The 57,671-nt window shown below is 42.6% G+C and carries 51 protein-coding genes and 3 pseudogenes (1 of these 54 running past the window's edge); 43 read left to right on the top strand and 11 right to left on the bottom strand.

Annotated elements, in window-relative coordinates; all coding sequences use genetic code 11:
• Both HF881_RS05185 and HF881_RS05190 read left to right on the top strand, forming a co-directional pair.
• Window positions 1-378, top strand: a pseudogene (locus HF881_RS05185) (type IV secretion protein Rhs); the annotation flags it as partial.
• An 89-nt stretch (window positions 379-467) separates the two neighbouring features.
• Window positions 468-1,401: pseudogene (locus HF881_RS05190) on the top strand (IS30 family transposase).
• A 68-nt stretch (window positions 1,402-1,469) separates the two neighbouring features.
• On the opposite strand, the gene HF881_RS05195 reads toward HF881_RS05190, so the two are convergent.
• Both HF881_RS05195 and HF881_RS05200 read right to left on the bottom strand, forming a co-directional pair.
• Complete coding sequence (locus HF881_RS05195) at window positions 1,470-2,348, bottom strand: AraC family transcriptional regulator (RefSeq protein WP_169446714.1); 879 nt, start codon at window positions 2,346-2,348, stop codon at window positions 1,470-1,472.
• A gap of 75 nt (window positions 2,349-2,423) precedes the next feature.
• A complete protein-coding gene (locus HF881_RS05200) occupies window positions 2,424-3,623 on the bottom strand; it encodes an OFA family MFS transporter (protein WP_169446715.1) in 1,200 nt (399 codons plus the stop codon).
• A 218-nt stretch (window positions 3,624-3,841) separates the two neighbouring features.
• Between HF881_RS05200 and HF881_RS05205 the strand changes: the two genes are divergently transcribed.
• From HF881_RS05205 to HF881_RS05225, 5 genes are all read left to right on the top strand, one after another.
• Complete coding sequence (locus tag HF881_RS05205) at window positions 3,842-4,450, top strand: NADPH-dependent FMN reductase (RefSeq protein ID WP_169446716.1); 609 nt, start codon at window positions 3,842-3,844, stop codon at window positions 4,448-4,450.
• Window positions 4,451-4,475: 25 nt separating this feature from the next.
• Window positions 4,476-6,890, top strand: coding sequence for a flavocytochrome c (locus tag HF881_RS05210; protein WP_084925475.1), 2,415 nt, complete (start codon window positions 4,476-4,478; stop codon window positions 6,888-6,890).
• 190 nt (window positions 6,891-7,080) lie between these two features.
• Window positions 7,081-8,079 (top strand): Holliday junction branch migration DNA helicase RuvB, encoded by a 999-nt coding sequence (ruvB, locus tag HF881_RS05215; RefSeq protein WP_346775284.1) that lies wholly within the window; start codon window positions 7,081-7,083, stop codon window positions 8,077-8,079.
• Entirely contained in the window at window positions 8,060-8,632 is a 573-nt protein-coding gene (locus tag HF881_RS05220) for a nucleotidyltransferase family protein (protein ID WP_084925480.1), read from the top strand. The genes ruvB and HF881_RS05220 overlap by 20 nt, the downstream gene beginning before the upstream one ends.
• A 333-nt stretch (window positions 8,633-8,965) precedes the next feature.
• Window positions 8,966-9,970, top strand: a complete 1,005-nt coding sequence (locus tag HF881_RS05225; protein WP_169446717.1) for a sugar transferase — start codon at window positions 8,966-8,968, stop codon at window positions 9,968-9,970.
• A gap of 264 nt (window positions 9,971-10,234) precedes the next feature.
• Here HF881_RS05225 and HF881_RS05230 read toward each other — a convergent pair whose 3' ends face one another.
• On the bottom strand, window positions 10,235-10,648 hold the full coding sequence (locus tag HF881_RS05230) for an EamA family transporter (RefSeq protein WP_169446718.1): 414 nt from the start codon (window positions 10,646-10,648) through the stop codon (window positions 10,235-10,237).
• Window positions 10,649-10,863: 215 nt separating this feature from the next.
• Between HF881_RS05230 and glmS the strand changes: the two genes are divergently transcribed.
• From glmS to HF881_RS05340, 22 genes and pseudogenes are all read left to right on the top strand, one after another.
• Complete coding sequence (gene glmS, locus HF881_RS05235) at window positions 10,864-12,672, top strand: glutamine--fructose-6-phosphate transaminase (isomerizing) (RefSeq protein WP_169446719.1); 1,809 nt, start codon at window positions 10,864-10,866, stop codon at window positions 12,670-12,672.
• Window positions 12,673-12,799: 127 nt separating this feature from the next.
• A complete protein-coding gene (locus tag HF881_RS05240) occupies window positions 12,800-13,306 on the top strand; it encodes a hypothetical protein (protein WP_093586040.1) in 507 nt (168 codons plus the stop codon).
• Between the two features lie 130 nt (window positions 13,307-13,436).
• Window positions 13,437-13,568: pseudogene (locus tag HF881_RS05245) on the top strand (5,10-methylene tetrahydromethanopterin reductase); the annotation flags it as partial.
• 219 nt (window positions 13,569-13,787) lie between these two features.
• Entirely contained in the window at window positions 13,788-14,792 is a 1,005-nt protein-coding gene (locus tag HF881_RS05250) for a uroporphyrinogen decarboxylase family protein (protein ID WP_169446721.1), read from the top strand.
• A gap of 12 nt (window positions 14,793-14,804) precedes the next feature.
• Window positions 14,805-15,008 carry a hypothetical protein gene (locus tag HF881_RS05255; protein WP_169446722.1) on the top strand — a complete coding sequence of 68 codons (204 nt, stop codon included), beginning with the start codon at window positions 14,805-14,807 and terminating at the stop codon, window positions 15,006-15,008.
• A 2-nt stretch (window positions 15,009-15,010) separates the two neighbouring features.
• A complete protein-coding gene (locus HF881_RS05260; protein WP_169446723.1) occupies window positions 15,011-16,009 on the top strand; it encodes a uroporphyrinogen decarboxylase family protein in 999 nt (332 codons plus the stop codon).
• Window positions 16,010-16,020: 11 nt separating this feature from the next.
• Window positions 16,021-16,899 carry a transporter substrate-binding domain-containing protein gene (locus tag HF881_RS05265; RefSeq protein WP_084925501.1) on the top strand — a complete coding sequence of 293 codons (879 nt, stop codon included), beginning with the start codon at window positions 16,021-16,023 and terminating at the stop codon, window positions 16,897-16,899.
• Between the two features lie 32 nt (window positions 16,900-16,931).
• Entirely contained in the window at window positions 16,932-17,624 is a 693-nt protein-coding gene (locus HF881_RS05270; protein WP_009729724.1) for an amino acid ABC transporter permease, read from the top strand.
• A 3-nt stretch (window positions 17,625-17,627) separates the two neighbouring features.
• Window positions 17,628-18,350 (top strand): amino acid ABC transporter permease, encoded by a 723-nt coding sequence (locus HF881_RS05275; protein WP_169446724.1) that lies wholly within the window; start codon window positions 17,628-17,630, stop codon window positions 18,348-18,350.
• 9 nt (window positions 18,351-18,359) lie between these two features.
• A complete protein-coding gene (locus tag HF881_RS05280; RefSeq protein WP_169446725.1) occupies window positions 18,360-19,124 on the top strand; it encodes an amino acid ABC transporter ATP-binding protein in 765 nt (254 codons plus the stop codon).
• Between the two features lie 419 nt (window positions 19,125-19,543).
• Window positions 19,544-20,302: an isoprenyl transferase gene (locus HF881_RS05285; RefSeq protein ID WP_169446726.1), complete on the top strand. Its 759-nt coding sequence runs from the start codon at window positions 19,544-19,546 to the stop codon at window positions 20,300-20,302.
• 8 nt (window positions 20,303-20,310) lie between these two features.
• Complete coding sequence (locus tag HF881_RS05290; protein ID WP_169446727.1) at window positions 20,311-21,114, top strand: phosphatidate cytidylyltransferase; 804 nt, start codon at window positions 20,311-20,313, stop codon at window positions 21,112-21,114.
• 15 nt (window positions 21,115-21,129) lie between these two features.
• Complete coding sequence (gene rseP, locus HF881_RS05295; RefSeq protein WP_169446728.1) at window positions 21,130-22,386, top strand: RIP metalloprotease RseP; 1,257 nt, start codon at window positions 21,130-21,132, stop codon at window positions 22,384-22,386.
• Between the two features lie 16 nt (window positions 22,387-22,402).
• Window positions 22,403-24,256, top strand: coding sequence for a proline--tRNA ligase (locus HF881_RS05300; RefSeq protein WP_169446729.1), 1,854 nt, complete (start codon window positions 22,403-22,405; stop codon window positions 24,254-24,256).
• Window positions 24,257-24,354: 98 nt separating this feature from the next.
• Window positions 24,355-25,734 (top strand): glycoside hydrolase family 1 protein, encoded by a 1,380-nt coding sequence (locus HF881_RS05305; RefSeq protein ID WP_000911356.1) that lies wholly within the window; start codon window positions 24,355-24,357, stop codon window positions 25,732-25,734.
• A 187-nt stretch (window positions 25,735-25,921) separates the two neighbouring features.
• Window positions 25,922-30,313 (top strand): PolC-type DNA polymerase III, encoded by a 4,392-nt coding sequence (locus HF881_RS05310; protein ID WP_169446730.1) that lies wholly within the window; start codon window positions 25,922-25,924, stop codon window positions 30,311-30,313.
• Between the two features lie 20 nt (window positions 30,314-30,333).
• A complete protein-coding gene (locus tag HF881_RS05315) occupies window positions 30,334-30,486 on the top strand; it encodes a hypothetical protein (RefSeq protein WP_000776617.1) in 153 nt (50 codons plus the stop codon).
• Window positions 30,487-30,507: 21 nt separating this feature from the next.
• Complete coding sequence (locus HF881_RS05320; RefSeq protein WP_169446731.1) at window positions 30,508-31,749, top strand: aminopeptidase; 1,242 nt, start codon at window positions 30,508-30,510, stop codon at window positions 31,747-31,749.
• 9 nt (window positions 31,750-31,758) lie between these two features.
• Window positions 31,759-31,989, top strand: coding sequence for a GlsB/YeaQ/YmgE family stress response membrane protein (locus HF881_RS05325; RefSeq protein ID WP_169446732.1), 231 nt, complete (start codon window positions 31,759-31,761; stop codon window positions 31,987-31,989).
• Between the two features lie 73 nt (window positions 31,990-32,062).
• Window positions 32,063-32,785, top strand: a complete 723-nt coding sequence (locus HF881_RS05330) for a pseudouridine synthase (protein WP_169446733.1) — start codon at window positions 32,063-32,065, stop codon at window positions 32,783-32,785.
• Window positions 32,786-32,895: 110 nt separating this feature from the next.
• Window positions 32,896-34,230, top strand: a complete 1,335-nt coding sequence (pepC, locus tag HF881_RS05335) for an aminopeptidase C (protein WP_000991669.1) — start codon at window positions 32,896-32,898, stop codon at window positions 34,228-34,230.
• A gap of 165 nt (window positions 34,231-34,395) precedes the next feature.
• Window positions 34,396-36,624: an HAD-IC family P-type ATPase gene (locus HF881_RS05340; protein WP_000876384.1), complete on the top strand. Its 2,229-nt coding sequence runs from the start codon at window positions 34,396-34,398 to the stop codon at window positions 36,622-36,624.
• A 61-nt stretch (window positions 36,625-36,685) separates the two neighbouring features.
• On the opposite strand, the gene HF881_RS05345 is transcribed toward HF881_RS05340, so the two are convergent.
• The 4 genes from HF881_RS05345 to HF881_RS05360 all read right to left on the bottom strand — a co-directional run bounded on the left by HF881_RS05345 (window position 36,686) and on the right by HF881_RS05360 (window position 40,566).
• Window positions 36,686-37,597, bottom strand: a complete 912-nt coding sequence (locus HF881_RS05345; RefSeq protein ID WP_000818317.1) for a PTS system mannose/fructose/sorbose family transporter subunit IID — start codon at window positions 37,595-37,597, stop codon at window positions 36,686-36,688.
• A 14-nt stretch (window positions 37,598-37,611) separates the two neighbouring features.
• Window positions 37,612-38,424, bottom strand: a complete 813-nt coding sequence (locus HF881_RS05350; RefSeq protein WP_001280319.1) for a PTS mannose/fructose/sorbose transporter subunit IIC — start codon at window positions 38,422-38,424, stop codon at window positions 37,612-37,614.
• A gap of 74 nt (window positions 38,425-38,498) precedes the next feature.
• Window positions 38,499-39,488, bottom strand: coding sequence for a PTS sugar transporter subunit IIB (locus tag HF881_RS05355; protein ID WP_000021995.1), 990 nt, complete (start codon window positions 39,486-39,488; stop codon window positions 38,499-38,501).
• A 265-nt stretch (window positions 39,489-39,753) separates the two neighbouring features.
• Window positions 39,754-40,566, bottom strand: coding sequence for a Cof-type HAD-IIB family hydrolase (locus HF881_RS05360; protein WP_000162368.1), 813 nt, complete (start codon window positions 40,564-40,566; stop codon window positions 39,754-39,756).
• A 185-nt stretch (window positions 40,567-40,751) separates the two neighbouring features.
• On the opposite strand from HF881_RS05360, the gene HF881_RS05365 reads away from it, so the two are divergent.
• From HF881_RS05365 to folK, 6 genes are all read left to right on the top strand, one after another.
• Window positions 40,752-42,170 carry an NCS2 family permease gene (locus HF881_RS05365; protein WP_169446734.1) on the top strand — a complete coding sequence of 473 codons (1,419 nt, stop codon included), beginning with the start codon at window positions 40,752-40,754 and terminating at the stop codon, window positions 42,168-42,170.
• A gap of 54 nt (window positions 42,171-42,224) precedes the next feature.
• On the top strand, window positions 42,225-42,932 hold the full coding sequence (locus HF881_RS05370) for a type II CAAX endopeptidase family protein (RefSeq protein WP_169446735.1): 708 nt from the start codon (window positions 42,225-42,227) through the stop codon (window positions 42,930-42,932).
• A 103-nt stretch (window positions 42,933-43,035) separates the two neighbouring features.
• Window positions 43,036-43,980, top strand: coding sequence for a dihydropteroate synthase (gene folP, locus HF881_RS05375; protein ID WP_000066040.1), 945 nt, complete (start codon window positions 43,036-43,038; stop codon window positions 43,978-43,980).
• A 1-nt stretch (window position 43,981) separates the two neighbouring features.
• Window positions 43,982-45,304, top strand: a complete 1,323-nt coding sequence (locus HF881_RS05380; protein WP_000659084.1) for a folylpolyglutamate synthase/dihydrofolate synthase family protein — start codon at window positions 43,982-43,984, stop codon at window positions 45,302-45,304.
• On the top strand, window positions 45,285-45,839 hold the full coding sequence (gene folE, locus HF881_RS05385; protein ID WP_000380934.1) for a GTP cyclohydrolase I FolE: 555 nt from the start codon (window positions 45,285-45,287) through the stop codon (window positions 45,837-45,839). Before HF881_RS05380 ends, folE begins: the two co-directional genes overlap by 20 nt.
• A 42-nt stretch (window positions 45,840-45,881) precedes the next feature.
• On the top strand, window positions 45,882-46,694 hold the full coding sequence (gene folK, locus HF881_RS05390) for a 2-amino-4-hydroxy-6-hydroxymethyldihydropteridine diphosphokinase (RefSeq protein ID WP_169446736.1): 813 nt from the start codon (window positions 45,882-45,884) through the stop codon (window positions 46,692-46,694).
• Window positions 46,695-46,740: 46 nt separating this feature from the next.
• On the opposite strand, the gene HF881_RS05395 is transcribed toward folK, so the two are convergent.
• Entirely contained in the window at window positions 46,741-47,058 is a 318-nt protein-coding gene (locus tag HF881_RS05395; protein ID WP_169446737.1) for a DUF960 domain-containing protein, read from the bottom strand.
• Between the two features lie 204 nt (window positions 47,059-47,262).
• Here HF881_RS05395 and ccpA point away from each other — a divergent pair, with 204 nt between their 5' ends.
• The gene (gene ccpA, locus HF881_RS05400; protein ID WP_001090631.1) at window positions 47,263-48,273 is read left to right on the top strand and encodes a catabolite control protein A; all 1,011 of its coding nucleotides are present in this window, start codon (window positions 47,263-47,265) and stop codon (window positions 48,271-48,273) included.
• Between the two features lie 40 nt (window positions 48,274-48,313).
• On the opposite strand, the gene HF881_RS05405 is transcribed toward ccpA, so the two are convergent.
• Window positions 48,314-49,276, bottom strand: coding sequence for an asparaginase (locus HF881_RS05405; RefSeq protein WP_169446738.1), 963 nt, complete (start codon window positions 49,274-49,276; stop codon window positions 48,314-48,316).
• A 65-nt stretch (window positions 49,277-49,341) separates the two neighbouring features.
• Here HF881_RS05405 and HF881_RS05410 point away from each other — a divergent pair, with 65 nt between their 5' ends.
• Window positions 49,342-50,727: a Cof-type HAD-IIB family hydrolase gene (locus HF881_RS05410; RefSeq protein ID WP_143989943.1), complete on the top strand. Its 1,386-nt coding sequence runs from the start codon at window positions 49,342-49,344 to the stop codon at window positions 50,725-50,727.
• Window positions 50,728-50,762: 35 nt separating this feature from the next.
• On the opposite strand, the gene HF881_RS05415 is transcribed toward HF881_RS05410, so the two are convergent.
• A complete protein-coding gene (locus HF881_RS05415; protein ID WP_000079158.1) occupies window positions 50,763-51,215 on the bottom strand; it encodes a universal stress protein in 453 nt (150 codons plus the stop codon).
• A gap of 176 nt (window positions 51,216-51,391) precedes the next feature.
• Between HF881_RS05415 and HF881_RS05420 the strand changes: the two genes are divergently transcribed.
• The 3 genes from HF881_RS05420 (at window position 51,392) to rpmH (ending at window position 53,321) form a co-directional block, all read left to right on the top strand.
• Entirely contained in the window at window positions 51,392-51,682 is a 291-nt protein-coding gene (locus HF881_RS05420) for a hypothetical protein (RefSeq protein ID WP_169446798.1), read from the top strand.
• A 144-nt stretch (window positions 51,683-51,826) separates the two neighbouring features.
• Complete coding sequence (locus HF881_RS05425; protein ID WP_000666481.1) at window positions 51,827-53,041, top strand: pyridoxal phosphate-dependent aminotransferase; 1,215 nt, start codon at window positions 51,827-51,829, stop codon at window positions 53,039-53,041.
• 145 nt (window positions 53,042-53,186) lie between these two features.
• Entirely contained in the window at window positions 53,187-53,321 is a 135-nt protein-coding gene (gene rpmH / locus HF881_RS05430) for a 50S ribosomal protein L34 (RefSeq protein ID WP_000831905.1), read from the top strand.
• A 181-nt stretch (window positions 53,322-53,502) separates the two neighbouring features.
• On the opposite strand, the gene HF881_RS05435 is transcribed toward rpmH, so the two are convergent.
• On the bottom strand, window positions 53,503-55,347 hold the full coding sequence (locus HF881_RS05435; RefSeq protein ID WP_169446739.1) for an APC family permease: 1,845 nt from the start codon (window positions 55,345-55,347) through the stop codon (window positions 53,503-53,505).
• Between the two features lie 151 nt (window positions 55,348-55,498).
• On the opposite strand from HF881_RS05435, the gene HF881_RS05440 reads away from it, so the two are divergent.
• The 3 genes in view from HF881_RS05440 to HF881_RS05450 are tightly spaced (at most 11 nt apart) and all read left to right on the top strand, a layout consistent with a single transcriptional unit that may run on beyond the window.
• On the top strand, window positions 55,499-56,272 hold the full coding sequence (locus HF881_RS05440) for a TatD family hydrolase (protein ID WP_169446799.1): 774 nt from the start codon (window positions 55,499-55,501) through the stop codon (window positions 56,270-56,272).
• Window positions 56,272-56,835: a ribonuclease M5 gene (rnmV, locus tag HF881_RS05445; RefSeq protein WP_169446740.1), complete on the top strand. Its 564-nt coding sequence runs from the start codon at window positions 56,272-56,274 to the stop codon at window positions 56,833-56,835. Before HF881_RS05440 ends, rnmV begins: the two co-directional genes overlap by 1 nt.
• An 11-nt stretch (window positions 56,836-56,846) precedes the next feature.
• On the top strand, window positions 56,847-57,671 hold the 5' portion of the coding sequence (locus HF881_RS05450; protein ID WP_169446741.1) for an SDR family NAD(P)-dependent oxidoreductase. It continues 30 nt past the right edge of the window; 825 of the gene's 855 nt are visible here — the first part of the coding sequence; it begins with the start codon at window positions 56,847-56,849; its stop codon lies off the right edge, out of view.

The raw sequence follows: 57,671 nt of genomic DNA on the forward strand, positions 1-57,671 counted from the left end.
GGCTTGGAACAAGGAGTTAAGAACCTGGATAGTTTCAAAGGTGTCTTGAAGAATGCCAAGGGCTTGGGGGATAATGTCTTTTCTAAAATTAAAAACTATGGCAAACAGTTAGACAATCTCCGACCAAGTAAGATTCTATCGAATTCGGCAGATGCTCTAAGCGATGGTTTGCGCCATGCAGATAATGTTTTAAGTGAAGCCGCACAGAACTTCCGTCTGAATATTGGGCTAGAGCCTCAACTAGCAGATGGTGTTCTATCAAGTAGTGGAGGAAAGTTATCTCATTTAGCAGATAATCTCAGTGCTTTCGCGAAGAATCTAGACGGTAGTGTGGATGATGTGATGGAATTGGGAGGTAAGAGATTTAAGTTTGGATAAATTGTAAAATATAGTGCAACAAAAAAACTCACAGCGTTTCATTGGTGTAAACTGTAAGTAACCACACAAACAGAAGCCGAGGAAAAACTATGAGCTACTCCCATCTTGCCATAACCGACCGAATAAAGATAGAAACTTACTTGGAATTAGGTTTGAAACCTTGCCAAATTGCAAGTAAACTTGGCGTCCATAAGTCTATCATTTCAAGAGAGTTGAGACGATGCCAAAATGGTTACTCCGCAGTCTTAGCACAGGAACAGTATGACCACAGGGCTAAGCAAAAGGGTCGGAAGTCTTGTTTAACACCTAAGTTGAAAAAGGAAATTGAGAAGGGGTTAAAAGCCTCCTGGTCGCCTGAACAGATTTGTGGGGGCTATCAAGCTTGAACAAAGGCCAATGGTCGCTTTTAAAACCATCTATAACTGGCTCTATGCGGATTTGATTGATCTGGATTTAAGCGTCCTTCGCCGAAAGGAAAAAAGTCGACAGCCAAAAGAAACACGTGGAAGATTTAGGATTGGCACGTCGATTGCCAATCCTAAAGAGGTCCGGAATCGTGAAACTTTTGGTCACTGGGAGCTCGATACTGTGGTGTCTTCCAGAGGCAAAAGCAAGGGCTGTTTAGCGACCTTTCTGGAGCGGAAAACTCGCTTTTACTTAGCTTTAAAGATACCAGACAAAACAGCCAAAGCCATGTTTTCAGCCATCGAACAAATTTGTAAGCTATTTCCAAAAGAGACTCTTAAAACCTTCACTTCAGACGAGGGAAAAGAGTTCGCCTGCTATCCTCTGGTAGAGAATTTAGGAATTTCCTTTTTCTTTGCGAACGCCTATTCATCCTGGCAGAGAGGAAGCAATGAAAACGCAAATGGCTTACTAAGAGAATATTTCCCAAAGAAAACAGATTTAGCTGCTATATCTGATGAGGCTTTGAACAAGGCCTCATCAGATATCAATCACAGACCGCGAAAATGTTTAGCTTACAGAACTGCTTATGAGGCTCTAGTGGATGAGTTAGAGTAAATGTTGCACTTATTCTTGCAATTTATCGTTTGAAAAAAACTCCTTAGAGAAAGACTAAGGAGGAAGAATCATGTTTTCTTTTTAAGTTGTTGGTTTCGATACTGTCTAGGTGTTAAGTGATAGTGTTGCTTAAATTGACGATTAAAGTTAGAAAGGTTGGTGAAACCGACCTGACAGGCAATTTCTTGAATGCTGAGGTTGGTTTGGACGAGTTTCTCACAGGATTTTTCAAGACGTAACTGGAGCAGGTAGTCCATACAACTGGCTCCAGTATGTTGCTTGAAAATACTCATAAAGTGATTTTTACTATATCCAAACGTTGCAGCTAGTTGTTCGATATGAATGGGTTCTGCATAGTGTTGTTCAAGGTAGCAAATCACTTCTTTTAGTTTTTGGTATTTTTGGTAGGTATCATCTGTATAGTGTCGATTGACGTATCTATACTTAAAGAGAAGATGAAGCAATTCGTATAGTTTAGACTTTATGAGTAGATCGTAGTATATACCTTTTTCTTCAAGGATAGAAAAGAGGGAAAGAAGGCAGGATTGAATTTGATTATAGGCCTTATCAACTGATGATATTCGAGGAGTGAGGCAAAAGTGACCAGAGTGGAGGGGTTGGATATAGCGTTGGCTAAAGCTGTCAATTTGACTTCTACCAAGATAATCTAGATGAATCCGAAAGCTGGTAGAAAATAGTTCTTTATCTTTGTGAGAATAGATAGCATGGAGAGAGGTTGGTTGGATAAGAAAAATATCTCCTTCACGACTTTCAAAGCGTTCTGAGTTGATATGAACGATGGCAGAACCCTTTGTAACGTAAATAATCTCTAGTTCAGGATGACAATGATAGATTGTGTCAGGAGACTTTTTGGATAAGATTTGTTTTTCAAAATCATATGGGAAGTCAGATGGGTTATCTCGTAAGAAACGTGAACGGTCTGCCATGGTACATCCTCCCAATATACTATTACTACTTTTATTATACCAAAAAAACTTCCTTATCTAGGAAGTTTTCCAGCTTTAAGCTTTCTTTTTCATATAAAAAATAGTAAGCATAAGTCCAATAAAGGCCAAAGCGATAGCAACATAAAAAGCTACACTATAATTTCCATTATTAGCCATTGCCATTTGAACAGCGACTTTGGGAGCAAAAAATGCTGCTAAAGAATATCCAGTGAAGACTATACCATAGTTGACCCCCTGATTTGCAGGACCGTAATTTTCCATGACGATAGATGGGAAGACCCCCATAACACCACCAAAGCAGATACCAAGCCCTATAATTCCTAAGGTAAACCCGAATTGACCAGGGACGATAGTTAGGGAGAATAAAGCTAGGACAATGACAGAATAGATAATCAATAAGGTCTGAGAACGACCAATTTTATCAGTAAGTGATCCCCAGATAAAACGACCACTAGAGTTTGCGATTGAATAAAGAGAGACATAGAGAGCTGCAGTACCAGCAGAGAGTCCAAACATTGATTGACCGATTGGTGATGCCTGAGAGGCAATCATCAAACCAGAAAAGGCGCCGACAAAGAACATGCTAATGATAATGTAAAACAGAGGACTTTGTAGCATTTGTTTCCAGGTTTTATTAGTAGGCTCTTGCTTAGTTTGTACTGGAGCTTTCCAACCTGCTGGTTGGTAGCCGCTTGGAGCTGCCTTGATAAAGAAAATTGCACAAATAATGACGATTATATAAACCAATCCGATTGTCCGAAAGGCGAAGAAGGCATCTTGTTGTTGAATGAGATTGCTCGCGACTGGAGAAGCAATAACCGCAGCAAATCCCATGCCACCTGTCAGAATTCCAGAGGCTAAGCCACGTTTATCAGGGAAGAGGCGAAGTGAATTGGAGAGGGCTCCTGAATAGGCAAAACCTTGACCAAGTCCAGCCATTAATCCATAGGTCAAATAAAGCATGGCTGGTGAATTGGCATAGCCAGTTAAGTAAAATCCGCTAGCAAATAGGAGAGCGCCAAGGGCGATGGTCCATTTTACATAACCTTTGTCAACTAAATAACCTCCGAGAATCATGGGGATAGGGCCGATTGCAGAGTTGATAGCAAATGCTAACATAATATCAGACATGGACCAGCCTGTTGAACTGCTAAGTGGTCCAGAAAAAACAGAAAAGGAATAGACGGCACCTGTGCAAAGAAGAATGGCTGTAGACGCGACTAAAACTCGCCAATGATTGAATGTCTCTTTCATAAAAACATCCTCCTTAAATGTATATTTTTTCACCAAAAATATATCATAGTTGAGGAAGGTGGTCAATAGTTTATGAAGATATTTTGTTAATTTTTTCACGAACTTATACTAAAGTACGATAATCTGATAGAATAACACGGTCTTTATTATCAAGGATTTACAAGATTTTCTAAAGTAGTATAATAAAAGTAGATTAAATAAATGAAAGGGGTACCAAGATGAAACTAGTTGCTATCGTTGGAACCAATTCAGATCGCTCAACCAATCGGAAACTATTGAAATTTATGCAAAAGCACTTTTCGGATAAAGCCGACATTGAGGTATTGGAAATCAAACAATTGCCAGCATTTAACGAACCTGAGGACAAGCAAGCGCCAGCTGAAGTTCAAGCTTTTTCAGAAAAAATTCTTGTTGCAGATGGTGTGATTATTTCAACCCCAGAATACGATCACACGATACCGGCACCTTTGGCCTCTGCTTTGGAGTGGATTGCTTATACCAGTCGTGCCTTAATCAATAAACCAACTATGATTGTAGGTGCTTCTCTCGGTTTGCTAGGAACATCTAGAGCGCAGGCACATTTACGTCAGATTTTAGATGCGCCGGAGCTTAAAGCGAGAGTTATGCCTGGTACAGAGTTCTTTCTAGGTCATTCTGAGCAAGTACTAGATGATGAGTGTCATTTGAATAATCCTGAAAAGGTTGCAGAACTAGAAGAACATTTTTCAGAGTTTCAAAATTTTGTTGAATTAACAAAAGCTTTAGTAAAACCTGAAGATACAAATCGTAAGAAATCATTCATCTGGGAAGAATGGTTGAAAGCCTAGGGAATTAATGAAAGGAGTAGAGTCAATGAAATTAGTAGCTATTGTTGGTACCAATGCCAAACAATCTTATAACCGTAGTTTGTTGCAATTTATGAAAAGACATTTTGCTTCAAAAGCGGATATTGAGATTTTAGAAATAACAGATGTACCGATGTTTAATGAAACGGATGATCAAACAGATACACCTATTATTCAGAAGTTCAACCAGGCTATTTTAGAAGCTGATGGTGTCATTATTTCGACACCCGAGCACAATCATACGATTCCATCAAGTTTGAATAGCTTGCTCGAGTGGTTGTCTTTTAACATTCATCCACTAGACGGAAAGCCGACAATGATTGTCGGAGCTTCCTACGATATTCAAGGTTCTTCACGTGCCCAACTTCATCTTCGTCAGATTTTGGATGCTCCTGGGGTAAATGCAACAGTTATGCCAGGTAGTGAGTTTTTACTTGGTCGAGCTCATCGAGCATTTGATAATAATGGAAATTTAATTGATGAACGAACTGTAGATTTCCTAGATAGTTGTTTTTATCGCTTCCTTCGCTTTGTATCCGTTGCAAACCAATTAAATCTTCCTGAAGAAGTTCGATTTGAACCAGGAACTTATCACGTTACAACGGAAGGTCATAATGGTAAATTGCCGATGGATGTCACGGTTTCTGAGGACCGTATTGAAAAAATTGAAATTGATTCTTCTGGAGAATCTTCAGGAATCGCAGATGTCGTCTTTACCCGTATCCCAGCGGAAATCATTGAGGGACAAACCTTAAACGTTGATGCGGTGTCAGGAGCTTCTGTGACTTCAAATGGTGTCTTGGACGGAGTTGCTCGCGCAGTCAAACAAGCTGGTGCAAATCCAGATGTTTTACGGAAACGTTCAAAAGCACCATCTGCTCTAGATAAAGAAGATAAAACCTATCAGGCAGACGTTGTCGTCGTCGGAGGTGGAGGAGCTGGTTTAGCTGCGGCTGCTGCAGTCTTACAAGCTGGTAAGAAACCGATTGTGGTAGAGAAATTCCCAGCAATTGGAGGAAATACTGTTCGTGCGGGTGGCCCAATGAATGCACCAGATCCAGCATGGCAAGGAACCTTCGCAGCTCATCCAGGCGAGGCACATACGCTTCAAGAATTGATTGCGACAGATGAATCAACGATTGATCCAGAATATTTAGAGGATTTTAGAGCCTTGAAAGTTGAGGTTGAGCAGTATTTGCAGGATCCCAGCTATTTGTTTGACTCTACCTTACTTTACCGTATCCAAACCTATATCGGTGGGAAACGAAAAGATTTACAAGGAAATGAAATTCATGGCCAATACGATTTAGTATCTGTTTTAACCGAGCGAGCCCTAGAGTCAGTTCGGTGGTTGGAAGACATCGGCGTTGAATTTGTTCGTAGCGAAGTGACAATGCCAGTTGGAGCCCTTTGGCGTCGTGGCCATAAGCCGGTTCAACCAATGGGGTATGCCTTTATATCCGTCCTACAAAAATATGTTCTAGAAAATGGTGGCAAGATTTTGACAGATTCTCCAGTTAAAGAATTGCTTGTAGAAAACGAGGTTGTCAAGGGTGTCAGAGCAGAAGGTCGAAACGGTCAAACTATCATTGTCAATGCAGATGCTGTTGTTCTAGCTTCTGGAGGATTTGGTGCCAATACCAAGATGTTACAAAAATACAATACCTATTGGACTGAAATTGCAGATGATATTGCCACATCTAATACACCAGCTGTAACAGGGGATGGTATTCTTTTAGGTCAAAGTGTAGGTGCAGATTTGGTAGGTATGGGCTTTAGTCAGATGATGCCAGTATCGGATCCAGTGACAGGTGCCCTCTTCTCAGGACTTCAAGTTCCTCCAGCAAACTTCATTATGGTAAATACTCAAGGTAAGCGCTTTGTAGATGAGTACGGTAGCCGAGACAAGCTATCTCAAGCGGCGATTGATAATGGAGGCTTGTTCTATCTAATCGCAGATGAACGTATCAAGGAAACTGCCTACAACACTAGTCAAGAAAAAATCAATGCCCAAGTCAAAGCAGGCACTCTCTATCGTGCAGATACGATAGAAGAGTTGGCGGTTCAGATTGGTATGGCCCCACAAGTTCTAGTGGAAACGATTAAGAATTACAATTCCTATGTAGATGCAGGTTTTGATCCTGAATTTAATAAAGGTAGTTTTGATCTCAAGTGTGAGGTTGCGCCATTTTACGCAACACCGAGAAAACCAGCCGTTCACCATACAATGGGTGGACTCAAGATTGATACTTCAACACACGTTTTGAATGAAAACGGTCAGATTATCCTTGGTTTGTATGCTGCCGGAGAAGTCGCAGGTGGACTCCATGCAGGTAACCGTCTAGGAGGAAATTCGCTTACGGATATCTTTACTTTTGGACGTATTGCAGGTCAAACAGCTGTTAAAGAAAATTGTGAGTAAAAAGCAAAAAAATACAAAAAGTTAAGGTAATTTTAAGTCTCCTCGTGTATCATATAGTCATTAAGTAAAGACCTCCTAACTTTATTTAATGAAATCCTAATCCTTTCTTTTTCATAATAATCTCCCTAAAGAGGCCACCCAATCAGGTGGCTTTTTTGTTTGTGGCTTGGATTTTTGATATAATGGAAACATGAATAGAATTTTAGATAATGAGATAATGGGGGATGAGGAGTTAGTAGAACGTACGCTCCGGCCTCAGTATTTACGTGAATATATTGGGCAGGATAAGGTCAAGGATCAGCTCCAAATCTTTATCGAAGCTGCCAAAATCCGGGATGAAGCGCTGGACCATGTACTCTTATTTGGGCCTCCAGGTTTGGGGAAAACGACCATGGCCTTTGTCATTGCTAATGAACTAGGAGTCAATCTCAAGCAAACGTCGGGTCCTGTCATTGAAAAAGCGGGTGATCTGGTAGCGATTTTGAATGATTTGGAGCCTGGGGACGTCCTCTTTATTGACGAGATTCATCGCTTGCCCATGTCGGTGGAAGAGGTGCTCTATAGTGCTATGGAGGACTTCTACATTGACATTATGATTGGGGCTGGAGAGGGCAGTCGCAGTGTCCATTTGGACTTGCCACCTTTTACCTTGATTGGTGCGACGACTCGGGCTGGTATGCTCTCAAATCCGCTACGAGCACGTTTTGGGATTACGGGTCATATGGAGTATTATGCCCATGCTGATTTGACAGAAATTGTTGAGCGGACGGCCGATATTTTTGAGATGGAAATCACTCATGAAGCAGCTACTGAGCTGGCCTTACGCAGTCGTGGGACTCCTCGTATTGCCAATCGTCTCCTCAAGCGCGTACGCGACTTTGCCCAGATTATGGGGGACGGCTTGATTGATGATGCGATTACGGATAAGGCCTTGACTATGCTGGACGTAGACCATGAAGGTTTAGATTATGTGGACCAAAAAATCCTTCGTACTATGATTGAGATGTACGGTGGTGGTCCTGTCGGTTTAGGAACCCTTTCTGTTAATATTGCCGAGGAGCGCGAAACAGTCGAAGATATGTACGAACCCTACCTCATCCAGAAAGGTTTTATCATGCGAACACGGTCTGGACGGGTTGCAACGGCTAAGGCCTACGAGCATTTGGGCTATGAGTATAATGAAAAATGAGCAAGAAATTCTAGACGTTTTTAGAGAAAATCCAGATATGATGGCCATTTTAACCATCATTCGTAATCTTGGTTTGAAAGACTCGTGGTTGGCAGCAGGTTCTGTCAGAAATTTCATCTGGAATCTCTTGTCAGACAAATCACCTTTTGACTGTGAAACAGATGTGGATGTGATTTTCTTTGATCCAGATGTTTCTTATGAGGAAACATTGTCCCTAGAGAAAAAACTGAGAGAAGATTTTCCTCAGTATCAGTGGGAGTTGAAAAATCAGGTCTATATGCATCTGCACAGTCCCCACACTGCGCCCTATATCAGCTCCTGTGATGCGATGGCTAAGTATCCCGAGCGCTGTACAGCGGTAGGACTTCGCTTGAATGCTGATGCAACTTTAGAGCTCTTTGCGCCCTATGGTTTAGAGGATATTTTGAACTTTCAGGTTTCCCCAACTCCTCATTTCCTAGATAATGAAGACCGGATGAAGCTCTATCAAGAGCGCTTGTCCAAGAAAAATTGGCAGGAAAAATGGAAAAACCTCACTTTCTCAAATCTTTGAAAAGAAGTTAGTGACTTGATTACATAAGAATTCTATATGTGAGTTTATAATCATCACAAGATAAACAGAGAAATCTAAAGGTACAAAAAATTATATACTCAATAGGAAAAATTCATTCAATCTATCATAGCTAACAAAGATACCGAATTTGTGAGATTGAGTGAGAAAAACATCTATTAAGGCTATCCTTATTGTTCTTGGAAGATAAGACTCCTGAAAAATTATCCCAAGTAACTAACTTGAGCTTGAAAATTGGCATGTAAACGCTTTTGAAAAGTCGTAAATTATGATACAATGTTTAGAGAAATTACTGAGACGAGGATTTAGAAAACAATGAAAGTACATTTCACAAATTTATTTGGGCAAGCATCAACGAGTGTTGCCTTGATGGCGCAGAACAATGTCATGAAAATTGTTCGAGACTTTGGAGTTAACGAACTGGGAATATATTTTTATGATGCAAGCCATGAACCGTGGGAAGAACTGAACTCGCGGATGGATGGGATTGTCGCGGGGGTATCTTATGGAGATGTCGTTTTTTTCCAATCTCCTTCATGGAATAGTGTTGAATGGGACAATCACTTGGTAGAAAAGTTAAAGCTTTCTCATGTAAAAATGGTGATGTTTATCCATGATGTTCAGCCACTAATGTTTGAGAGCAATTATTATCTTATGAAGGCCCACATTGACATGTATAATAAATGTGATGTGGTGGTAGTACCATCCGAACAAATGTACCAGAAACTCGTTTCAGAAGGATTAACCGTCAAGAACTACGTTGTTCAAAAACTCTGGGATCTTCCCCATGGTTTGGAACTCTATACTCCAAAATTTGAGAAAAAATTAATCTTCTCAGGAGACCCATCTCGTTTTCCACATATTGTTGACTGGAAACACAATACCCCCCTTCATGTTTATGCTACGAGAGCAGAGGGAGTAGATTATTCCAAAGTCCATCTTGAGGGGTGGCGAACTCAGCAGGAATTATTGTTGGAGTTGTCTAAAGGAGGAGGCTTTGGCCTAGTATGGGGAAATTCCGAAAATCCCGCGGAAGAGCGTGATTACTATAAAGAAAATGTTTCTTATAAGTTGACAACTTATCTGGCTGCGGGTATTCCTGTGGTTGTGCCAGACTATCTTTCTAATGTGGACTATATCCGTGAGAAAGGTTTGGGCTTTGTCGTGTCCAGTTTGGAAGAAGCTAGCCGCGTGGTTCAGGAATGTACGGCAGAAGAGTATGATCAAATGGTTACAAGAGCAAAATATACAGCTTACTTAATTAAAAATGGTTATTTCACAAAGAAATTGTTTATTGATTCCATGATGCTCTTAGATTAGTCAAAAGTCGGTCATCGGTTTACCACATTCAGATTTAGAAAGGCAAAATTTCAAGTCGAAGTTAGCCATCTTAGATAATTAGTTTTTTATCAACTGTAATGGGTTGATGAAAAACCACATCTTGGAGGGAACCAATTTGGTTCTCTCCTTTTTGCTAGACGCTTGAAGCTGATTTCCTCTACTTATAAATTTAGACATAACAAATACCCCCAAAACTATCTAGCTTTTTTTGGGGGAAAAGTCATATATGGAGGAGGATGAGGATTACAAAATCATCACCAAGGTCCCAATCGTAATCAGTATACATCCAATGATTGTTTTAAACGTCAGGACATCTTGTAGAAAGAAAAAGGCTAAAACGAGTGTAATGACGAGACTAAACTTATCGACAGCAGATACCTCAGTCGCATTGCCCATCTGCAAGGCCTTGTAGTAGCAGAGCCAGGAGGCACCTGTTGCCAAACCAGACAGGATGAGAAAGAGCCAACTTTTTCTACTGATGTTGACAATCTCAGTCTGACTATTGGTCAGGAAAACCATGGCCCAAGCCATAAGGATGACGATGACCGTACGAATGGCTGTTGCTAGATTGGACGGAACTCCCTCAATCCCAATTTTGGCTAAAATAGAAGTTAAGGCTGCAAAGACAGCAGATAAAAGTGCGAAGAAAAACCACATGATAACTACCTCCTCTCTCTATTATAAGTAATCGAATCCTACTTGTCAGTTCTCAAGTGAAATCTTACTCTGATGGCATTTTAAAAAACTATACCAATTTTTATACTTGACAAGCGAGAAAAACAAGTATATACTGTCTTTGCTGGTTCTGTAAAAGGAAAATCAGACTATACCAATTTAAGGGGGAAGCACAGCTGGTCTGTGTCGTATATACTATGTGTGGAATTGTCGGTGTTGTTGGAAACACAAATGCAACTGATATTTTGATTCAAGGGCTTGAAAAGCTCGAATACCGTGGCTATGATTCTGCGGGAATTTTTGTTCTAGGTGGTGCTGAAAATCATCTAGTTAAGGCTGTTGGCCGTATCGCTGAATTGTCTGCTAAAACAGCTGGTGTTGAGGGAACAACTGGTATCGGACACACGCGTTGGGCGACTCATGGGAAACCAACGGAAGATAACGCTCACCCACACCGCTCTGAGACTGGACGTTTTGTCTTGGTGCATAATGGAGTGATTGAAAACTACCTTGAAATCAAGGAAGAATACCTTGCAGGTCACCACTTCAAGGGGCAAACAGATACGGAAATCGCTGTTCACTTGATTGGAAAATTTGCAGAAGAAGATGGTCTCTCAGTTCTTGAAGCCTTCAAAAAAGCTCTTCACATCATCCGTGGTTCTTATGCCTTTGCCTTGATTGACTCTGAAAACCCAGATGTCATCTATGTAGCTAAAAATAAATCACCACTTTTGATTGGTCTTGGACAAGGCTATAACATGGTCTGCTCAGATGCTATGGCTATGATTCGTGAGACCAACCAATACATGGAAATCCATGACCAAGAGTTGGTAATCGTCAAGGCTGATAGCGTCGAAGTTCAAGACTATGATGGCAATCGCCGTGAGCGTGCTAGCTACACTGCGGAGCTTGACTTGTCAGATATCGGTAAGGGGACTTACCCTTACTACATGCTTAAGGAAATCGACGAGCAGCCAACGGTGATGCGTAAACTCATCCAAGCCTATACAGATGAGGCTGGTCAAGTTGTCGTGGATCCAGCTATCATCAAGGCTGTTCAAGACGCAGACCGAATCTACATCCTTGCAGCTGGAACATCTTACCATGCAGGCTTTGCTTCTAAGAAGATGCTGGAAGAATTGACGGATACACCAGTGGAACTTGGAATCTCATCTGAGTGGGGCTATGGCATGCCACTTCTCAGCAAGAAACCACTCTTCATCTTTATCAGCCAGTCTGGTGAAACAGCTGACAGCCGTCAGGTTTTGGTCAAGGCCAATGAAATGGGCATTCCAAGCTTGACAGTGACAAACGTGCCAGGTTCAACTCTTTCACGTGAAGCCAACCATACCATGCTTCTTCATGCAGGGCCTGAAATCGCCGTGGCTTCAACCAAGGCTTATACAGCACAAATCGCAGCTCTTGCCTTCCTTGCAAAAGCAGTCGGAGAAGCAAACGGCAATGCCAAAGCCCAAGCCTTTGATCTGATTCGTGAGTTGTCTATCGTGGCTCAGTCTATCGAATCAACTCTTTCTGAGAAAGAAACCATTGATGCCAAGGTTCGAGACCTTCTCGAAACAACTCGTAACGCCTTTTATATCGGACGTGGTCAAGATTACTACGTAGCCATGGAAGCAAGTCTCAAACTTAAAGAGATTTCTTATATCCAGTGTGAAGGTTTTGCGGCAGGAGAACTCAAGCATGGAACCATTGCCTTGATTGAAGAGGGAACTCCTGTCTTGGCCCTCCTGTCAGATCCAGTCCTTGCCAACCATACTCGTGGAAATATCCAAGAGGTCGCAGCCCGTGGTGCCAAGGTTCTCACTATTGCAGAAGAAAATGTTGCTAAAGAGACAGACGACATCGTCCTTACGACCGTCCACCCTTACCTCTCACCAATCTCAATGGTCGTACCGACGCAATTGGTTGCTTACTTTGCAACACTTCACCGTGGTCTCGATGTGGACAAACCTCGTAACCTTGCCAAGTCAGTAACAGTAGAATAAGCTAAAAGAGTCTAGTCCTCCTAGACTTTTTTGCTCTTCCTTGTTATACTTGAGATAGGAATCCTTGTATTCCGAAGGCAGTTTTTTATAAGGAGAAGAAAATGAAAAAGAAAAAAATATTATTGCTATGCTGATTGGTATCGTCTTGTCTAGTTCTTTCTTGATACGAACGGTCTTGATCCATCAGGCGAGACAAGCGAAAAAGCAAAACATGGAACGGATTGCTGCTGTGCAAGAGACGGTTCAGTCTCAAGATCAAAAGAAAGCTGAAGAGCAGAGAGAACAATTTAAAAAGGCATTTGATGGTGTAGATAAAACTTCCATTCTAATGAAAAACTATGATAGCCACACACCGATTAATGGGGACTACAGTTTTGGTACAAAGGATGGCGTGTACTACCTAGTAGAATTAAAAACAGGTGAGAAAGTAGCTCTGGAAGGTGTGGACAAGGCCTTTCCATTGTCGATCAAAAACGAGAACGAAAATAGCACGGAGCTTGCCCTGGTTGTCCGCAAAGATCAAGCCTGGTACATGATTGATACAAAGGGCGAGACGATTTACACTTTTGAACAAACAGAATTGACAGAAAACTCGAAATTGACTTTGAAAGATAATAAACTACAGGTAGAATAAGCTAAAAAAGTCTAGTTGATCTAGGCTTTTTCTAATGAGCGAATGTATTGCAAATAAAACTGTTTAGTGCTACCTTGCCTACTGGGTGAGAATCCGCGTTATTTCAAGAAACTGACCCAAGCTTAGCAAAGGTTTGGAGCGTTTCATGCTTTATCTACCGCTTGGTTCCATGCCTCATGACCAGGTTCTGAGAGCTATTGAACTCTTCGGCACACAAGTGGCACCCAAAGTCCGGGCATATTTTGCCATGAAAGAGGCTTAATAAAAAATCCTAATCAAGTTGATAAAAAATCTATATAACAACCATTTTAAAAAAGTAATAAATAGGAAAAAATCTCTGAAAGGCCAGTAAAATCAAGCTTTCCAGAGATTTTTTCTTTATAGATATAAAAATTTCCAATCGAGTTGATAGTCAATATATATTGGGAAAAGAGAAAAAGGAGTGGTAAGATGGTTTCAATCCAAATGGAAGGAGAAAGGTATGGCAAGTAAAAGAGATTTAGTCTTTAGAGCGATTCGAGGCGATGAAGTGGAAAGAGTTCCTGTGGGATTTTGGTTTCATTTTGTAACACTGGAAGAAAAGGGGCAAGGATTAAACAATCCACGTATCTTTCAAAAGAGTGTTGACGGGCATCGCAACTATGTGGAAAGGATTCACCCTGATTTTGTCAAAATCATGAGCGACGGTTTTTTCCTTTATCCAAGTAATGTCTACAGTTCTAAGGTTGCAAGCATTCAGGAGCTGGCTTCTATTGAGTCGATTGGTGAGGAACACCCATGGATTCAGCAACAGGTGGAAGTGGTCCAAGCGATTCGAGAGACTTTTACCGAAGAGATTGCTTCTTTCTACAATATCTTTTCACCGATCTCCTACCTCAAGCGCTGGTTCCGTACAGAAACTTCTCGAGGAGATAAGGAAGTAGCTGACCTATTGCTTGAAAATCCTGAGCGATTCAGAGCTATTCTAGATGTGATTGCAAAAGACATTGCTTTCTTAACTCAGAAAATCATCCAGGAAGGTGGTGTTGATGGAATTTACCTCAGCACCCAGGAAATTCAAGATGAGCGCATCACACCAGCACTCTATCAAACCTATATCGAACCGAGCAATATAGCTGTTTTAAAGGCGGCTAATCAGGTTGGTGGGACCAATATCCTCCATATCTGTGGTTTTGAAGGTGCGAGCAATGATGTGACGATATTTAAGGATTATCCAGCTCAGGTTGTCAATTGGGCGACTCATCATGAGGATGTTAGTTTGACACGGGGTCAGGAGTTGTTTCAAGGCAAGGCTGTTTTAGGTGGATTTGAAAATGGTAAGAAAAGCTTGCTTTATCGAGGCTCTAAAGCGGAATTGCAAAATGAAACAAGGCGATTACTGGCTGAAACTGGTAGTAAAGGAGTTCTTCTGGGAGCTGACTGTACTGTTCCAGATGACTTTGACTTAGAGAGGTTGGACTGGATTCGACAGGCAGCGGTTCTCTAAAAAGGAGGAGCTATGAAAAGTAAAAGATGGGGCATCTTTATTGTCGTTGTCGGTTTGCTAGCCTTGGTCGCCATAAGCGTTGTAAAAAATGAGCACTGCAAAAATGGAGAGAGATGTCGTGGAGTTCAGGATTTTTCCAAGTCCAGTCTCCCCTTTCTACGCTCGAATGATATCGCAAGCAGTTTATTTGTTGAAAAAGTAAGAAATGGAGAATAAGAATGTCAGAAAAAAGAGAATGGGTTTTAAAAGCATTTAGAGGTGAGAAAGTTGATCGTGTGCCAGTAGGCTTTTGGCACCATTTCACATCAGAAGACGAATGGCTACACGGTTTCTCAAATCCAGCCATTATCGAGAAGAATATTCAAGGCCATAAGCGCTTTATTCGAGAAGTTCAGCCGGACTTTATCAAGCTCATGAGTGATGGGTACTTTGCTTATCCAAATCCAGTGATTGCCAAAGGAAAATCTCTTCAAGAATTGGCGACCATTCAACCACTCGGACCAGATCACGCTTGGATAAAAGAGCAGGTTGACTTGGTTAAGAAAATCAAGCAAGAGTTTACAGAAGATATCGTTGCGATTTACAATATTTTTGCTCCTGTGACCTATCTCAAGTGGTTGCTTGGGGAAGTGTCTGGCGGGGATGACCTTATTGCGGACTTTCTAGTGGAAGATCCTGAAGCTCTGAAGAGGGTGTTGGATGTGATTGCAGAGGATATTGCTAATCTCAGCCGAGCTGTCATCGAAGAGGCTGGTGCTGACGGAATCTACCTCAGCGTGCAAAGTATCCAAGATCAACGAGTGTCGGCAGCAGATTATCAAGCCGTCATTGCACCTAGCGAGATAACTATTCTAGAAGCAGCTAGTGCTGTTGGTGGTGTCACTGTTCTTCATATCTGTGGCTACGAGGGGGCGCGAAATGATATTCATCTTTTTGCAGACTATCCAGCCCAAGTCTTTAACTGGGCTGTAGGACCAGAAGGAATCACTCTCAAGGAAGGTCGTGAGGTTTTCAAGGGACGTACGGTTCTTGGAGGATTCGAAAATGGCAAGACGGGCTTGCTGTATACTGGTAGCAAGGACGCCATTCAGGCTGAGGCAAAGAAACTAGTTGCAGAAGCTGGGGAACAGGGCTTGGTACTTGGGGCAGATTGTACCATTCCAAGTGATATCGCAGTTGAACGTATCCAGTGGGTGAGAGAAGCGTTTGAAAACTAAAGGAGAAAAAGATGAGTAAAAAAGCATGGATTATCGGTGGTGTAGCAGTTGTTGCAGTAATTGGGGCAACGATTATCGGGAGAAGTTTAGCTGGCGCTCCAGCCAAAGAGGGAGAAACAGCTTCATCTGGTGGGGTCATAACCTTGAAGGTTGCCCATACACAAAACTACGTACCTTATGACTTTGTTAATGAAAAAGGGGAATCAGATGGTTATGAAGTAGCTGTTTTGAAGGCTGTTGATGAGAAGTTGGCAAACTATCAATTTGAATATACGGGTACCAGTGATGATGACCTCTTGATTGGTCTGGAATCAGGCAAGTATGACATCGGAACCAAGGGAGCTTGGTACACAGATGAACGAGCTAAAAAGTTTGTCATTCCATCTGAACCAGTCGGAGCGAGCATTATCGGATTTACTGTCAGAAAAGAAGATGAACAGAAATACAAAACCATTGATGACTTTGCTAAGAATAAAGGAAAATTGGTACCCATCTCTCCACAGAATGCTCAATGGAATGTTATCACCAGCTACAATGAAAAACATCAGGACGCACCGATTGAGCTAACAGCAGCAGAATCCTTTAAAGTAGCAGATGCCTATGCCTGGGTCTTAGAAGGACGTTATGATGCCTTCTTTGATATCAAACTGTCCTTTGAAAAAGCAGTTACCGCAGAAGATGGCCCTTACCACCAATATGCGGATAAACTCAGCTGGTTCCCATACAAGGGCATTCCAACTTATCCCTTGATTCACCGTGATGAAAAGGGCGAGAAATTTGCTAAAGAATACGAAAAAGCAATTAAAGAATTGAAAGAAGATGGCACGCTTGCTAAGCTATCTCAGCAATACTTTAAAGAAGATGTCTTTAGTTACGTAGACAAAGACTAGACCAGAAATTCCAAGACTAGAAAGGGTTTTGCATGGTTTCTTATGATTTTTCCAAGGTCTTTCAGTTTTTGCCGACCTTATGGCAGGCACTTCCTATGACCTTGTCCATTCTCTTTTTTACCACTCTTCTTGGTTCCCTTTTTGGAGGTCTCTTGGCCTGGGCGCAAGTAGGAGAAGACAAGAGTTTTGCAGCAATTTCCAAAGGCTATATCTTTACCCTTCGTTGTACACCGCCGATTGTCTTGCTTTTTCTAGTCTTTTATGGCTTGCCAGAATTTCTGAAATGGTGGCTTGGTTTGGATATCAATAACTGGTCTAAAACTATTTTTGTTCTCCTGACGATGATTCTCCTGTTTGCCGCTATTGTTGCAGAGGTTTTCAAGGCGAGCTATCAAGCTATTCCAAAGGGGCAGACAGAGGCCGGGCTTAGTATTGGTTTGACTCCAAGTCAGACTTTTTGGAGAATCATTTTTCCCCAAGCTTTTCAAGTTGCTCTTCCCAATATAACGACTGCTATTCTCAATCTCATGCGGGATGCTGCCTTGGCTTATACGATTGGTTTCGTTGATGTTATGGGGGCAGGCAATCTCTTGATTAGTCGCAATTTAGGGAACTACTCTCTGGAAACCTATACGGCAGTCGCACTTCTTTATTGGGGGATTGCCCTGGTTATTTCTAGCTTGAGTCGTTTGCTTGAGAAGTCTTTGGAAACAAAAGGGAGGTAAGAAATGGATATAGACTATATTGTAAAGACCTTTCTGGAGACCTTGAAGGGTGTGCCAATCACCTTGATTATCATGATTGTGGCTATGGTCTTAAGCTTTTTACCGGCTCTATTTTTAGCCTTGGGGCAGATTTACAAGGTTCGAGGGGTGAGGAGTTTTTCTCTGGTCTATCTGGCTTTCATCCGAGCGACTCCTCCGATTTTATTGATTCTCTTCTTTTATAGTTTGTTTCCAAGTTTGCTGAATCAATTTCTCAAAAGCATAGGAAGTGACTTTGATATTTTCAAGCTTGATCCTCTCTATTATGCCTTTATCATTTATAGTTTGATGACAGTCGGGAGTTTATCAGAGATTTTGCGTTCAGCTATCTTGACGGTGGACAAGGGACAACTAGAGGCGGCGCATGCGATTGGGCTGACTACGACCCAGGCCTATCTAAGGATTGTTTTTCCTCAAGCCTTGCGCTCAGCCTTGCCTAACTTGGCCAATCTGGTGATCAATATCGTCAAAGGGACCTCCCTGGTCTTTGTCATGACCATCAAGGATATCACCGCTATTGCTCGTGTGGAAGCGTCCTACGGTTACCAGTATTTTGAGTCTTATTTTGTAATCTTTTTGCAGTATATTTTAATCTGTGGTTTGATTCAGTGGGGCTTCTCCCTACTGGAGAAAGCCTATGTGAAAAAAGAAAAGAGAGCGAAAGCATCTAGCGCTCGTTTTGTATAGGAGGACAGGATGTTACAAGTAGAACATATCGCAAAAACATTTGGTGAGAGGCAGGTCCTGGAGGATGTCAATCTCCAGGTCAATCAAGGGGATGTCGTCGTTATTTTAGGACCATCAGGTTCGGGGAAAACGACCTTTCTCCGCTGTCTCAACCACTTAGAAAAAGCTGACAGCGGTCAGTTGACCTTGGCAGGAAAGACTTATGACTTGGCCCAATTAAGCAAGAAAGACATTCTAGAAATTCGCCAAAAAACAGCCTTTGTTTTCCAACACTACAATCTCTTTGCAAATAAAACTGCTCTGGAAAATATTCTAGAAGGTCTAATCGTGGCTCGTAAAGTTCCCAAGGAAGAAGCGCTCAAACGTGCAGAATCTGCCTTGGAAAAAGTTGGTTTACTGGCCTATAAAGACTACTACCCTTCCCAGCTATCTGGAGGGCAACAACAACGAATAGGAATTGCGCGTGCCATTGCTGTCAAGCCCGAGGTGATTTTGCTAGATGAACCAACATCTGCACTAGACCCTGAGTTGGTTGGAGATGTTTTGGATGTTCTGAAACAGTTGGCGGGAGAAGGTGTGACCATGGTGGTCGTCACGCATGAGATGGGATTTGCTAGAGATGTCGCTAACCACGTTATTTTCATGGATGGAGGCCGTATCGTAGAGGAGAATAATCCACACGATTTCTTTAGTCGTCCACAAGAAGAACGTACCAAGCAGTTTCTAGCTCGTATCTTATCAGATGCCACCTATAGTGTAGAATATATGATTTGATAGATAAGTGTATTATGAAAGTAACTTATGAGGCAAAGTTTCAATCTATAAACTATGGAAAAAGGTGTCAGCTTGAAATGACTTTCAGAAAAAGCTAGGTTTTAGACTTAGATTGGCTATTTGAGATGATTTGAGGTACTTTTCGTACACTCAAGTGGGTAATCTTATTTTAGATTTTTCATTTCTCAAAAAAACTTAAGAAAAATTTAAGCTAGGAGGTGTATACTAAGCTCATAAGTTAAGAGAAACTTAACTTAAACTCCTAAAACTTTTTCATAATAATCTCCCTATAAAATAAAGTCGCCTAATCAGGCGGCTTATTTTTGTCTATCTGTAAGCAGGGGCAGTAACTTAGCAATAGAAGAATAGAGGGAAATATGGTATAATGAAACGATAGATTTTTGAATAGGAATAAGATCATGTTTGGATTTTTTAAGAAAGATAAAGCTGTAGAAGTTGAGGTTCCAACACAGGTTCCTGCTCACATTGGCATCATCATGGATGGGAATGGCCGCTGGGCTAAAAAACGGATGCAACCACGGGTTTTTGGTCATAAGGCAGGGATGGAAGCCCTCCAAAAGGTGACCAAGGCAGCTAACAAGATGGGAGTCAAGGTCATCACGGTTTATGCCTTTTCAACGGAAAACTGGACGCGCCCAGATCAAGAAGTTAAGTTTATCATGAACTTACCAGTCGAGTTTTATGACAACTACGTCCCGGAATTACATGCAAATAACGTTAAGATTCAGATGATTGGGGAGACAGATCGCCTACCTAAGCCGACCTTTGAAGCTTTGAAAAAAGCAGAGGAATTGACCAAGAACAATACAGGCCTGATTCTCAATTTTGCCCTTAATTATGGTGGTCGTGCTGAAATTACGCAGGCTTTTAAGAGCTTGTCTCAGGAAGTTCTAGATGCCAAAATCAATCCTGGTGATATTACAGAAGATATGATAGGGGATTATCTTTTCACACAACGCCTGCCAAAGGATTTGCGAGATCCTGATTTGATTATCCGTACGAGTGGTGAGTTGCGTTTGAGTAATTTCTTGCCATGGCAAGCAGCCTATAGTGAGCTTTACTTTACGAATACCTTGTGGCCCGATTTTGATGAAGCCTCTTTGAAGGAGGCTATTACAGCCTATAATCGTCGCAATCGCCGATTTGGAGGAGTTTAGGAGAAGATATGACCAAGGATTTACAAAAGAGAACATTGTTTGCGGTATTGGCTCTGGCTATTTTCCTTCCAGTCTTATTTGTGGGAGGACTCTTGTTACAGATAGGGATTGGTTTGTTAGCGATGCTGGCTGTCAATGAACTCTTGCAGATGAAGGGGCTAAAGACCATGACCATCGAGGGAACCTTGACTCTCTTTGCGACCTTTGCTCTCACAATCCCCTTAGAAAATTACCTAACTTTTTTGCCAGTTGATGGGAATGTGGTTGCCTACAGCGTTTTAATTACGATTATGCTAGGGACCACCGTTTTCAGTAAAAGCTATACCATTGAAGATGCAGTTTTCCCGATTGCGATGAGCTTTTATGCTGGTTTTGGCTTTAACGCCTTACTAGATGCTCGGGTGGCAGGTTTTGACAAGGTGCTTCTGGCTCTCTTTATAGTCTGGGCGACAGATAGCGCAGCTTACTTGATAGGGATGAATTTTGGTAAGCATAAGTTGGCACCAAGAGTTTCTCCCAATAAGAGCATTGAGGGCTTTATCGGTGGTATTCTAGGTGCGGTACTGGTAACAGTACTCTTCATGCTGGTAGACAGCACAGTTGCTCTCCCTTATGGGATGTACAGAATGAGTCTCTTTGCCGTCTTCTTCAGTGTGGCAGGTCAGTTTGGTGACTTGATTGAGAGTGCTATGAAACGCCATTTCGGTGTCAAGGATTCTGGGAAATTTATCCCGGGGCATGGTGGTGTGTTGGATCGTTTTGACAGTATGCTAGTTGTCTTTCCTATCATGCACTTGTTTGGCCTGTTTTAAAGAAAGGAATATTGAATGATTGGATTGCTAACCTTTATCCTGGTTTTTGGGATTATCGTGGTGGTGCATGAGTTTGGACATTTTTATTTTGCCAAGAAATCAGGCATTTTAGTTCGTGAGTTTGCCATTGGTATGGGGCCCAAGATTTTTTCCCATATCGGTAAGGACGGCACTGCTTATACCATTCGGATCCTTCCTCTAGGAGGCTATGTTCGTATGGCAGGCTGGGGTGATGATGCGACGGAGATCAAGACAGGAACTCCAGTCAGTTTAACACTTGCCGACGATGGTAAGGTCAAACGGATCAATCTATCTGGGAAGAAACTGGATCAAACAGCTCTCCCTATGCAGGTAACCCAGTTTGACTTTGAAGACAAGCTCTTCATTAAAGGCTTGGTCTTGGAAGAAGAAAAGATCTTTGCAGTGGATCACGATGCAACAGTTGTTGAGGCGGATGGAACCGAAGTGCGTATCGCTCCTCTGGATGTACAGTACCAAAATGCTTCTATCTGGGGCAAGCTCATCACCAACTTTGCAGGTCCCATGAATAACTTTATCTTAGGTGTTGTTGTTTTTTGGATTCTGATCTTTTTGCAGGGTGGTGTTAGAGACACTCAGACCAATCTCTTTCATGTCATGCCGCAAGGTGCTTTGGCTAAGGTGGGCCTAGCTGAGACAGCTCAAATCACCAAGGTCGGCTCCCACGAAGTTAAGAATTGGCAAGACTTGATTCAAGCTGTGGAAGCAGATACCAAGGATAAGACTGCCCCGACCTTGGATGTGACCATTTCTGAAAATGGTAGCGAAAAACAAGTCACTGTGACTCCAGAAGAAAATCAAGGACGTTATATTATCGGAGTTCAACCGGGGATCAAGTCAGACTTTCTATCTATGTTTGTTGGTGGATTTACAACTGCTGCTGACTCGGGGCTCCGTATCCTTTCAGCTCTGAAAAACTTGATTTTCCATCCAGATTTGAACAAACTCGGCGGTCCCGTTGCCATTTTTAAGGCAAGTAGCGATGCTGCTAAAAATGGAATTGAGAATGTCCTCTACTTCCTAGCCATGGTTTCCATCAATATTGGAATTTTTAACTTGATTCCTATCCCGGCCTTGGATGGTGGAAAGATTGTGCTCAATATCCTAGAGGCTATCCGCCGTAAACCCCTTAAACAAGAAATTGAAACCTATGTCACCATGGCTGGTGTAGTTATCATGGTTGTCTTGATGCTAGCTGTGACCTGGAATGACATTATGCGACTCTTCTTTTAGATAATCGAGGAATATTATGAAACAAAGTAAAATGCTAATCCCTACGCTTCGCGAAATGCCAAGCGATGCTCAAGTTATCAGCCACGCCCTTATGTTGCGTGCTGGTTATGTTCGCCAAGTTTCTGCTGGTGTTTATTCTTACCTCCCACTTGCTAACCGTGTGATTGAAAAGGCTAAGAACATCATGCGCCAAGAGTTTGATAAGATTGGTGCTGTGGAAATGTTGGCGCCTGCCCTTCTCAGTGCCGATCTTTGGCGTGAATCAGGCCGTTATGAAACCTATGGTGAAGACCTTTATAAACTGAAAAACCGTGAAAAATCAGACTTTATCCTAGGTCCGACACACGAAGAGACTTTTACAGTTATTGTTCGTGACTCTGTCAAGTCCTACAAGCAATTGCCACTTAACCTTTACCAAATCCAACCGAAATACCGTGATGAAAAACGTCCACGTAACGGCCTTCTCCGTACGCGTGAATTTATCATGAAAGACGGCTATAGTTTCCATGCTAATTATGATAGTTTGGATGTGACTTATGACGAGTACAAGGCGGCCTATGAACGCATCTTCACTCGCAGTGGCTTGGACTTCAAGGCTATCATCGGTGACGGTGGAGCTATGGGTGGTAAGGACAGCCAAGAATTTATGGCCATCACTCCTGCTCGTACAGACCTTGACCGCTGGGTTGTTTTGGACAAGTCAGTTGCATCATTTGATGAAATTCCTGCAGAAGTGCAAGAAGAAATCAAGGCAGAATTGCTTAAATGGATGGTTTCTGGTGAAGACACTATTGCCTACTCAAGTGAGTCTGGCTATGCGGCTAACTTGGAAATGGCAACAAACGAGTACAAACCAAGCAACCGTGTCGTTACTGAAGAAGAAGTGACTCGTGTTGCAACTCCAGGTGTTAAATCCATCGATGAAGTGGCTACCTTCCTAAACGTGCCAGAAGAGCAAACGATTAAAACTCTCTTCTACATGGCTGATGGAGAGCTTGTTGCAGCTCTTCTAGTTGGAAATGACCAACTTAACGAAGTTAAGTTGAAAAATCACTTGGGTGCAGATTTCTTTGACGTTGCTAGCGAGGAAGAAGTCGCAAGTGTCATCCCAGCAGGCTTTGGTTCGCTTGGTCCAGTTGGTTTGCCAGAGAATGTTAAAATCATCGCTGATCGGAAGGTACAAGATAGTCGCAATGCTGTTGTGGGTGCTAACGAAGATGGCTACCACTTGACTGGTGTGAATTCTGGCCGCGACTTTACTGCAGAATATGTGGATATCCGTGTAGTTCGTGAGGGTGAAATCTCTCCAGACGGACAAGGTGTCCTTAACTTTGCCCGTGGTATCGAGATTGGTCACATCTTCAAACTCGGCACTCGCTACTCAGCAAGTATGGGTGCGGATGTCTTGGACGAAAATGGTCGTGCGATCCCAATCATCATGGGTTGCTACGGTATCGGTGTTAGTCGTCTCCTCTCAGCAGTTATGGAGCAACACGCTCGCCTCTTTGTCAATAAAACACCAAAAGGTGAATACCGTTACGCTTGGGGAGTTAACTTCCCTAAAGAATTGGCGCCATTTGATGTGCATTTGATTACTGTCAATGTTAAAGATGAAGAAGCGCAAGCCTTGACAGAAAAATTGGAAGTCAACTTGATGGACGCTGGTTACGAAGTCTTGACAGATGACCGTAACGAACGTGTCGGGGTTAAATTCAGCGATAGCGACTTGATTGGTCTTCCAATCCGTATCACTGTAGGAAAGAAAGCAGCTGATGGTATCGTAGAAGTTAAGATCAAGGCGACTGGTGACACAATCGAAGTTCACGCAGACAACTTGCTTGAAACGCTTGAAATCCTCAGCAAGAAATAAAAACTATAATCAGAAGAAAAACAAGGCAAAAATGTAACTAGTTTTTACCTTGTTTTTTCTATATAATGGGGAAAATGAGTAAACGAAGAGGTATAAGTATGCTAAAATTTCCAAAGGATTTTGTTTGGGGTTCCTCCACTTCTGGACCACAGACAGAAGGACGAGTGCCAGGTGATGGCAAGGGAGATAATCTCTGGGATTATTGGTATCAGGTGGAACCCAATCGCTACTACAATGGGATTGGACCTGATAAAACATCGACCTTCTATGAGAACTGGGAAAAGGATATTGAGCTTTTGGTAGAGACTGGGCATACAGCCTTCCGAACTTCTATCCAGTGGTCTCGTATTTTCCCACAGGGCCGTGGAGAGGTCAATCCGCAAGGGGTGACTTTCTACCGTCAGGTTTTTGAGGCTATTAAGGCCAAGGGTATTCGTCTCTTAGTCAATCTCTATCACTTTGACCTTCCTTTTGCCCTTCAAGAAGCTGGGGATGGTTGGGAAAATAAGGCAACCACCAAGGCTTATGAAGACTATGCTCGTTTTTGTTTTGAGACTTACGGTGATTTGGTAGACCAATGGATTACCTTTAATGAGCCCATCGTTCCTGTAGAGTTTGGCTATTTCTATGATGCCCATTATCCTCATAAGGTAGATGCCAAAGCAGCGGTTCAGGTAGCCTATCATACGCAACTGGCTAGTAGTCTTGCGGTGAAGGCTTGTCACGAGATTTTGCCTGATTCTAAGATTGGGATTGTCCTCAACCTGACGCCAGCTTATCCACGTAGCCAGCATCCAGCGGATGTCAAGGCTGCTCGTATTGCGGATCTCTTTCAAGCGCAGTCTTTCCTAGATCCATCTGTCTTGGGGACTTATCCAGAGGAATTGGTGGAAATTTTGTCTGAGCATGATTTGCTGCCAGAGTATACAGCTGAGGAGTTGGAGCTTATTCGTCAACATACTGTGGACTTTCTTGGAGTCAACTATTACCAGCCTTTGCGTGTCATGGCCCCACGTTTTGCTAAGCATCCTGACAGCCCGCTTCTGCCTGAACATTTCTATGAGCCTTACGTCATGCCAGGTCGTAAGATCAATCCCCACCGTGGTTGGGAAATCTACGAGCAAGGGATTTATGATATTGCCCAAAATATCAAAGAAAATTATGACAATATCGAATGGATGCTGACAGAGAATGGCATGGGTGTTGAAGGTGAAGATAAATTCCGTGAGAATGGCATGATTCAAGACGACTATCGTATTGACTTTGTCAAAGGTCATCTGCGTGAACTCCATCGTGCCATCGAAGATGGTGCTAACTGTAAAGGTTACTTAATCTGGACCTTTATTGACTGCTGGTCATGGCTCAACAGCTATAAAAACCGCTATGGTCTGGTTGAGCTTGACTTGGAAACACAGGAACGCCGCTTGAAAAAATCAGGCCACTGGTTCAAGGAACTCAGCGACCATAATGGATTTTAAGAATAAAAAGAGTGAGATGCCAAGTGAGATGTCATCTCACTTTTTAATATGTGACTACGGATCAGTATAGTTTTATCTACTACAAGTATGATAAAACCTTTCCATCTAAATCGCAAGGAAAATGGTACTGGCTATATATTTTCTTTAATTATGGTAAAATAGTAAGAGAATAATGTGAGGAAAATGAATGTCAAGTAAGTTTGAAATTTTAATGAATCAACTAGGAATCTCTGATCAGCTAAGACAGGATCCTGCTCTCGTTGATGCAAGCATTGAGCGTGTCGTGGTTCATAAAATTAGTAAGGTATGGGAATTTCATTTTGTATTTTCTAAAATTTTACCTATCGAAATTTTTCTAGAGTTAAAGAAGGGGTTGAGTGAGGAATTTTCTAAGACAGGCAATCAAGCTGTTTTTGAAATCAAGGCTCTTTCTCAAGAATTTTCTAATGAACTCTTGCAGGCCTACTATAAGGAGGCTTTTTCTGAAGGTCCGTGTGCTAGCCAAGGGTTCAAATCTCTTTATCAGAATCTGCAAGTTCGTGCGGAGGGTAATCAACTCTTTATTGAAGGTTCAGAGGCGATTGATAAGGAACACTTTAAGAAGAATCATCTTCCTAACTTAGCAAAGCAACTTGAGAAATTTGGTTTCCCTGTTTTTGTTTGCCAGATAGAAAAGAATGATGCCCTTACACAAGAGCAGGAGGAAGCTTTCCATACGGAGAATGAGCAGATCGTTCAAGCTGCCAACGAAGAAGCTTTGCGGGCTATGGAACAACTAGAACAAATGGCCCCTCCTCCAGTAGAAGAGAAAACAGCTTTTGATTTTCAAGCGAAAAAGGCTGCAGCTAAGCCAAAATTAGATAAGGCTGAAGTTACCCAGATGATCGATGTGACAACTGAGGAAAATCGTTTGGTCTTTGAAGGGGTAGTCTTTGATGTCGAGCATAAAGTGACCAGAACAGGTCGTGTCTTGATTAACTTTAAGATGACGGACTATAGTTCAAGTTTCTCTATGCAAAAATGGGTTAAGAATGAAGAAGAAGCTCAGAAGTTTGACATCATTAAGAAAAATTCTTGGCTCCGAGTTCGTGGGAATGTGGAGATGAATAACTTCACACGCGATTTGACCATGAACGTGCAGGATGTGCAGGAAGTTGTTCACTATGAGCGGAAGGATTTAATGCCAGAAGGTGAGCGTCGGGTTGAGTTTCATGCTCATACTAATATGTCGACTATGGATGCTCTGCCAGAGGTAGAGGAGATCGTTGCGACAGCTGCTAAGTGGGGACACAAGGCGGTTGCCATCACCGACCATGGAAATGTCCAGTCCTTCCCACATGGCTATAAGGCAGCCAAGAAAGCGGGAATCCAGCTGATTTATGGAATGGAAGCTAATATTGTTGAAGATCGAGTTCCTATCGTTTACAACGAAGTGGAGATGGACTTGTCAGAAGCGACCTATGTAGTTTTTGACGTGGAAACGACAGGACTTTCAGCTATCTATAATGACCTGATTCAGGTTGCGGCTTCTAAGATGTACAAGGGGAATGTTATTGCCGAATTTGATGAATTTATCAATCCTGGGCATCCCTTGTCAGCTTTTACTACTGAGTTGACTGGAATTACAGATGATCATGTCAAAAATGCTAAACCACTGGAACAAGTTTTGCAAGAATTCCAAGAATTCTGCAAGGATACGGTCCTAGTCGCCCACAATGCGACCTTTGACGTTGGCTTTATGAATGCCAATTATGAGCGTCATGGTTTGCCTAAGATTAGCCAGCCAGTCATTGATACGCTAGAGTTTGCCAGAAACCTCTATCCTGAGTATAAACGTCATGGTTTGGGCCCTTTGACCAAGCGCTTTGGAGTGGCTCTGGAGCACCACCACATGGCCAACTACGATGCGGAAGCTACTGGTCGTTTGCTCTTTATCTTTATCAAGGATGTAGCAGACAAACATGGTGTGAAGGATTTGGCTAGGTTAAATATTGATCTAATCAGTCCAGACTCTTATAAAAAAGCTCGGATCAAGCATGCGACGATTTATGTCAAGAATCAGGTAGGTCTAAAAAATATCTTTAAACTGGTTTCTTTGTCCAATACTAAGTACTTTGAAGGAGTGCCACGGATTCCTAGAACGGTTCTAGATGCCCATCGGGAAGGTTTGATTTTAGGCTCAGCTTGCTCGGAGGGTGAAGTTTTTGACGCGGTTGTTTCCCAAGGTGTGGATGCGGCGATTGAGGTGGCCAAGTATTATGACTTTATCGAGGTCATGCCACCTGCCATCTATGCGCCATTAATTGCTAAGGAGCAGGTCAAGGATATGGAGGAACTCCAGACCATTATCAAGAGTTTGATAGAGGTTGGAGACCGTCTTGGCAAGCCTGTTCTGGCTACGGGAAATGTTCACTATATCGAACCGGAAGAAGAGATTTACCGTGAAATTATCGTCCGTAGTTTGGGCCAGGGGGCTATGATTAACCGAACCATCGGTCATGGTGAACATGCCCAACCAGCTCCTCTTCCGAAAGCTCATTTTCGAACAACCAATGAGATGTTGGATGAATTTGCCTTTTTGGGCGAGGAACTGGCTCGTAAACTGGTTATTGAAAACACCAATGCCTTGGCAGAAATTTTTGAGCCTGTTGAGGTTGTTAAGGGTGACTTGTACACGCCTTTCATCGACAAGGCGGAAGAAACGGTCGCTGAGCTAACCTATAAGAAAGCTTTTGAAATTTATGGAAATCCGCTGCCAGATATTGTTGATTTGCGGATTGAAAAAGAATTGACTTCTATTCTGGGGAATGGATTTGCCGTGATTTATCTGGCATCGCAGATGCTGGTGCAACGTTCCAATGAACGGGGCTACTTGGTTGGTTCTCGTGGGTCTGTTGGGTCCAGTTTTGTTGCGACTATGATCGGAATTACGGAGGTTAATCCTCTCTCTCCTCACTATGTCTGTGGTCAGTGTCAGTACAGTGAGTTTATCACCGATGGTTCTTATGGTTCAGGTTTTGATATGCCCAACAAGGACTGTCCAAAGTGTGGTCATAAACTTAGCAAAAATGGACAGGATATTCCTTTCGAGACCTTCCTTGGTTTTGATGGGGACAAGGTTCCCGATATTGACTTGAACTTCTCGGGTGAAGACCAGCCTAGCGCCCATTTGGATGTCCGTGATATCTTTGGTGAGGAATATGCCTTCCGTGCAGGAACGGTTGGTACGGTGGCTGCCAAGACGGCCTATGGCTTTGTCAAGGGTTACGAGCGGGACTATGGGAAGTTTTATCGTGATGCAGAGGTGGAACGCCTCGCTCAAGGTGCGGCTGGTGTCAAACGGACGACTGGTCAACACCCGGGGGGAATCGTTGTTATTCCTAACTACATGGACGTCTACGATTTTACGCCTGTCCAGTATCCAGCAGATGACGTGACGGCTGAATGGCAGACGACTCACTTTAACTTCCACGATATCGATGAGAACGTCCTTAAACTCGATGTACTGGGTCATGATGATCCGACCATGATTCGAAAACTTCAGGACTTGTCTGGGATTGATCCTAATGAAATTCCTATGGATGACGAAGGTGTGATGGCACTCTTTTCTGGAACGGAAGTTTTAGGTGTGACACCTGAGCAAATCGGTACTCCGACAGGCATGCTGGGAATACCAGAGTTTGGAACCAATTTCGTACGTGGGATGGTCGATGAAACCCATCCGACAACCTTTGCGGAATTGCTTCAGCTCTCAGGTCTGTCCCATGGTACTGATGTCTGGTTGGGAAATGCCCAGGATCTGATCAAGCAAGGAATTGCTGACCTATCAACCGTTATCGGTTGTCGGGACGACATCATGGTTTACCTCATGCATGCTGGTCTCGAACCAAAGATGGCCTTTACCATCATGGAGCGTGTACGTAAGGGTTTATGGCTCAAGATTTCCGAAGAGGAACGAAATGGCTACATCGAAGCCATGAAGGCCAATAAGGTTCCAGAGTGGTATATCGAATCTTGTGGAAAAATCAAGTACATGTTCCCTAAAGCCCATGCGGCAGCCTATGTTATGATGGCCTTGCGCGTGGCCTACTTCAAGGTTCATCATCCGATTTATTACTACTGTGCTTACTTCTCTATCCGCGCCAAGGCTTTTGATATCAAGACCATGGGTGCGGGTTTGGATGCCATCAAGCGCAGAATGGCAGAAATCGCTGAAAAACGGAAGAACAATGAAGCCTCTAATGTGGAAATTGACCTCTATACCACTCTTGAGATTGTCAATGAGATGTGGGAACGTGGTTTCAAGTTTGGCAAGCTAGATCTATACCGTAGTGATGCGACCGAATTCATCATCGATGGGGACACTCTCATCCCACCGTTTGTCGCTATGGATGGTCTGGGAGAGAACGTTGCTAAACAATTGGTGCGCGCGCGCCAAGAGGGAGAATTCCTCTCTAAAACAGAACTCCGCAAACGCGGTGGACTTTCCTCAACTTTGGTTGAAAAGATGGATGAGATGGGGGTTCTCGGCAATATGCCAGAGGATAACCAGTTGAGTTTATTTGATGAGTTGTTTTAAAGGAGATGAGGAATAGTAAAATGAAACTAAGAATTTTTGCGGAAGACAAACCTGCTGAAAAGGTCTTTGACTATCAGTTAGAGCTGGCAGATGAAACAATTATCCTATCAACAGCGCTCTTGTCAGGTGCTATTGCTTTAGCAGGATTATTCTCTGCTTTGAAAGAAAAATAAAAATAGAAAAGAGAAAACAACATGGTTTTACCAAATTTTAAAGAAAATCTAGAAAAATATGCGAAATTGTTGGTTGCGAACGGAATCAATGTGCAACCTGGGCACACTTTAGCCCTCTCTATCGATGTGGAGCAACGCGAGCTGGCTCACTTGATCGTTAAAGAAGCCTACGCACTTGGTGCGCATGAGGTTATCGTTCAGTGGACTGATGATGTGATCAACCGTGAGAAATTCCTCCACGCGCCGATAGAGCGTTTGAACAATGTACCAGAATACAAGATTGCTGAGATGAACTATCTCTTGGAGAACAAGGCTAGTCGTCTTGGAGTTCGCTCATCTGATCCAGGTGCCTTGAACGGAGTGGATGCTGATAAGCTTTCAGCTTCTGCTAAAGCTATGGGACTTGCCATGAAGCCAATGCGTATCGCAACTCAGTCCAACAAGGTTAGCTGGACAGTGGCTGCTGCTGCTGGACTCGAGTGGGCTAAGAAAGTCTTCCCAAATGCAGCAAGTGACGAAGAAGCAGTCGATCTCCTTTGGGACCAAATCTTCAAAACTTGCCGTGTCTACGAAGAAGATCCCGTTAAAGCTTGGGAAGAACACGCTGCTATCCTCAAGAGCAAGGCAGATATGCTCAATAAAGAGCAATTTTCAGCCCTTCACTACACAGCGCCAGGAACAGATTTGACACTTGGTTTGCCAAAGAACCATGTTTGGGAATCAGCTGGTGCTGTCAATGCACAGGGCGAAGGTTTCTTGCCAAATATGCCGACAGAGGAGATCTTCACAGCGCCTGACTTCCGTCGTGCAGATGGTTATGTAACCTCTACAAAACCGCTTAGCTACAACGGAAATATCATCGAAGGGATTAAAGTGACCTTTAAGGATGGACAAATCGTAGATATCACTGCTGAGAAGGGTGATCAGGTTATGAAAGATCTTGTCTTTGAAAATGCTGGAGCGCGTGCCTTGGGTGAATGTGCCTTGGTACCAGATCCAAGTCCAATTTCTCAGTCAGGCATTACCTTCTTTAATACCCTTTTCGATGAGAATGCTTCAAACCACTTGGCTATCGGTGCAGCCTATGCGACCAGCGTTGTTGGTGGTGCAGAGATGAGTGAAGAAGAGCTTGAAGCTGTGGGACTTAACCGTTCAGATGTTCACGTTGACTTTATGATTGGTTCTAGCCAAATGGATATCGATGGTATCCGTGAGGATGGAACACGCGTACCCCTCTTCCGTAATGGAGACTGGGCAATTTAAGGAGTAACGATGCTTGGAAGTATGTTTGTTGGTCTCCTAGTGGGGCTCTTGGCAGGTGCTTTGACCAATCGTGGAGAGAGTATGGGATGCTTAGGGAAAATGTTTCTCGGCTGGATTGGTGCCTTTCTGGGCCACTTGCTCTTTGGAACTTGGGGACCAATCCTAGCAGGAACAGCTATTATCCCAGCAGTTCTCGGTGCCATGATTGTCTTAGCTATCTTCTGGGAAAGAGGAAGTTAGTTTCTTGAAAAATTAGAAAAAAGGAGGTTGGTCACTTTGGCCAGCCTCCTTTTGAGTATGATATAATAGGTTTATGAGATTAGATAAATTTTTAGTTGCCTGCGCTGTGGGAAGTCGGACTGAGGTCAAAAATTTGCTCAAGGCTGGGCGTGTGACGGTAAATGGTAAAAAAGAAAAATCAGCAAAACTGCAAATAAATGAAGAAAGAGATGAGATTCGCTTTGATGACCAAGTGTTAGAGTACGAGGAGTTTGTTTACTACATGATGAACAAGCCCCAAGGAGTCATTTCAGCGACTGAGGATCCCAAGCATAGAACAGTTCTGGATTTGTTGGACGACTATGGACGTGCCAAGGAGGTTTTTCCAGTGGGTCGCTTGGATATCGATACACATGGTCTCCTGCTCTTGACCAATGATGGTCAGCTGGCCCATGCTCTTCTTTCGCCTAAACGTCATGTGGATAAGACTTATCTGGCACAAGTCGAGGGAATTATGACCCAAGAAGATGTGGAGACATTTGCCAAGGGCATTCCGCTTAAGGACTTTACCTGCCAGCCAGCTAAGCTGGAGATTGTTTCTATCGATACAGAAAAGAATCAAAGTTTGGTTCGTGTAACCATTGCTGAAGGGAAGTTCCATCAGGTCAAGCGTATGGTATCCTACTGTGGCAAGGAAGTGGTGGACCTACAACGTTTGACTATGGGAACTCTGGTCTTGGATGAGAACTTGCAACGAGGAGAATGGCGTCGTCTGACCAAGGAGGAGTTAGAGGAGCTTCTTGCTAGTATTGCTTAGTTTGGATTATGTTAGAAAAGGTGAGGGAGAATATCCCTGCCTTTTTCGTTTTTCAGTTGCTTCCTTTGTGAAAAGAGTTATAATAGACAGTAGAATAAAAGGAGGAATCTATGAACGCGATTCAAGAATCATTTACAGATAAACTATTTGCCAACTATGAAGCAAATGTCAAATACCAAGCGATCGAAAATGCTGCCAGCCACAATGGAATTTTTGCAGCCCTAGAGCGTCGCCAAAGCCATGTAGACAATACACCTGTTTTCTCATTGGATTTGACCAAGGACAAGGTAACCAATCAGAAAGCCTCTGGTCGTTGCTGGATGTTTGCAGCTCTCAACACCTTCCGCCACAAACTCATCTCTCAATACAAGCTTGAAAACTTTGAATTGTCACAAGCTCACACATTCTTCTGGGACAAGTACGAGAAATCCAACTGGTTCTTGGAGCAAGTCATTGCGACTGCAGACCAAGAATTGACGAGTCGCAAGGTTAGCTTCCTACTCCAAACTCCTCAACAAGATGGTGGTCAATGGGATATGGTCGTTTCCCTCTTTGAGAAATACGGTGTCGTTCCTAAGTCTGTTTATCCTGAGTCTGTTTCATCTAGCAGCAGCCGTGAGCTCAATGCCATCCTTAATAAATTGCTTCGTCAAGATGCTCAAATCTTGCGTGACTTGCTTGCTTCTGGTGCAGACCAAGCGACTGTTCAAACAAAGAAAGAAGACCTCTTGCAAGAAATCTTTAACTTCCTTGGAATGTCTTTAGGACTTCCACCACGTAAATTTGACTTTGCTTATCGTGATAAGGATGATAATTACCAAAGTGAAAAGGGTATCACACCACAAGAATTTTACAAGAAATATGTTAATCTTCCTCTAGAAGACTACGTTTCTGTTATCAATGCTCCAACTGCTGACAAGCCTTACGGCAAATCTTATACAGTTGAGATGTTGGGAAATGTCGTCGGTAGCCGTGCAGTTCGCTACATCAACGTTCCAATGGAACGCTTGAAAGAATTGGCGATTGCCCAAATGCAAACAGGAGAAACTGTTTGGTTTGGTTCAGATGTCGGCCAGCTCAGCAACCGCAAAGCTGGAATCCTTGCGACAGATGTTTATGACTTTGAATCAAGCATGGATATTCAACTCACTCAAGACAAGGCTGGACGTTTGGACTACAGCGAAAGTTTGATGACCCACGCCATGGTCTTGACAGGTGTGGATTTGGATGAAAATGGCAAGTCAACCAAGTGGAAGGTTGAAAACTCATGGGGAGACAAGGTCGGTACAGATGGTTACTTCGTTGCCTCAGATGCTTGGATGGATGAATACACTTACCAAATCGTTGTCCGTAAGGAATTGCTGACAGCAGAAGAACGGGCTGCTTATGAAGCAGAACCAATCGTACTTGCACCATGGGATCCAATGGGTGCCTTGGCAGAATAAAGCATAAAGAAAAGAGGTTAGGGGAATCCTAGCCTCTTTTTTAAATCCTTTTGAAAGTGGCGATAGATGCTGCTTGCTAAGTGAGTTCTCCTTATTTTGAGTCTTTAAGTGACAGAGAAAAAGATATGTGTTACTATAGTAGTACAAAAGGATATCGGAGTAGAAATGAAGTATTTAAGTAGCCAAGACATCAAGGATCGTCAACGAAACATCAGCGACATTAAACCCTATAAAACAACCAAGGAAATCGTCGTTTCAAATATCTTTACCTTCTTTAATGCCATGAACTTGGCTCTGGCAGTTCTGGTAGCCACAACCTTGCGATTTGAGAATATGCTCTTTTTAGGCGTGATTGCTATCAATACAGCCATCGGGATTTTCCAAGAAGTGCGTTCAAAAAATGCTTTGGAAAAGCTAAGTTTGCTTGGTAAAAGTAAGTACAAGGTCAATCGAGATGGTCAAACGATTGAGATTGATCCAGAAGACATCGTACTGGGGGAATATCTGCATCTCAATCTGGGAGATCAGGTACCTGTCGATGCAGAAGTGCTTGAAGGGAATATTGAAGTGGATGAGTCCTTGCTGACTGGTGAGAGTGATTCGGTCTTTAAAACAGTTGGTGACAAGCTGATGAGCGGAAGCAATGTCGTCAGCGGTACTTGTCTGGTTATGGCAACGGCTGTGGGTCCAGATAGCTATATTAACAAACTTGCAAAATCCAGCAAGGAATTCAAAAAATACCCTTCTCAACTGCGCGATTATATGGATAAGATTTTAAAAATCGTCTCCATCTTGCTGGTGCCAGTTGCCATTCTGCTTTATGTCAGAGGTTTTAGTCTAGGACGGACTTATGTTGAGATTGTTTTGGGAAGTTCAGGCGCCTTGGTCGGCATGATTCCAGAGGGCTTGATTCTCCTGGTTAGCGTTTCCCTAGCAGTAGCGACTATGAAGCTGGCTAAAAAGAAGGTTCTGGTGCAGGAACTATACTGTGTAGAGACCTTGGCGCGAGTAGATGTTCTTTGTTTTGATAAGACAGGAACTATCACGACGGGGAATATGAAAGTCCAAGAAATGGATGAGAAGCTAGCAGAGAAACTGTCTTCTTATCTGGCTTATTTCGAGGATGAAAATGCGACTTCGCGAGCTCTGAAGACTTACTTAACCTGTGAGAAAAAGTGGAAAGTTCAAGAAGTCGGTGCCTTTTCAAGCAAAAACAAGTATTCCTTTGTCCAAGTAAAAGAGGGTGGGACCTATTTCTTTGGAGCCTATGAATTTCTAGGTTTTACCCAGCCGATGGATGCCTACTATGAAGATCTAAAACAGCAAGGTTTTCGAATCTTAACACTCGCTTATAGCAAGGACCAGATTACGAGTCCAGCCAATATGGAACTACTAGGCCATGTCGTTTTGTCAGATGAGATCAAGGACAATACCAAGGAAACCTTTGACTATTTCGAGTCACAAGGTGTTGAAGTGAAGATTATCAGTGGTGATAATCATGTGGCTGTATATGGGGTGGCTCGTAAAGCAGGTTTTAAGGAGGAAGCGCGGACGATTGATATGACCAAGGTGAGCGATGATGACTTTGAAAGAGTGGTCTTGGAACATGATATCTTTGGACGCGTTACACCTGAGCAGAAAGAAAAGATGGTGACCGTTTTGCAAAATGCTGGTAAAACAGTTGCCATGAGTGGTGACGGGGTCAATGATGTTCTGGCTCTCAAGAAAGCAGATATCAGTTTTGCTATGAATGGTGCTACTAGCGCAGCCAAAAGTGTATCCAATATTGTTTTTTTGACCGATGATTTTGCGGTATTTTATGATATCTTGATGGAAGGTCGCCGGGTCATCAATAACATCCAAAAGGTAGCCTCTCTCTTTCTAACAAAGACCTTCTTCTCCATCGTTTTTGCCATTTTGAGTGTGGTATTTGGTTTGGAATTTGCCTTTATCCCCATTCAGTTTACAATCATTTCAGCCATTACGATTGGGATTCCATCCTTCTTCCTAACTTTTGAGTCCAATAAAGAAAAGGTCAGCACACATTTTATGCGAGATATTTTGACCAATGCTGCGATTGGCGGTGGCATTCTAGTCGCTAGTGTTCTCTTGACGAACTTCTTTATCACTGTCCCAGGTCAGGTCAAATTTATTTGCTTCCTCCTTGCTCTGATCAATGGTCTATGCCTGGTTGCTAAGGTCAGCCTTCCCTTTAATCGATACAAGCTAGTCTTGCTCACGTTTTTGAGCCTTGGAGCTCTTGTTGGCGTACTTGCCAATACTTTTATCCTGCAAGGAGCTTTTGTGCCTTTAGAAGCCACTCAAATGCTCTATGTTGCCATTCTAGCAGTTGTAATTGGAAGCTTTCATTATCTTACTAGGAGAAAAAGTTGATACACAAAAAGAATCAGGGTTTAATCCTGATTCTTTTTATCTATATTCTCGATGGCTTGGATTACATGATACCGAAGAAACGAGCTGCGATACCTACTGCAAAGAGGGCAAGGATGATTGTGATAGGTGATACTTTTTTCTTAAGCAACCACATGCAAAGGAAAGTAAGGAGAAGTCCCATCAATCCTGGAATCAATGAGTTCAACTGACCTTGAAGGGTTTGTGGTTGAATCTTATCTAGGCTCAATCCACCAAGTGCTTGACCAAGAATACCTTTCAATTCAGCACCTGATACAGGTCCTTCTGGGAAGTTGATGTAAGCACCTTCTGCCAATTGTTTACCTGGAAGATTAACAGTAAAGTTGATAGATACCCAACGTTGTACAAGAACGGCAAGGATGAACATACCAAGGATAGAAGCTCCTTTAGTGATGTCTTTCAAGATACCACCAGACATGTCTTTAGTGATTTCAGATCCAGCTTTGTAACCGAACTCTTGTGTATACCATAGGAAGGCCATACGGATAGCATTCCATCCAAAGAAGAAGAGAAGAGGACCAACAATGTTACCAGATGCAGCAAGTGATGCACCAAGGGCTCCAAGGATAGGACGAACTGTAAACCAGAATACTGGGTCACCGATACCAGCAAGAGGTCCCATCATACCGATTTTAACCCCTTGGATAGCCGCGTCGTCGATTTCAACACCGTTAGCGCGCTCTTCTTCAAGTGCAAGAGTAACCCCCATGATTGGAGCAGCTACGTATGGGTGAGTGTTGAAGAACTCAAGGTGACGCTCAAGAGCAGCCGCTTGGTCTTCTTTTTTAGTGTACAATTTTTTGATAGCTGGGATCAATGAGTAAGCCCAACCCAAGTTTTGCATACGTTCGTAGTTCCAAGAACCTTGAAGGAATTGTGAACGCCACCAAACTTTTTGACGATCTGATTTTGATAATTGAATTTTTTCAGCCATGATTGTTCCCCTTTCTAGTAGTCTTCTAGGATATCACCGATTGGGTCGTTAGAAGTTGCAGCTCCGCCGCCACCGTTTCCACCTTGTTTTGAAAGGTTAAGGTAGATGAAGGCAAGGGCAACGCCGATGACACCAAGGGCAATCAAAGTCAATTGAGAAATCGCTGCAAGAGCGAAACCGATAGCGAAGAATGGCCATACTTCACGAGTTGCCATCATGTTGATAACCATAGCGTAACCAACGGCAACGACCATAGCACCACCGACAGCCATACCACCATTCAACCATTCTGGCATTAGACCAAGAGCGTCTTTAACAGCAGAAGCTGGGATAGCGATAAGGAAGGCTGCAGGGATCGCGATACGAAGACCCTGAAGAATAAGAGCAAAGTAGTGAGCGCGTTCAACAGCCGCAATGTTTCCATCTTTAGCAGCAGCGTCAGCAGAGTGAACCAAGGCAACTGAGATTGTACGAACAATCATTGTCAAGAATAGTCCAGCTACGGCAAGAGGGATAGCTGTTGCAGTTGCAACGGCAATACCTTCAGTAGTAAAGTTACCACCTTTAATCAAGATGATCGCTGCGGCAACAGATGCAAGAGCAGCGTCAGGAGCTACGGCAGCTCCGATGTTTGCCCAACCAAGGGCAATCATTTGAAGAGATCCACCAAGCATAACACCTGCTTCGAGGTTACCAGTTGCAAGTCCGATAAGGGTACATGCGACGATTGGTTGATGGAATTGGAATTGGTCGAGGATACCTTCAAGACCTGCAAGGAAGGCAACAACTACAACCAAGATAGCAGAAATGATTGAAATATCTGACATGGTTTTATTCCTTTTCTATTTAGTTTTAATAAAGTATTTAATCCTGTTTTCAAAAATGATAAAACAGATTAAAATTATTGAACGTTTGCTTTCTTAATCAAGTCAAACAAATCTTTTTTCGTGTCGTTTGGTACTTTACGTACATCAAATTCAACACCGAGGTCACGCATTTTTTCAAAGGTTGCAACATCGTCTTTGTCCATAGACAAAACGTTGTTAATCATTGTTTTACCTGTTGAGTGAGCCATAGAACCAACGTTAAGGGTCTTGATTGGCACGCCACCTTCGATAGCACGAAGTGCATCTTGTGGAGTTTCAAACAAGATAAGAGCATGTGTGTTACCAAAACGAGGATCTTTTGCAACTTCAATCAATTTTTTGATTGGTACAACGTTCGCTTTTACTCCGTTAGGAGCAGCTTGCTTGATCAATTCTTTACGCAACTCGTCGTTTGCAACGTTATCTGAAGCAACGATGATACGGTCTGCTTTTGAATCTGGTGTCCAAGCAGTTGCGACTTGTCCGTGAAGAAGACGTGTGTCAAGACGGGCAAGATTGATTTTCAATTTACCGTCTCCGATAACAGTTCCTTCTGGAATAGCAGCTTGGGCAGCAGGAGCAGCTGCAGCACTTGCAACTTCCTCAACTGGGTTAAGCTCTTCTGGAAGAGCCTTGATGCCATCTTTGGCTTCTTTAATGATGTTCGCAGCGACTTTTTCCACACCTGCAGTAGCGTCCATAAGGCGCTCTGTGTAGGCTTGGATCAACATCGGCAAGTTAAGTCCTGTGATGATGGCAAATTTACGTTCTGGATTTTCTCCCATCACGCGGCTAGCTTGGTTGAATGGAGATCCACTCCAAAGGTCAGCCAATACTAGAACCTCATCTTCTGCGTCAAATGCAGCAACAGCGTTATTGATCTTAGCGTATAGATCATCTGGACCTTCGTTTGGCATAAAGGTTACAACTTGAACCTTCTCTTGTTCACCAAAGATCATAGATCCGGACTGATGAATACCCGCAGCAAATTCGCCGTGGCTCGCAATAATGATTCCGATACTCATTATTGTCATTCCTCCTTTAAAATGTTTGACTGTGTGTTTAAGAAAACTTTAAGCCTAACTTTAAGTATAAACCGTTTTCAAACAAAAAGCAACCATTTCTTATAAATATGTGTTAATTTTCAATGAAAACTCGTTTACAAAATGTTAATATATAAACATTTTTTGAAAAGATAAGGGAGTAATTTAATATAAAAAAATGAAAACAGGCCGATTAATTGAAAAATTGTGAAAATCAAAAAGCTAGCATAAGCTAACTTTTTGAGTGTCATAGGAACAAATCTTGTAGGGTATGGGCAACACCATCTTCATCGTTTGTCAGAGAGAGTTGTTCATCTGCATATGGTAGTAAATCGGGATTGGCATTTTTCATGGCATATCCCTTGCCTGCAAATGCCAACATTTCGGTGTCATTGTGTTCATCTCCAAAGGCAATCAAATCTTGTCTGTCACGGTTCATAACATTGAGCAAGTATTCTAAGGCAAAAGCTTTGTTGACCCCTTTTGGTGTACATTCGAGAATGTTGAGAGGGCCTCCCCAGGTATTGATTGCTAGTTGGTGTTGGTAAAAACGATTCATCTCATCTGCTAGCGCGTATTTATCATCGACTCTTGTTTGCAAGAGGATACAGTTAGGGTCCTTGGTCACCAATTCAGATTTGAATTGATTTTCTGGTTGGAAATTTTCTACACCAAATAGTTTGGGATTGGCAATTTCTTCATTAGGAGCCGTGATATAAAATTTCTTGCGGTATTCTCCTGCAATAAAGTCGGCTTGGATATCCTCTTTGCGTTTGACCATGTCTAAGAGGTATTTTTTGTCCAAGGTCAAGCACTTTTCGTGTTCCCAAGTCTGTCCTGGTAGATGGGTAAGAGAACCGTTGAAGTTGATCATAGGTGTGTGCAACTCTAGTTCCTGATAAAATTCTTTTGCCATACGGTAAGGGCGCCCAGTAGTGATGATGACATGGTGGCCTTTTTCAGCAATTCGTTTAATTGTGTTTCGAGTAAAATCTGAAATCTTACTCTCTGAGTTGAGCAGGGTTCCGTCCAAATCGACTGCGATAATTTTTTTAGTCATATAAACCTTCCTAGTACATTCCAGATAAGATGTCTACTATTATATCAAAAAGAAAGAAGAAAAACAGACTCAAAACAAAAATAGAAATTTCATTTTGTTAAATAAATCAAACAAACATATTGAAAAGGTGAATGATAAATGATATAATACTCTCATTGTTCGTAAAAAACAAAAGGAGATTAAACATGGACAAACTATTTAAACTAAAAGAGCACGGGACAGATGTCCGTACAGAGGTGCTTGCTGGTTTAACAACATTCTTTGCAATGAGTTACATTCTCTTTGTAAACCCTCAAATGCTTTCACAAACAGGGATGCCTGTTCAAGGTGTGTTCTTGGCAACAATTATCGGTTCTGTAGTTGGTACTTTGATGATGGCTTTCTATGCTAATTTGCCATACGCACAAGCACCAGGTATGGGATTGAATGCCTTCTTCACATTTACAGTTGTGTTTGGGATGGGCTATACTTGGAAAGAAGCTCTTGGTATGGTCTTCATTTGTGGAATTATTTCACTGATTATTACCTTGACAAATGTTCGTAAAATGATCATCGAATCCATTCCTACAACGCTCCGTTCAGCAATTTCAGCTGGTATTGGTGTTTTCCTTGCCTACGTTGGGATTAAGAATGCTGGTCTCTTGAAATTCTCAATCGATCCAGGTACTTATACTGTAGCAGGTGAAGGAGCAGATAAGGCTCAAGCTGCACTTACTGCAAACTCAGCAGCTGTTCCAGGATTGGTAGACTTCAATACTCCAGCAGTATTGGTGGCTCTTGCAGGTCTGGCTATTACCATCTTCTTTGTTGTTAAAGGCATCAAAGGTGGAATTATTCTTTCTATTTTAACAACGACTGTCCTTGCCATTGCTGTTAATGTTGTGAATTTATCAGGGATTGACTTTGCTAGCAACAATCTTTCATCAGCGGTTAATGATTTAGGAACTTTGTTTGGTGCTGCTCTGGGTTCAGAAGGTTTAGGATCTTTGATTTCAAACACTTCACGTTTACCAGAAACCTTGATGGCTATTCTTGCCTTCTCATTGACAGATATTTTTGATACAATTGGTACGCTTATCGGTACTGGTGAAAAAGTTGGTATCGTTGCGACAAGTGGGGAAAATCATGAGTCTGCTAAATTGGACAAGGCTCTATACTCTGACTTGGTGGCAACATCAGTAGGTGCGATTGCAGGTACTTCAAACGTTACGACCTATGTTGAGTCTGCGGCGGGTATCGGTGCTGGTGGACGTACTGGTTTGACAGCCCTAGTTGTTGCAATCTGTTTTGCTCTATCTAGCTTCTTTAGCCCGCTTCTAGCGATTGTTCCTACAGCTGCAACAGCACCAATTTTGATCATCGTCGGAATCATGATGCTTTCTAACTTGAAAAATATTCCTTGGGATGATATGGCCGAAGCAGTTCCCGCCTTCTTCACCTCTATCTTTATGGGATTCAGCTACTCTATCACACAAGGGATTGCTGTTGGTTTCTTGACATACACCTTGACAAAACTTGTCAAAGGTCAAGCCAAGGATGTGCACGTGATGATTTGGATTTTGGATGCCTTGTTTATCCTGAACTATATCAGCATGGCGCTATAAATGGTATAATATAAAAAGGGGGGTCTTCCCCTTTTTATTATAAGGAGGTATATCATGAAGAAAAAAAGTATCTGGCAAGAAATTCTGGATAGAGGAATATGGGTGTTGATTTTTTTAATAGGATTGGTGTTATCCCAACTTCCTTTAATTTTATCTGCCCTTTTATCCACTAGACAACTCCCGCTTCTCCAGTCGGGACTCTTAGTGGCTTTGCTGTCGGTTGCTATTCTAGCGGTTTTTATCTTTAGTGCGCGAAAAACAGAGATTGCGACCTTCAATCTTTCTTTTTTCAAGGCAAAAGATCTGGCCCGCTTGGTTTTGAGTTATTTGGTTATTTTCACAAGTAATTTATTCGGATCTGCCTTGCTTCGTCTGATGAATGAATCTACGACCAGCAACCAATCAACTATTAATAATCTGGTTCAGAATAGCTCGCTGATTTCCAGTTTTTTCTTACTGGTTCTGATTGCTCCCATTTGTGAGGAAATATTGTGTCGTGGAATTATCCCTAAAAAGATCTTCCGTGGGAAGGAGAAGTTGGGTTATCTTGTAGGTGCAGTCGTCTTTGCCTTGCTCCACACACCGACCAATCTGCCTTCTCTCCTTATCTATGGAGGAATGTCGACAGTTTTAACTTGGACAGCCTACAGAACAGAACGTTTAGAGATGTCAATCTTGCTTCATATGATTGTCAATGGTATCGCCTTTTGTTTGCTGGCTTTACTGGTTTTGATTAGTCGAAATGTAGGCTTACCTTTCTAAACCATTTCCTTACTTGGAAAAGATAAATGCTAGCGTATCCATCTTTTTCTTTTTATGGTAAAATAGAGAAATAATGTGGTGAAAAACCTTGAGGAGTGACCGTATGTCCAATAAAGCTAGTCAGGCAAAAACAGCCATTTGCGGAATTATCAATGTAACCCCAGATTCCTTTTCGGATGGTGGGCAGTTTTTTGCTGTTGACCAGGCTCTTCAGCAAGCCCGTAAATTGATAGCTGAAGGAGCTAGCATGCTAGATATTGGTGGAGAATCAACTCGGCCGGGTGGCAGCTATGTTGAGATAGAAGAGGAAATCCAGCGTGTTGTTCCAGTAATCAAAGCTATCCGTAAGGAAAGTGATGTCCTTATTTCCATCGATACTTGGAAAAGTCAGGTGGCAGAAGCTGCTTTGGAAGCTGGTGCCAATCTGGTAAATGATATCACTGGTCTCATGGGTGATGAGAAAATGTCTCATGTGGTTGCCAAAGCGGGAGCGCAAGTAGTTATCATGTTTAATCCAGTCATGACTCGACCTCAGCACCCTAGTTCGCTCATATTTCCTCATTTTGGCTTTGGACAAGCTTTTACAGAGGAAGAGTTAGCTGACTTTGAAAAAATGCCAATCGAAGATTTGATGAAGTCTTTCTTCGAACGAGCCTTAGCAAGAGCAGAAGAAGCTGGGATTGCACAAGAAAATATTCTGCTGGATCCAGGAATTGGCTTTGGTCTGACTAAGAAAGAAAATCTACTCCTTCTACGTGATCTGGATAAACTGCATCAGAAAGGCTATCCAATCTTTCTTGGAGTTTCGCGCAAGCGATTTGTCCTCAATATCTTGGAGGGAAATGGCTTTGAAGTCAATCCTGAAACGGAAGTCGGTTTCCGAAATCGGGACACCGCTTCGGCTCATGTGACTAGTATCGCTGCGAGACAGGGTGTCGAAGTGGTGCGCGTGCACGATGTAGCCAGTCATAAGATGGCAGTTGAAATTGCGTCAGCCATTCGTTTGGCAGATGATGCAGAAAATCTAGATTTAAAACAATATAAATAAGATGAAAGAAATTCAAAACAATCAGTGGATTGCTCACTACCGGACGGACCAACCGCATTTTGGTTTGGAACGAATGGTGGAACTATTAGCTTTGCGTGGCAATCCCCATCTCAAGCTCAGGGTTATCCATATCGGTGGAACCAATGGAAAGGGTTCGACCATTGCTTTTTTGAAAAGTATGCTGGAAAAGATGGGGTTGAAAGTTGGAGTTTTTAGCTCGCCTTATCTCATTCATTACACAGACCAGATTAGCATCAATGGGGAATCCATTCCCGAGGCTAGGCTAGAAGCCCTCATGGCAGACTATCAGTCTTTGCTTGAGGGGGAGAAGGTCGCTGCTTTACAAGGAACGACTGAGTTTGAGATTATCACAGCTCTAGCTTATGATTACTTTGCCTCAGAGAAAGTAGATGTGGCCATCATGGAAGTGGGCATGGGTGGTCTTTTGGATAGTACCAATGTCTGCAAGCCGATTTTAACAGGAATTACGACCATTGGACTGGATCATGTAGCCCTACTTGGTGACACCTTGGAAGCCATAGCAGAGCAGAAGGCTGGTATTATCAAACAAGGTATTCCATTAGTGACAGGTCATATTGTTCCTGAAGCCTTGACTGTTATTGACCGCATTGCGGAAGGGAAAGATGCGCCTAGACTTGCCTATGGAAAAGATTATCAGGTTCGTCATCAAGAAAGCGTGGTAGCGGGTGAAATCTTTGATTATACCAGTTCTGTCAGACAAGGTCGCTTTCAAACAGGTCTGCTTGGCTTGCACCAGATAGAAAATGCGGGGATGGCGCTTGCTCTCTTAGACACTTATTGTCAGGAGGTTGGACGAGAATTAGCTAGCAATGACTTGGTTGCTCAAGCCATGGAGGAAACCAGATGGCCAGGGCGTTTGGAGGTCGTGTCTAGTGCCCCTTTGCTGCTTTTGGATGGGGCTCACAATCCGCATGCTATCAAAGCTTTGTTGAATACTTTGCAAGAACGTTTTGATGACTATCATAAGGAAATTCTCTTTACTTGTATCAAAACCAAGGCTTTGGAGGATATGCTGGATTTGCTAGAAACGGTGCCAGATAGTCAACTGACTTTAACCTGTTTTGACGATAGTCGGGCGACGGATGAAAGAGTATTGAAAGAGGCAGCTGAGTCTAGAAATCTCAACTATCAAAGTTGGCAGGATTTTCTAGAGCAGAAATTGACAGATAGAAAAGAAGAGAAAAAAACAGTTAGGATTGTTACGGGCTCCTTGTATTTCTTGAGCCAAGTGAGAGCCTATCTGATGGAGAGGAAGAACGAGAATGGATACACAAAAGATTGAAACGGCTGTAAAAATGATTATTGAGGCTGTCGGTGAGGATGCTAATCGCGAGGGATTGCAGGAAACACCTGCTCGTGTAGCCCGTATGTACCAAGAGATTTTTTCAGGTCTTGGTCAAACAGCGGAGGAACACCTGTCAAAATCCTTTGAGATTATTGATGATAATATGGTTGTAGAAAAGGATATTTTTTTCCACACTATGTGTGAACACCACTTCTTGCCCTTTTATGGGAGAGCGCACATTGCCTACATTCCAGATGGTCGTGTGGCAGGCTTGTCCAAGCTAGCACGTACGGTTGAAGTTTATTCTAAAAAACCACAGATTCAAGAACGGTTGAATATTGAAGTGGCTGATGCCTTGATGAACTATCTGGGGGCTAAAGGAGCCTTTGTTGTCATTGAGGCCGAGCATATGTGTATGAGCATGCGTGGTGTCAGAAAGCCAGGCACGGTAACCTTGACGACAGTCGCTCGTGGTCTATTTGAAACAGATAAGGACCTCCGAGATCAGGCTTATCGTCTAATGGGACTATAAAAAGAATCCGCTTTAAGCGGATTTTTCTAGAAAGGACAAGTTATGGATCAACTGCAGATTAAAGATTTGGAAATTTTTGCCTATCATGGTCTTTTCCCTAGTGAGAAAGAATTGGGGCAGAAGTTTGTTATTTCCGCAAGCTTATCCTATGATATGACCAAGGCAGCGACAGACTTGGACTTGACGGCTTCTGTCCATTACGGAGAACTTTGTCAGCAGTGGACGACTTGGTTTCAGGAAACCACTGAGGACTTGATTGAAACGGTAGCCTACAAACTAGTAGAGCGTACCTTTGAGACCTATCCTCTTGTCCAAGAAATTGAGTTGGAACTCAAAAAACCTTGGGCTCCAGTGCATTTACCGTTGGATACCTGCTCGGTGACCATTCACCGTCGTAAGCAACGGGCCTTTATCGCCCTGGGAAGTAATATGGGGGATAAGCAAGCGAACTTGGAACAAGCCATTGACAAACTGCGAGTTCGAGGTATCCATATTCTCAAAGAATCCAGTGTCTTGACGACGGAGCCTTGGGGTGGAGTGGAGCAGGATAGCTTTGCTAATCAAGTGGTTGAGGTAGAAACATGGCTACCAGCACCAGTCTTGTTAGAAACATTATTAGCCATTGAGTCAGAAATGGGACGAGTGAGAGAAGTGCATTGGGGGCCTCGTTTGATTGATTTGGACTTGCTCTTTGTGGAGGACCAGGTCATTTACACAGACGACCTCATCTTGCCTCATCCTTATATAGCAGAACGCCTCTTTGTTCTTGAGCCGTTAGTGGAAATAGCTCCCCATTTTATTCATCCAGTACTCAAACAGCCGATACGCTACTTGTATCAAGAATTGAACAAATAGAAAAAACTCTGGTTCCTCAGCATTTTGCGCCGAGAAGCTAGAGTTTTTAAAATAGGTCATTTTCTTCAGGAAGGAGGATGGTTTCTCTGCCGTCCAGGTCTAAAACAAGGATCCTAGGAGGATAAAGCGGATCAAAAGGATGATTGAAATCAAAATCAATACTAGTCGGAAGGTGCTGGCTAGAAAAATGGAAGGTGATGGTCCCCTTATTGTTGAGTAGCTGAAACTCAAGTTCTTCTTCTAATTCAAAGACATTTTTCAGGAAATGATCAATAATGTACCATAAAGAGTCAATGACATCGTCAGGCAGGCTGGTCACGACGCCAAAACTAGCGGAACGTCTCTGTGTATTTGTAAAAGCCATGTTTTCATCCCCCTTTTATTTTCCTTATCATACAGCAAAATGCCTTAAAAATCAAGAAATCCTACTCGCTTTTTCAAAATGGGAATAAACTGTGAAATTTTTTCAAAGTTTCTCCTAAAAATACTTGAAAGTGTTTACAATAAGTGATAAAATGGATTAAGCAGATGCATGAAAGCGAAATTTTCAATATAGAAAGGAAACGAAATGAACACAGATGATACAGTAACGATTTATGACGTTGCCCGTGAAGCTGGGGTTTCAATGGCAACTGTTAGTCGTGTAGTGAACGGCAATAAGAACGTTAAAGAGAACACTCGTAAAAAAGTTCTAGAGGTGATTGATCGTCTTGACTACCGACCAAATGCGGTAGCGCGTGGTTTGGCCAGCAAGAAAACCACGACAGTTGGTGTTGTGATTCCCAACATTACCAATGGGTACTTCTCAACGCTTGCCAAAGGAATCGATGATATTGCTGAAATGTATAAGTATAATATCGTCCTTGCGAATAGCGATGAAGATGATGAAAAGGAAGTTTCAGTGGTTAACACCCTCTTTTCAAAACAAGTTGATGGTATTATCTTTATGGGCTATCACTTGACTGAAAAGATTCGTTCAGAATTCTCTCGTTCACGGACACCGGTTGTTCTTGCCGGTACTGTGGATATTGAACACCAGTTGCCAAGTGTTAATATTGACTACAAACAAGCAACGATTGATGCAGTAACTCATTTGCTTCAGGAAAATGAAAAGATTGCCTTTATCAGTGGACCACTTGTTGATGATATCAACGGCAAAATTCGATTGATTGGTTACAAGGAAGCATTGAAAAAGGCAGGAATCCCTTATAGCGAGGGCTTGGTATTTGAATCTAAATACAGCTATAATGATGGCTATGCCTTGGCAGAGCGCTTGGTTTCTTCACAGGCTACAGCTGCAGTTGTGACAGGTGATGAATTGGCTGCGGGTGTGTTAAATGGCTTGGCAGATCACGGTATTTCTGTACCAGAAGAGTTTGAAATTATTACGACAGATGATTCTCAAATTGCACGATTCACTCGTCCAAACTTAACGACAATTGCTCAACCTCTATACGACCTTGGTGCTATCAGTATGCGTATGTTGACCAAGATTATGCATAAGGAAGAGTTGGAAGAACGTGAGGTTCTTTTACCTCACGGTTTGACAGAACGTCGTTCGACACGAAAACGTAAATAGGAAAAATCAGGGAATCGAGAAGATTTCCTGATTTTCAATTTTAACCTTCCATGTAATTGCGAAGTTCTTGTCCTTTTAGTCCAGCATTAAGGGCAATTAATAATTTGAGGCGAGCTTTTTGGGCATTGAGTTCTTTGACAAAGAGAACGCCAGATTCTTGCAACTGAACTCCCCCACCTTGGTAGGCATAAACAGGTTCAGCAATGCCATTAAAACAACGTGAGACCAAGGCGACTGGGATTCCTTTTTGGAGGAGACTTTCTAATTTTTGAGCTGTTTCTTTGGGTACATTACCTGCTCCAAAAGCTTGAATGACTAATCCATCTAGGTGATCTAGGTCAAGCATATCAATCAGCTCGTCTGTCATACCGGCATAGGCAGAGATGATGGGAACCAGACCTTGAATATGTTCGAGATCAAAACGGACACGAGGCTCAGCTGTTTTGAAGTAGAGAATTTCTTGTTTCATGATGAGACCGAGAGGCCCGTGAGTAGGAGTTTGAAAGGTACCGACGTTGGTGGTATGGGTTTTGGTAACATACTTGGCCGCGTGGATTTCATCATTCATGACGACCAGCACACCCTTGTCGGCTGCTTTGTCATCGCTGGCAACTCGTAAAGCACTCAGATAGTTGTATACACCGTCGCTACCGAGTTCGTTGGAACTACGCATAGCTCCAGTTAGAACGATGGGCATGTGTGGGATTTCCATGGTATCAAGGAAGTAGGCAGTTTCCTCTAACGTATCTGTTCCATGTGTGATGACAACTCCATCGTAGTGGTCTGCTTCCTCTTTGATTTTATGATAGAGTGCAAGCATGTGCTTGGGTTTGATATGGGGACTCGGCAGATTAAAAAAGTCTAGGGCATAAACCTCAATCCCTTCAAGCGGATTGGAAACATGGTTCATGGGATTTTCCTGGCTAGTTACAACGGCACCAGTGGCGTCAGCTTGCATGGAAATAGTTCCACCTGTATGTAAAACAAGGATTTTCTTAGGCATGATTTACTCACTCTCTCTGAAATGTGGTATAATCATTGTAACACAAAAGGGGAGAATGGGATAGGATGGAAGTCAAAGCTGTTTTTTTTGATATCGATGGAACGCTAGTCAACGATCGTAAGAGTGTTTTGAAATCCACTAAGGACGCGATTAGGATTGTGAAAGAACAAGGGGTACTTGTCGGAGTGGCGACAGGACGGGGGCCTTTCTTTGTCAAGGAATTGATGGAGGATTTAGATCTGGATTTTGCAATAACTTATAACGGACAATATATCTTTAACAAAGAAAAAGTCTTATTTGCTAGCCCAATTGCCAAGTCAAGTCTGCGTCAACTGATTGCCTATGCTAAAAAGGAGCGAAAAGAAATCGCTCTTGGAACCGAGCATGCTGTTGTTGGTTCGAAAATTATGTCATTTGGTCTCGGATCCTTTTCACAGCTGGTTAGCCGTTTCATTCCAACTGGCTTAACAAGAACCGTTAGCCGTTCCTTTAATCGAATGGTCAGTAAGGCAGTTCCTCAAAAGGAAGATGACCTACTTCGTTTGATCAATGAGCCAATCTATCAAGTGTTAATGCTGATGACACCCGAAGAATCTGAGAAAGCTGCAAGTGATTTTGAAGATTTGAAATTGACTCGAAGCAATCCGTTTGCTGCAGATATCATCAACCAAGGGAATTCCAAACTAGAAGGCATTCGTAGAGTTGGGAAAGAGTATGGTTTTGATCTCAACCAAGTCATGGCCTTCGGAGATTCAGACAATGACCTGGAAATGTTGGCAGGTGTTGGTATGTCTGTAGCCATGGGAAATGGCAGTAGCAGCGTCAAAGAAGTTGCCAAGCACATTACAGCAAGTAACCAACAAGATGGCATCCACAAGGCGCTCGAGCACTTTGGTGTTTTGGCTTCTGAAAAAGTTTTTGTCAGTCGGGACTACCACTTTAATAAAGTCAAGACCTTCCATCACATGATGGATGAACGAACTCAGGAAGAACCACAGGCATGGGATGTTGAAGGTGCAACCCATCGCGCAGACTTTAAAATTGAAGAATTAGTAGAGTTTGTTCGCGCAGCAAGTTCTTCGGAGGAAGAATTCCAGCAGTCGCTTGCAAGCATGCACGCGGCACTTGATAAGGCGGCCGAAAAGGTGAGGCAAAAAACGCCTGCCCAAAAAGATCTAATCGGGCAGGTTGATGCCCTAATCGATACACTGTATTTTACTTATGGCAGTTTTGCCTTGATGGGAGTGGATCCAGAACGCATCTTTGATATTGTGCATGAGGCAAACATGGGGAAGGTTTTTCCTGATGGAAAAGCCCATTTTGATCCAGTTACACATAAAATCTTAAAACCGGATGACTGGGACGAAAAATATGCTCCAGAACCTGCTATCAGAAAGGAACTGCAGCGTCAGCTCAAGGCGTATGAGCGACATAAAGAGAGAAATAAGTAAGAAAAAAGGGAGCCTAGCAGGCTCCTTTTATGTTCCTATAATGTTTTTTCTTGTTCTCTTACGACCAGTAAGTCGACTTTTGCATGGCGGAGGATGTATTCAGATGAAGAGCCAACCAAGAGGCGTTCAAAGGCATTAAGACCTGTTGCACCGACGAGAATCAGGTCAACATTTTCTGCGTCTGGAATGGTACGGGCAAGGAGGGTTTTCGGATTTCCCATTTCGATGACGATGTGAATATCCGTCACGCCCGCATCTTTTGCACGTTTTTCGTACTCTTTCATCAAACTTTCAGCGTCGACTTGGAGTTCTTCGTAAACTTCAGCATCAAAGGTGGACACGCTTTGAAGAGCGCGTGTGTCAATAACATGGGCAATGGTGAGCTTGGAATCATTGCGTAGAGCAGTGTAAACACCTTTAACAAAAGCCAAGTCTGCCTCTTTAGAACCATCAATTGCAACCATAACATTTTGGTAACGTTGTGCCATAATGAAACCTCCTGAAATTTTCTTACTTTTATTGTAATCCTTTTCACTAAAGAAGTAAAGTAAAAATCATATTTAAATAAATATTATTGGAGATTCGATTTGGTGGAGATATGTTAAAATAAAAGAAAACGGGATAGTAGGAAACACAGCGAGGGGATGAGAAAGTATGAAAGGCTCTGTTCAAGCTTCTAAAAAAAATAAGTCTTCTTTATCATGGAATTATCCTTGCGTCACTTGTAGGAGAAGTAGTGATGCTTTGGCAGCTGGAAAGAGTCGTGCCTGTTCTCTATCCAGGTTTTGTTGGCTTTCTTCTCTTTCACTTAGTCTACCACATCATTTTATTTGTGATTGCAAAGAGAAGTGGTCGCTTGGACTATTTGGTCATGTGGGGGCTCTTTTTCATGTTTAATCTTTTGTATGATTCCTTTTTAGCATTAGTCTTCCTAGATTTGTCTTTTGGTATGTGAGAAAATACTTCTGCATTCTAGTTATTTAGACGGTGAGAACCTAGTCGTTGTGAGTTTTTTTCTTTGCTTGCTCATTTCAGGAAACTTGTCGCAATCCCTTTCTAGTGGTATAATGTTACTATCTCGATGAATTGAGGAAACAAGATGAAAGAATATAACAAGTCTAGTAAGTTAGAGCATGTTGCCTATGATATCCGTGGCCCTGTTTTGGAAGAAGCTATGCGGATGCGAGCAAACGGAGAAAAGATTTTACGTCTGAATACAGGGAATCCAGCAGAATTTGGCTTTACAGCGCCAGATGAGGTCATTCATGACTTGATTATGAATGCGCGTGATAGTGAAGGGTATTCTGACTCTAAAGGGATTTTCTCAGCCCGTAAGGCCATCATGCAGTATTGCCAACTGAAGAACTTCCCCAATGTGGACATTGATGATATCTACCTTGGAAATGGAGTCAGTGAGCTGATTGTTATGTCCATGCAGGGGCTTTTAGACAATGGCGATGAGGTCTTGGTGCCTATGCCAGACTATCCTCTCTGGACAGCCGCGGTCAGCCTAGCTGGGGGAAATGCCGTTCACTATATCTGTGATGAAGCTGCAGAATGGTATCCTGATATTGACGATATCAAGTCAAAAATTACTTCCAATACCAAGGCCATCGTCCTTATCAACCCAAATAACCCAACTGGAGCCCTTTATCCTAAGGAACTCTTGCTGGAGATTATTGAGATTGCTCGTCAAAACGATTTGATTATCTTTGCGGATGAGATTTATGACCGTATGGTGATGGATGGGCATGTACACACGCCTGTGGCAAGCTTGGCACCAGATGTCTTCTGTGTTAGCATGAATGGTCTGTCAAAATCCCACCGTATCGCTGGTTTTCGTGTGGGCTGGATGGTCTTGTCTGGACCGAAGACCCATGTTAAAGGCTATATCGAAGGTCTCAATATGCTGTCCAATATGCGCCTTTGCTCTAATGTTTTGGCCCAGCAAGTTGTACAAACCTCGCTAGGAGGTCACCAGTCGGTGGACGAATTGCTCCTTCCTGGTGGTCGTATCTATGAACAAAGAAACTTTATCTATAATGCCATTCAAGATATTCCCGGTTTGTCTGCAGTCAAGCCGAAGGCGGGTCTTTATATCTTCCCTAAAATTGACCGCAATATGTACCGCATCGATGATGATGAGCAGTTTGTCCTCAATTTCTTGAAGCAGGAAAAGGTTCTCTTGGTTCATGGTCGCGGATTTAATTGGCAAGAACCAGACCATTTCCGTATCGTTTACCTTCCACGAGTGGACGAATTAGCACAAATTCAAGAAAAGATGACTCGTTTCTTGAAACAATATCGTAGATAAGGGCTTTCATTGGAAAAGCTAGAAAACATTTGCTTGGAACTATTGACAAAAGTGGCAGAATCAGATAGAATAGTAAAGTATGTTTAGTAACTGATCACTTTATAGCCGGCTAAACGAATACAAAATCTATGAGGAGGTATTCATCGTGAAACGTACTTATCAACCAAGTAAACTTCGTCGTGCGCGCAAACACGGATTCCGTAACCGTATGTCAACTAAAAACGGTCGTCGCGTATTGGCAGCTCGTCGTCGTAAAGGACGCAAAGTTTTGGCTGCATAATCCAAACGAATTCAACAAAGAAGTCAGTAGGAACTCGAGTCTACTGGCTTTTCTTTTGATTTTAAAGAGTGCATTGCCCACAAAATCGCCAATTTCAAATGGAACTCATGGAGGGCTCATTTAAAAGGTCACATACAAAAAACTCAAAACCAGATATAAGTTACTGATTTTGAGTTTTTATTTATTCTTTTAAGTGATAAGAGTAACTAGCGACAACGACGTCTTCATGCCATCTGAGAGCGTATTTTAGTTTGAGGCTCATCTGATTGTGCAGGATATTTTGCCAAGGCTTGTTAGGGATAAACTGTGGGACGAGGACTGTAACGGTGTAGTTTTTTTGCTTAGCTTCATGGGCGATTCGTTTGACATACTTAACGCTAGGGGTGATGATGTCGCGGTAGCTGGTGTTGATATTCTTCAGAGTGATATTTGGGAAGTAATCGGTAAATTCCTGAAGGATTTCTTGGTCTTTTTCGGCAGTTTCTTTAGTAGAAATGTGCATGGCCAACACTTCGTCACCGATACTTTGAGCGTAGTTAATGGCTCCGACACTTACTCGAGTGACATTTCCTACTAGGACAAGGACAAGGTTGCCGTCGTAAGTGCGCTTTTCAATTCCTTCGTAGAGTCGCAGTTGTTTTGCTACTTTTTGGTAATGGCTGTGAATGGACAAAAAGAGGAAAGTTAAAACTAGGATAATTGGGAAGAAAGGCCAGATATCACCCAGTCTGAAGAGGAGTAAAATGAGGACAATGGCATAACAAATGATGGCCCCAAGGATATTAGCGAAGGCAGATTTTAAGAAGTTTGCTCCTTTTTCCTTTTTCCAATGGCGAATCATCCCAGTCTGAGAAAGGGCAAAGGGAACGAAGACTCCGATAGTATAAAGAGGAATCAAGCGTTCAGTATTGCCATTAAAAATGAGAAGAAGGATCATAGCTCCAAAAGCCAGAGTTAAGATACCGTTGGAGTAGCCAAGGCGATCCCCTTTTTCCATAAAGAGATGGGGCATGTACTTGTTTTTAGCCATATTGTAGGACAGCATAGGGAAGGCTGAAAAGCCAGTATTTGCAGCTACGGCTAGAATCAAGGCTGTCGAGAACTGGAAGAGATAGTAGCTAGCATGACCAAAGAATGAATCACCAAGAATGCCCTTGGCCATTTGCGAAAGGATGGTTTCTCCGTGTTGAGGCGTGATACCCATCCAGTAGTTTAGGAAGGTAATGCCTGCAAAAAGAAATCCTAAAATCAGCGACATGATGGTCAAAGTCTGAGCAGCATTCTTTTCTTTCGGAGTTTTAAAAAATGGTACCGCATTTGAAATAGCCTCAACCCCTGTCAGGGATGCCGAACCGCTGGTAAAGGCTCTTAGTAGGAGAACGATGGAAAGGCTCGGAACAGTTTGTCCAATGGTTGAAGTCGCCTGATAGTTTAGGGAACCTGTAAATAGTTGAAAGAACCCATAAAGCAAGAGAAAGACGGTACTGAAGATAAAGAGGTAGACGGGAATCATTAGAGAGCTGGCAGATTCTTTCAATCCTCTTAAATTCAAGAGCATGAGCAGGCAGACTAGGAAAATAGAGATATGAAGATTATAAGGATGGAGGGCAGGTATGGCTGCTGTAATAGCATCAGCTCCAGACGCAACGGATACGGCTACTGTAAGCATATAGTCAACAAGGAGGCTACCCCCTGCAATCAAGCCTAGTTCGGGGGAGAGATTTTCCCGAGTGACCATATAAGCCCCTCCACCTTGAGGATAGGCATGAATGATTTGACGATAGGAAATAGTCAAACTAGCGAGCAGTAAGAGGACAAAAATACCGATAGGGAGGCTCCACCAAATGGCGAGAGGAGAGAGGCTAACTAAAACGAGAATGACTTGTTCAGGTCCATAGGCAATAGAAGACAGGGCATCACTGGATAACATTGCAAGTGCCTGCATTTTTCCAAGTAATCCCCCTTCGCCGTCTGTGAGAGACTTGAGTGGTCGACCGATAAAGGTATATTTTAATTTTCTAAACATTTTCTTTTCCTTTGCTGAAAATTTCAATAAGTGTTATTATACTGCTTTGAAAAAAGGCAGTCAAGGGAGAATGATTGGTATTAGAATATTTTTACAAGCCGAGGAATGCTATTTTTGGTATAATAGATGGAAGAAAATGAGGTTAGAAGAGATGATTTTTGATACGCACACACATTTAAATGTAGAGGAATTTGCAGGACGTGAGGCAGAAGAAATCGCCTTGGCTGCTGAGATGGGTGTGACACAGATGAATATTGTTGGTTTTGACACACCGACCATTGAGCGAGCCCTAGAGTTGGCAGATGAGTATGAGCAACTCTACGCAACTATTGGCTGGCATCCGACGGAAGCAGGGACTTACACAGATGAGGTCGAAGCTTACTTGCTTGAAAAACTAAAACATCCCAAGGTTGTTGCCTTGGGAGAGATTGGATTGGACTATCACTGGATGACAGCATCTAAGGAAGTGCAGGAGCAGGTGTTTCGCCGTCAGATTCAGTTGTCTAAGAACTTGGATTTACCTTTTGTGGTCCATACTCGTGATGCGCTAGAAGATACTTATGAGATTATCAAGAGTGAGGGCGTTGGTCCTCGTGGTGGGATTATGCATTCATTTTCAGGCTCTTTGGAGTGGGCTGAGAAGTTTGTCGAGCTGGGCATGACCATTTCCTTCTCAGGTGTGGTGACCTTTAAGAAAGCGACGGATATCCAAGAGGCTGCTAGGGAACTTCCTTTGGACAAGATTTTGGTAGAAACGGATGCACCTTACCTGGCTCCTGTGCCTAAACGTGGCCGTGAAAACAAAACAGCCTATACTCGCTATGTGGTAGATTTTATCGCGGATTTGCGTGGGATGACGACTGAGGAGTTAGCCGCAGTAACAACTGCAAATGCAGAGCGTATCTTCGGATTGGACAGCAAGTGATGAAAGAAAAAATTTCCCAAGTCATCGTGGTCGAAGGTCGCGATGATACGGTCAATCTCAAACGTTACTTTGACGTGGAAACCTATGAGACGCGAGGTTCGGCCATTAATGTTCAGGATATAGAGCGAATTCAACGCCTGCATGAACTGCATGGAGTCATTGTCTTTACAGATCCTGACTTTAACGGTGAGCGCATTCGTCGCATGATTATGACGGCCATTCCGACAGTTCAGCATGCCTTTCTCAAACGAGATGAAGCGGTTCCCAAATCCAAGACCAAGGGACGTTCTCTGGGAATCGAACATGCTAGCTATGAGGACTTGAAAACAGCGCTGGCTCAGGTGACAGAGCAGTTTCAAAACGAGAACGAGTTTGACATCAGTCGCAGCGACTTGATTCGCCTTGGTTTCCTAGCGGGAGCAGACAGTCGTAGGCGTAGAGAGTATCTAGGCGAACAGCTCCGCATCGGCTATTCCAACGGCAAGCAACTCCTCAAGCGCTTAGAGTTATTTGGGATAACCTTGGCAGAAGTGGAAGAAGTGATGACTAAGTATTCAGACTAGTGGAGTCAGAAATGAAAAAAGTAATTATTACGGGTGGTAACAGTGGTATTGGCTACCAGGCTGCTAAACAGTTAGCTGAAAAGGACTGGTCGGTAACTCTCTTTTGTAGACGGAAAGAAGCTGCCGAGCAAGCCTGTGAGGAAATCCGCCAACAAACAGGAAATCTACATGTAGATTATATTTTGGTTGATCTATCTGATATGAAGAGTGTCAGGAAAGCAGTGGAACAGTATATTCAAAGAGAAGACTTTCTAGATGTTCTAATTAACAATGCAGCTGACTTTGATTTGTCAGTCAAAAAGCCCATCCTGACTAAGGATGGTTTAGAAAAGCAATTTGCGACCAATGTTGTTGCACCCTTCCTACTTTCTTTCCTATTGAAAGGTTTGTTGGAAAAGTCAGAGAGTGGACGGATTATTAATATTTCTTCTCAAGGGCTGATACTCTATCCTTTCATGAAACTTGATTTTGAAAATTTATCTGGTCAAAAATGTTACAGTCCTGCCAAGACCTATTATCAAAATAAACTGGCCTTGTTGATGCTGTCACTTTATATGCGAGAACATTGGGAAGGCATCAAAATTCACGCAATTCGTGTGACCAATGTCAAAGTAGATATGAGCCGCTACAATCACCTCAACACTTTTATGAAAAATCTGTATAAAATTAAGTCAAAATTTTCGATTAGCCCTGAAGAAATGGCCAAAGTTTACACGGTCTTATCTACAGAAGAACTCTATGAAGGATTTTTGTATGACGAGAAATGCAAGGAAGTAAAAGCAAATGTATCTGCTTACGAAGAAGAGGAGCAAGAAAAACTCTATTCTTTACTTGAG

The sequence above is a fragment of the Streptococcus sp. WB01_FAA12 genome (assembly GCF_012843315.1).
Lineage (GTDB): Bacteria > Bacillota > Bacilli > Lactobacillales > Streptococcaceae > Streptococcus.

Coding starts and splice junctions, on each gene's coding strand:
- HF881_RS05240 (WP_093586040.1), top strand. CDS start 12,800: ATGCTGATTGGTATCGTCTTGTCTAGTTCTTTCTTGATACGAACGGTC.
- HF881_RS05345 (WP_000818317.1), bottom strand. CDS start 37,597: ATGGCTGAAAAAATTCAATTATCAAAATCAGATCGTCAAAAAGTTTGG.
- HF881_RS05265 (WP_084925501.1), top strand. CDS start 16,021: ATGAGTAAAAAAGCATGGATTATCGGTGGTGTAGCAGTTGTTGCAGTA.
- HF881_RS05380 (WP_000659084.1), top strand. CDS start 43,982: ATGAAAGAAATTCAAAACAATCAGTGGATTGCTCACTACCGGACGGAC.
- HF881_RS05205 (WP_169446716.1), top strand. CDS start 3,842: ATGAAACTAGTTGCTATCGTTGGAACCAATTCAGATCGCTCAACCAAT.
- HF881_RS05395 (WP_169446737.1), bottom strand. CDS start 47,058: ATGGCTTTTACAAATACACAGAGACGTTCCGCTAGTTTTGGCGTCGTG.
- HF881_RS05210 (WP_084925475.1), top strand. CDS start 4,476: ATGAAATTAGTAGCTATTGTTGGTACCAATGCCAAACAATCTTATAAC.
- HF881_RS05435 (WP_169446739.1), bottom strand. CDS start 55,347: ATGTTTAGAAAATTAAAATATACCTTTATCGGTCGACCACTCAAGTCT.
- HF881_RS05330 (WP_169446733.1), top strand. CDS start 32,063: ATGAGATTAGATAAATTTTTAGTTGCCTGCGCTGTGGGAAGTCGGACT.
- HF881_RS05220 (WP_084925480.1), top strand. CDS start 8,060: ATGAGTATAATGAAAAATGAGCAAGAAATTCTAGACGTTTTTAGAGAA.
- HF881_RS05440 (WP_169446799.1), top strand. CDS start 55,499: ATGATTTTTGATACGCACACACATTTAAATGTAGAGGAATTTGCAGGA.
- HF881_RS05360 (WP_000162368.1), bottom strand. CDS start 40,566: ATGACTAAAAAAATTATCGCAGTCGATTTGGACGGAACCCTGCTCAAC.
- HF881_RS05410 (WP_143989943.1), top strand. CDS start 49,342: ATGGAAGTCAAAGCTGTTTTTTTTGATATCGATGGAACGCTAGTCAAC.
- HF881_RS05225 (WP_169446717.1), top strand. CDS start 8,966: ATGAAAGTACATTTCACAAATTTATTTGGGCAAGCATCAACGAGTGTT.
- HF881_RS05355 (WP_000021995.1), bottom strand. CDS start 39,488: ATGAGTATCGGAATCATTATTGCGAGCCACGGCGAATTTGCTGCGGGT.
- rseP (WP_169446728.1), top strand. CDS start 21,130: ATGATTGGATTGCTAACCTTTATCCTGGTTTTTGGGATTATCGTGGTG.
- HF881_RS05340 (WP_000876384.1), top strand. CDS start 34,396: ATGAAGTATTTAAGTAGCCAAGACATCAAGGATCGTCAACGAAACATC.
- HF881_RS05310 (WP_169446730.1), top strand. CDS start 25,922: ATGTCAAGTAAGTTTGAAATTTTAATGAATCAACTAGGAATCTCTGAT.
- HF881_RS05315 (WP_000776617.1), top strand. CDS start 30,334: ATGAAACTAAGAATTTTTGCGGAAGACAAACCTGCTGAAAAGGTCTTT.
- HF881_RS05270 (WP_009729724.1), top strand. CDS start 16,932: ATGGTTTCTTATGATTTTTCCAAGGTCTTTCAGTTTTTGCCGACCTTA.
- rnmV (WP_169446740.1), top strand. CDS start 56,272: ATGAAAGAAAAAATTTCCCAAGTCATCGTGGTCGAAGGTCGCGATGAT.
- HF881_RS05305 (WP_000911356.1), top strand. CDS start 24,355: ATGCTAAAATTTCCAAAGGATTTTGTTTGGGGTTCCTCCACTTCTGGA.
- HF881_RS05275 (WP_169446724.1), top strand. CDS start 17,628: ATGGATATAGACTATATTGTAAAGACCTTTCTGGAGACCTTGAAGGGT.
- HF881_RS05350 (WP_001280319.1), bottom strand. CDS start 38,424: ATGTCAGATATTTCAATCATTTCTGCTATCTTGGTTGTAGTTGTTGCC.
- pepC (WP_000991669.1), top strand. CDS start 32,896: ATGAACGCGATTCAAGAATCATTTACAGATAAACTATTTGCCAACTAT.
- HF881_RS05425 (WP_000666481.1), top strand. CDS start 51,827: ATGAAAGAATATAACAAGTCTAGTAAGTTAGAGCATGTTGCCTATGAT.
- HF881_RS05260 (WP_169446723.1), top strand. CDS start 15,011: ATGTCAGAAAAAAGAGAATGGGTTTTAAAAGCATTTAGAGGTGAGAAA.
- ruvB (WP_346775284.1), top strand. CDS start 7,081: ATGAATAGAATTTTAGATAATGAGATAATGGGGGATGAGGAGTTAGTA.
- HF881_RS05230 (WP_169446718.1), bottom strand. CDS start 10,648: ATGTGGTTTTTCTTCGCACTTTTATCTGCTGTCTTTGCAGCCTTAACT.
- HF881_RS05200 (WP_169446715.1), bottom strand. CDS start 3,623: ATGAAAGAGACATTCAATCATTGGCGAGTTTTAGTCGCGTCTACAGCC.
- HF881_RS05405 (WP_169446738.1), bottom strand. CDS start 49,276: ATGCCTAAGAAAATCCTTGTTTTACATACAGGTGGAACTATTTCCATG.
- HF881_RS05325 (WP_169446732.1), top strand. CDS start 31,759: ATGCTTGGAAGTATGTTTGTTGGTCTCCTAGTGGGGCTCTTGGCAGGT.
- HF881_RS05365 (WP_169446734.1), top strand. CDS start 40,752: ATGGACAAACTATTTAAACTAAAAGAGCACGGGACAGATGTCCGTACA.
- HF881_RS05255 (WP_169446722.1), top strand. CDS start 14,805: ATGAAAAGTAAAAGATGGGGCATCTTTATTGTCGTTGTCGGTTTGCTA.
- ccpA (WP_001090631.1), top strand. CDS start 47,263: ATGAACACAGATGATACAGTAACGATTTATGACGTTGCCCGTGAAGCT.
- HF881_RS05370 (WP_169446735.1), top strand. CDS start 42,225: ATGAAGAAAAAAAGTATCTGGCAAGAAATTCTGGATAGAGGAATATGG.
- folE (WP_000380934.1), top strand. CDS start 45,285: ATGGATACACAAAAGATTGAAACGGCTGTAAAAATGATTATTGAGGCT.
- HF881_RS05320 (WP_169446731.1), top strand. CDS start 30,508: ATGGTTTTACCAAATTTTAAAGAAAATCTAGAAAAATATGCGAAATTG.
- HF881_RS05195 (WP_169446714.1), bottom strand. CDS start 2,348: ATGGCAGACCGTTCACGTTTCTTACGAGATAACCCATCTGACTTCCCA.
- HF881_RS05280 (WP_169446725.1), top strand. CDS start 18,360: ATGTTACAAGTAGAACATATCGCAAAAACATTTGGTGAGAGGCAGGTC.
- HF881_RS05300 (WP_169446729.1), top strand. CDS start 22,403: ATGAAACAAAGTAAAATGCTAATCCCTACGCTTCGCGAAATGCCAAGC.
- folP (WP_000066040.1), top strand. CDS start 43,036: ATGTCCAATAAAGCTAGTCAGGCAAAAACAGCCATTTGCGGAATTATC.
- HF881_RS05250 (WP_169446721.1), top strand. CDS start 13,788: ATGGCAAGTAAAAGAGATTTAGTCTTTAGAGCGATTCGAGGCGATGAA.
- HF881_RS05415 (WP_000079158.1), bottom strand. CDS start 51,215: ATGGCACAACGTTACCAAAATGTTATGGTTGCAATTGATGGTTCTAAA.
- glmS (WP_169446719.1), top strand. CDS start 10,864: ATGTGTGGAATTGTCGGTGTTGTTGGAAACACAAATGCAACTGATATT.
- HF881_RS05290 (WP_169446727.1), top strand. CDS start 20,311: ATGACCAAGGATTTACAAAAGAGAACATTGTTTGCGGTATTGGCTCTG.
- HF881_RS05285 (WP_169446726.1), top strand. CDS start 19,544: ATGTTTGGATTTTTTAAGAAAGATAAAGCTGTAGAAGTTGAGGTTCCA.
- folK (WP_169446736.1), top strand. CDS start 45,882: ATGGATCAACTGCAGATTAAAGATTTGGAAATTTTTGCCTATCATGGT.